At 65.0% G+C, this 56,279-nt stretch carries 55 protein-coding genes, 1 tRNA gene, 1 rRNA gene and 1 pseudogene (2 of these 58 running past the window's edge); 20 read left to right on the top strand and 38 right to left on the bottom strand.

Annotated features, from left to right (window positions below):
• Window positions 1-584: ribosomal RNA gene (locus HWW87_RS23770) — 16S ribosomal RNA — on the bottom strand; it reaches 949 nt to the left of the window's first position.
• A 565-nt stretch (window positions 585-1,149) separates the two neighbouring features.
• On the opposite strand from HWW87_RS23770, the gene HWW87_RS23765 reads away from it, so the two are divergent.
• The 4 genes from HWW87_RS23765 to HWW87_RS23750 all read left to right on the top strand — a co-directional run bounded on the left by HWW87_RS23765 (window position 1,150) and on the right by HWW87_RS23750 (window position 4,968).
• On the top strand, window positions 1,150-2,367 hold the full coding sequence (locus HWW87_RS23765; protein WP_174388161.1) for a DUF2863 family protein: 1,218 nt from the start codon (window positions 1,150-1,152) through the stop codon (window positions 2,365-2,367).
• 211 nt (window positions 2,368-2,578) lie between these two features.
• On the top strand, window positions 2,579-3,421 hold the full coding sequence (locus tag HWW87_RS23760; RefSeq protein WP_175822382.1) for a response regulator transcription factor: 843 nt from the start codon (window positions 2,579-2,581) through the stop codon (window positions 3,419-3,421).
• A 76-nt stretch (window positions 3,422-3,497) separates the two neighbouring features.
• Entirely contained in the window at window positions 3,498-4,172 is a 675-nt protein-coding gene (locus HWW87_RS23755) for an energy-coupling factor ABC transporter permease (RefSeq protein WP_175822381.1), read from the top strand.
• A 139-nt stretch (window positions 4,173-4,311) separates the two neighbouring features.
• Window positions 4,312-4,968, top strand: coding sequence for a hypothetical protein (locus tag HWW87_RS23750; RefSeq protein WP_175822380.1), 657 nt, complete (start codon window positions 4,312-4,314; stop codon window positions 4,966-4,968).
• An 84-nt stretch (window positions 4,969-5,052) separates the two neighbouring features.
• Here the strand turns inward: HWW87_RS23750 and HWW87_RS23745 are convergent, their stop codons facing one another.
• Together HWW87_RS23745 and yaaA are read right to left on the bottom strand one after the other, a co-directional pair.
• Window positions 5,053-6,207, bottom strand: coding sequence for a carboxypeptidase family protein (locus tag HWW87_RS23745; protein WP_175822379.1), 1,155 nt, complete (start codon window positions 6,205-6,207; stop codon window positions 5,053-5,055).
• 285 nt (window positions 6,208-6,492) lie between these two features.
• Window positions 6,493-7,275, bottom strand: a complete 783-nt coding sequence (gene yaaA / locus HWW87_RS23740; protein WP_175822378.1) for a peroxide stress protein YaaA — start codon at window positions 7,273-7,275, stop codon at window positions 6,493-6,495.
• Between the two features lie 57 nt (window positions 7,276-7,332).
• Between yaaA and HWW87_RS23735 the strand changes: the two genes are divergently transcribed.
• Together HWW87_RS23735 and HWW87_RS23730 are read left to right on the top strand one after the other, a co-directional pair.
• The gene (locus HWW87_RS23735) at window positions 7,333-7,830 is read left to right on the top strand and encodes a putative toxin-antitoxin system toxin component, PIN family (protein ID WP_175822377.1); all 498 of its coding nucleotides are present in this window, start codon (window positions 7,333-7,335) and stop codon (window positions 7,828-7,830) included.
• 28 nt (window positions 7,831-7,858) lie between these two features.
• On the top strand, window positions 7,859-9,031 hold the full coding sequence (locus tag HWW87_RS23730) for a pyridoxal phosphate-dependent aminotransferase (protein ID WP_175822376.1): 1,173 nt from the start codon (window positions 7,859-7,861) through the stop codon (window positions 9,029-9,031).
• Window positions 9,032-9,073: 42 nt separating this feature from the next.
• Here the strand turns inward: HWW87_RS23730 and HWW87_RS23725 are convergent, their stop codons facing one another.
• Complete coding sequence (locus HWW87_RS23725; RefSeq protein ID WP_175822375.1) at window positions 9,074-9,730, bottom strand: glutathione S-transferase; 657 nt, start codon at window positions 9,728-9,730, stop codon at window positions 9,074-9,076.
• 202 nt (window positions 9,731-9,932) lie between these two features.
• Here HWW87_RS23725 and HWW87_RS23720 point away from each other — a divergent pair, with 202 nt between their 5' ends.
• Both HWW87_RS23720 and HWW87_RS23715 read left to right on the top strand, forming a co-directional pair.
• On the top strand, window positions 9,933-10,724 hold the full coding sequence (locus tag HWW87_RS23720) for an enoyl-CoA hydratase (RefSeq protein ID WP_175822374.1): 792 nt from the start codon (window positions 9,933-9,935) through the stop codon (window positions 10,722-10,724).
• A 219-nt stretch (window positions 10,725-10,943) separates the two neighbouring features.
• Window positions 10,944-11,636 carry a glutathione binding-like protein gene (locus tag HWW87_RS23715; RefSeq protein WP_175822373.1) on the top strand — a complete coding sequence of 231 codons (693 nt, stop codon included), beginning with the start codon at window positions 10,944-10,946 and terminating at the stop codon, window positions 11,634-11,636.
• Between the two features lie 47 nt (window positions 11,637-11,683).
• Here HWW87_RS23715 and HWW87_RS23710 read toward each other — a convergent pair whose 3' ends face one another.
• From HWW87_RS23710 to HWW87_RS23575, 28 genes are all read right to left on the bottom strand, one after another.
• Window positions 11,684-12,160, bottom strand: coding sequence for a MaoC family dehydratase (locus HWW87_RS23710; RefSeq protein ID WP_175822372.1), 477 nt, complete (start codon window positions 12,158-12,160; stop codon window positions 11,684-11,686).
• Window positions 12,157-12,618 (bottom strand): MaoC family dehydratase, encoded by a 462-nt coding sequence (locus HWW87_RS23705; protein ID WP_006478281.1) that lies wholly within the window; start codon window positions 12,616-12,618, stop codon window positions 12,157-12,159. The genes HWW87_RS23710 and HWW87_RS23705 overlap by 4 nt, the downstream gene beginning before the upstream one ends.
• A gap of 38 nt (window positions 12,619-12,656) precedes the next feature.
• Window positions 12,657-13,790 (bottom strand): acyl-CoA dehydrogenase, encoded by a 1,134-nt coding sequence (locus HWW87_RS23700; protein WP_175822371.1) that lies wholly within the window; start codon window positions 13,788-13,790, stop codon window positions 12,657-12,659.
• Between the two features lie 19 nt (window positions 13,791-13,809).
• A complete protein-coding gene (locus HWW87_RS23695; protein WP_175822370.1) occupies window positions 13,810-15,006 on the bottom strand; it encodes an acyl-CoA dehydrogenase family protein in 1,197 nt (398 codons plus the stop codon).
• A gap of 52 nt (window positions 15,007-15,058) precedes the next feature.
• Window positions 15,059-15,481 (bottom strand): DUF1178 family protein, encoded by a 423-nt coding sequence (locus HWW87_RS23690; RefSeq protein ID WP_006750470.1) that lies wholly within the window; start codon window positions 15,479-15,481, stop codon window positions 15,059-15,061.
• A gap of 136 nt (window positions 15,482-15,617) precedes the next feature.
• Window positions 15,618-16,208, bottom strand: a complete 591-nt coding sequence (locus tag HWW87_RS23685; protein ID WP_006478277.1) for an NUDIX hydrolase — start codon at window positions 16,206-16,208, stop codon at window positions 15,618-15,620.
• A gap of 39 nt (window positions 16,209-16,247) precedes the next feature.
• Window positions 16,248-16,544, bottom strand: a complete 297-nt coding sequence (locus tag HWW87_RS23680; RefSeq protein ID WP_006478276.1) for a DUF2818 family protein — start codon at window positions 16,542-16,544, stop codon at window positions 16,248-16,250.
• Complete coding sequence (nuoN, locus tag HWW87_RS23675; RefSeq protein WP_175822396.1) at window positions 16,544-17,998, bottom strand: NADH-quinone oxidoreductase subunit NuoN; 1,455 nt, start codon at window positions 17,996-17,998, stop codon at window positions 16,544-16,546. The genes HWW87_RS23680 and nuoN overlap by 1 nt, the downstream gene beginning before the upstream one ends.
• Before the next feature lie 39 nt (window positions 17,999-18,037).
• Window positions 18,038-19,528, bottom strand: coding sequence for an NADH-quinone oxidoreductase subunit M (locus tag HWW87_RS23670; protein ID WP_175822369.1), 1,491 nt, complete (start codon window positions 19,526-19,528; stop codon window positions 18,038-18,040).
• 18 nt (window positions 19,529-19,546) lie between these two features.
• On the bottom strand, window positions 19,547-21,601 hold the full coding sequence (gene nuoL, locus HWW87_RS23665; RefSeq protein ID WP_175822368.1) for an NADH-quinone oxidoreductase subunit L: 2,055 nt from the start codon (window positions 21,599-21,601) through the stop codon (window positions 19,547-19,549).
• A gap of 17 nt (window positions 21,602-21,618) precedes the next feature.
• Window positions 21,619-21,924: an NADH-quinone oxidoreductase subunit NuoK gene (nuoK, locus tag HWW87_RS23660; protein ID WP_004185739.1), complete on the bottom strand. Its 306-nt coding sequence runs from the start codon at window positions 21,922-21,924 to the stop codon at window positions 21,619-21,621.
• 18 nt (window positions 21,925-21,942) lie between these two features.
• Window positions 21,943-22,593 carry an NADH-quinone oxidoreductase subunit J gene (locus tag HWW87_RS23655; protein WP_174388177.1) on the bottom strand — a complete coding sequence of 217 codons (651 nt, stop codon included), beginning with the start codon at window positions 22,591-22,593 and terminating at the stop codon, window positions 21,943-21,945.
• 112 nt (window positions 22,594-22,705) lie between these two features.
• Window positions 22,706-23,194, bottom strand: a complete 489-nt coding sequence (gene nuoI, locus HWW87_RS23650) for an NADH-quinone oxidoreductase subunit NuoI (protein ID WP_124453079.1) — start codon at window positions 23,192-23,194, stop codon at window positions 22,706-22,708.
• Between the two features lie 10 nt (window positions 23,195-23,204).
• A complete protein-coding gene (gene nuoH / locus HWW87_RS23645; RefSeq protein WP_174388178.1) occupies window positions 23,205-24,272 on the bottom strand; it encodes an NADH-quinone oxidoreductase subunit NuoH in 1,068 nt (355 codons plus the stop codon).
• Window positions 24,273-26,603: an NADH-quinone oxidoreductase subunit NuoG gene (gene nuoG, locus HWW87_RS23640; protein ID WP_175822367.1), complete on the bottom strand. Its 2,331-nt coding sequence runs from the start codon at window positions 26,601-26,603 to the stop codon at window positions 24,273-24,275.
• 82 nt (window positions 26,604-26,685) lie between these two features.
• The gene (gene nuoF, locus HWW87_RS23635) at window positions 26,686-27,996 is read right to left on the bottom strand and encodes an NADH-quinone oxidoreductase subunit NuoF (protein ID WP_175822366.1); all 1,311 of its coding nucleotides are present in this window, start codon (window positions 27,994-27,996) and stop codon (window positions 26,686-26,688) included.
• Window positions 27,993-28,478, bottom strand: a complete 486-nt coding sequence (gene nuoE / locus HWW87_RS23630; RefSeq protein ID WP_006478266.1) for an NADH-quinone oxidoreductase subunit NuoE — start codon at window positions 28,476-28,478, stop codon at window positions 27,993-27,995. Before nuoE ends, nuoF begins: the two co-directional genes overlap by 4 nt.
• 184 nt (window positions 28,479-28,662) lie before the next feature.
• A complete protein-coding gene (locus tag HWW87_RS23625; protein ID WP_175822365.1) occupies window positions 28,663-29,916 on the bottom strand; it encodes an NADH-quinone oxidoreductase subunit D in 1,254 nt (417 codons plus the stop codon).
• A 9-nt stretch (window positions 29,917-29,925) separates the two neighbouring features.
• Window positions 29,926-30,528, bottom strand: a complete 603-nt coding sequence (locus tag HWW87_RS23620; protein ID WP_006478264.1) for an NADH-quinone oxidoreductase subunit C — start codon at window positions 30,526-30,528, stop codon at window positions 29,926-29,928.
• A gap of 21 nt (window positions 30,529-30,549) precedes the next feature.
• On the bottom strand, window positions 30,550-31,029 hold the full coding sequence (locus HWW87_RS23615; RefSeq protein ID WP_006398799.1) for an NADH-quinone oxidoreductase subunit B: 480 nt from the start codon (window positions 31,027-31,029) through the stop codon (window positions 30,550-30,552).
• 62 nt (window positions 31,030-31,091) lie between these two features.
• Window positions 31,092-31,451 (bottom strand): NADH-quinone oxidoreductase subunit A, encoded by a 360-nt coding sequence (locus tag HWW87_RS23610; protein WP_006398798.1) that lies wholly within the window; start codon window positions 31,449-31,451, stop codon window positions 31,092-31,094.
• Window positions 31,452-31,604: 153 nt separating this feature from the next.
• Window positions 31,605-31,689, bottom strand: a tRNA-Leu gene (locus HWW87_RS23605).
• A gap of 110 nt (window positions 31,690-31,799) precedes the next feature.
• Entirely contained in the window at window positions 31,800-32,177 is a 378-nt protein-coding gene (secG, locus tag HWW87_RS23600; RefSeq protein WP_175822364.1) for a preprotein translocase subunit SecG, read from the bottom strand.
• A 72-nt stretch (window positions 32,178-32,249) separates the two neighbouring features.
• Window positions 32,250-33,005, bottom strand: coding sequence for a triose-phosphate isomerase (gene tpiA, locus HWW87_RS23595; protein WP_175822363.1), 756 nt, complete (start codon window positions 33,003-33,005; stop codon window positions 32,250-32,252).
• A gap of 140 nt (window positions 33,006-33,145) precedes the next feature.
• The gene (locus tag HWW87_RS23590; protein ID WP_175822362.1) at window positions 33,146-34,165 is read right to left on the bottom strand and encodes an NAD(P)H-quinone oxidoreductase; all 1,020 of its coding nucleotides are present in this window, start codon (window positions 34,163-34,165) and stop codon (window positions 33,146-33,148) included.
• Between the two features lie 149 nt (window positions 34,166-34,314).
• Complete coding sequence (pnp, locus tag HWW87_RS23585) at window positions 34,315-36,459, bottom strand: polyribonucleotide nucleotidyltransferase (RefSeq protein ID WP_175822361.1); 2,145 nt, start codon at window positions 36,457-36,459, stop codon at window positions 34,315-34,317.
• A 290-nt stretch (window positions 36,460-36,749) separates the two neighbouring features.
• Complete coding sequence (rpsO, locus tag HWW87_RS23580; RefSeq protein ID WP_006398792.1) at window positions 36,750-37,019, bottom strand: 30S ribosomal protein S15; 270 nt, start codon at window positions 37,017-37,019, stop codon at window positions 36,750-36,752.
• Between the two features lie 107 nt (window positions 37,020-37,126).
• Complete coding sequence (locus HWW87_RS23575) at window positions 37,127-38,386, bottom strand: branched-chain amino acid ABC transporter substrate-binding protein (protein ID WP_175822395.1); 1,260 nt, start codon at window positions 38,384-38,386, stop codon at window positions 37,127-37,129.
• A gap of 166 nt (window positions 38,387-38,552) precedes the next feature.
• On the opposite strand from HWW87_RS23575, the gene HWW87_RS23570 reads away from it, so the two are divergent.
• Window positions 38,553-39,065: a hypothetical protein gene (locus HWW87_RS23570; protein WP_175822360.1), complete on the top strand. Its 513-nt coding sequence runs from the start codon at window positions 38,553-38,555 to the stop codon at window positions 39,063-39,065.
• Between the two features lie 496 nt (window positions 39,066-39,561).
• A pseudogene (locus HWW87_RS23560) lies at window positions 39,562-41,694 on the top strand (SulP family inorganic anion transporter); the annotation flags it as partial.
• Window positions 41,695-41,766: 72 nt separating this feature from the next.
• Here the strand turns inward: HWW87_RS23560 and HWW87_RS23555 are convergent.
• The 6 genes from HWW87_RS23555 to HWW87_RS23530 form a co-directional block, all read right to left on the bottom strand.
• Window positions 41,767-43,311 (bottom strand): 2-isopropylmalate synthase, encoded by a 1,545-nt coding sequence (locus HWW87_RS23555; RefSeq protein ID WP_175822357.1) that lies wholly within the window; start codon window positions 43,309-43,311, stop codon window positions 41,767-41,769.
• Between the two features lie 322 nt (window positions 43,312-43,633).
• Window positions 43,634-44,506 carry a CDP-diacylglycerol--serine O-phosphatidyltransferase gene (gene pssA, locus HWW87_RS23550; RefSeq protein ID WP_175822356.1) on the bottom strand — a complete coding sequence of 291 codons (873 nt, stop codon included), beginning with the start codon at window positions 44,504-44,506 and terminating at the stop codon, window positions 43,634-43,636.
• Window positions 44,507-44,521: 15 nt separating this feature from the next.
• The gene (locus HWW87_RS23545; protein WP_027784995.1) at window positions 44,522-45,166 is read right to left on the bottom strand and encodes a phosphatidylserine decarboxylase; all 645 of its coding nucleotides are present in this window, start codon (window positions 45,164-45,166) and stop codon (window positions 44,522-44,524) included.
• Window positions 45,167-45,305: 139 nt separating this feature from the next.
• Window positions 45,306-46,322 (bottom strand): ketol-acid reductoisomerase, encoded by a 1,017-nt coding sequence (ilvC, locus tag HWW87_RS23540; protein ID WP_027784996.1) that lies wholly within the window; start codon window positions 46,320-46,322, stop codon window positions 45,306-45,308.
• 105 nt (window positions 46,323-46,427) lie between these two features.
• Window positions 46,428-46,919 carry an acetolactate synthase small subunit gene (gene ilvN, locus HWW87_RS23535; RefSeq protein ID WP_006750445.1) on the bottom strand — a complete coding sequence of 164 codons (492 nt, stop codon included), beginning with the start codon at window positions 46,917-46,919 and terminating at the stop codon, window positions 46,428-46,430.
• A 110-nt stretch (window positions 46,920-47,029) separates the two neighbouring features.
• Entirely contained in the window at window positions 47,030-48,793 is a 1,764-nt protein-coding gene (locus HWW87_RS23530; protein ID WP_175822355.1) for an acetolactate synthase 3 catalytic subunit, read from the bottom strand.
• 356 nt (window positions 48,794-49,149) lie between these two features.
• Between HWW87_RS23530 and HWW87_RS23525 the strand changes: the two genes are divergently transcribed.
• From HWW87_RS23525 to HWW87_RS23480, 10 genes are all read left to right on the top strand, one after another.
• Window positions 49,150-49,713 (top strand): RNA polymerase sigma factor, encoded by a 564-nt coding sequence (locus tag HWW87_RS23525; RefSeq protein ID WP_174388189.1) that lies wholly within the window; start codon window positions 49,150-49,152, stop codon window positions 49,711-49,713.
• Window positions 49,710-50,129, top strand: coding sequence for a DUF3619 family protein (locus tag HWW87_RS23520; protein ID WP_175822354.1), 420 nt, complete (start codon window positions 49,710-49,712; stop codon window positions 50,127-50,129). Before HWW87_RS23525 ends, HWW87_RS23520 begins: the two co-directional genes overlap by 4 nt.
• 26 nt (window positions 50,130-50,155) lie before the next feature.
• A complete protein-coding gene (locus tag HWW87_RS23515) occupies window positions 50,156-50,923 on the top strand; it encodes a DUF3106 domain-containing protein (protein WP_175822353.1) in 768 nt (255 codons plus the stop codon).
• A 6-nt stretch (window positions 50,924-50,929) separates the two neighbouring features.
• The gene (locus HWW87_RS23510; protein WP_175822352.1) at window positions 50,930-51,436 is read left to right on the top strand and encodes an RDD family protein; all 507 of its coding nucleotides are present in this window, start codon (window positions 50,930-50,932) and stop codon (window positions 51,434-51,436) included.
• A 225-nt stretch (window positions 51,437-51,661) separates the two neighbouring features.
• Window positions 51,662-52,600, top strand: coding sequence for a UDP-2,3-diacylglucosamine diphosphatase (locus HWW87_RS23505; RefSeq protein ID WP_174388193.1), 939 nt, complete (start codon window positions 51,662-51,664; stop codon window positions 52,598-52,600).
• A 28-nt stretch (window positions 52,601-52,628) separates the two neighbouring features.
• Complete coding sequence (locus tag HWW87_RS23500; protein WP_174432786.1) at window positions 52,629-53,663, top strand: glycosyltransferase family 1 protein; 1,035 nt, start codon at window positions 52,629-52,631, stop codon at window positions 53,661-53,663.
• On the top strand, window positions 53,660-54,196 hold the full coding sequence (locus HWW87_RS23495) for a diacylglycerol kinase (RefSeq protein ID WP_174388195.1): 537 nt from the start codon (window positions 53,660-53,662) through the stop codon (window positions 54,194-54,196). The genes HWW87_RS23500 and HWW87_RS23495 overlap by 4 nt, the downstream gene beginning before the upstream one ends.
• A gap of 201 nt (window positions 54,197-54,397) precedes the next feature.
• Complete coding sequence (locus HWW87_RS23490; protein ID WP_174432788.1) at window positions 54,398-55,156, top strand: TetR/AcrR family transcriptional regulator; 759 nt, start codon at window positions 54,398-54,400, stop codon at window positions 55,154-55,156.
• A complete protein-coding gene (locus tag HWW87_RS23485) occupies window positions 55,153-55,734 on the top strand; it encodes a TIGR00730 family Rossman fold protein (protein WP_175822351.1) in 582 nt (193 codons plus the stop codon). Before HWW87_RS23490 ends, HWW87_RS23485 begins: the two co-directional genes overlap by 4 nt.
• Window positions 55,735-55,756: 22 nt before the next feature.
• On the top strand, window positions 55,757-56,279 hold the 5' portion of the coding sequence (locus HWW87_RS23480; protein WP_175822350.1) for an SDR family oxidoreductase. 239 nt of this gene lie beyond the right edge of the window; 523 of the gene's 762 nt are visible here — the first part of the coding sequence; its start codon is at window positions 55,757-55,759; its stop codon lies off the right edge, out of view.

The raw sequence follows: 56,279 nt of genomic DNA, 5'->3' as shown, positions 1-56,279 counted from the left end.
CCGCCTGCGCACGCTTTACGCCCAGTAATTCCGATTAACGCTCGCACCCTACGTATTACCGCGGCTGCTGGCACGTAGTTAGCCGGTGCTTATTCTTCCGGTACCGTCATCCCCCGGCTATATTAGAACCAAGGATTTCTTTCCGGACAAAAGTGCTTTACAACCCGAAGGCCTTCTTCACACACGCGGCATTGCTGGATCAGGCTTTCGCCCATTGTCCAAAATTCCCCACTGCTGCCTCCCGTAGGAGTCTGGGCCGTGTCTCAGTCCCAGTGTGGCTGGTCGTCCTCTCAGACCAGCTACTGATCGTCGCCTTGGTAGGCCTTTACCCCACCAACTAGCTAATCAGCCATCGGCCAACCCTATAGCGCGAGGCCCGAAGGTCCCCCGCTTTCATCCGTAGATCGTATGCGGTATTAATCCGGCTTTCGCCGGGCTATCCCCCACTACAGGACATGTTCCGATGTATTACTCACCCGTTCGCCACTCGCCACCAGGTGCAAGCACCCGTGCTGCCGTTCGACTTGCATGTGTAAGGCATGCCGCCAGCGTTCAATCTGAGCCAGGATCAAACTCTTCAGTTTAAACCTGTTACTGTTTTCGGTTCTTTCGAACCGGTCGCTCACTCAAAGCTGACAGGAACATGAATTGCTTCATGAACCTGACTTACTTTAGTGTGAGACTCTTGATACTTTCGCTATCTGATCCGAGGATCAGCTCGCTTCCATCAAGCGCCCACACTTATCGGCTGTTAATTTTTAAAGAGCATTTCTGCGAGGAACCTGAGGTTTCTCAGCAGCGCCGCGTTTTCAGCAGCAGAGAAGCGAGATTATGAACCGTGTTTCGCAGTTCGTCAACAACTTTTTACCTACTTCGTTGCGACTGCGGGGCTCAACTTCCGTACCGCCAAGGCTCGCTACCACCGAACCCCAACAGCACCGCTTCCCTTCCTCCCGCGCCGTGTTTCCGTTAGCGCGAAAGAGGCGTGATTCTAAGCAGCTCACGCCGTGAGCGCAAGGGGCTTGAAGCAACTTTTTTACAAACGCCGCAATTCGGCCGTCTGGCCGTGCCTGGGCACGATACCGCTTATGGTGCAAAGAACGGACTAGAATGTGAGGTTCTTCGCCTCTTTCTATATACGTCTTTAATATGCGCCAGCGAATCGCCAAACGCCTCCCCCCCGATGCCGACAAACTGGTCGGTCTGTCGCTTGCGCTCTTCGCGTCGGGCAGCCGCATCGAGGATCGCTTCTGGGAAGCGAAGCTCGATGCGCTGCTCGCCAAGATTGTCCGCAACGGCAATCAGACCACGCTCGATGCCGCGCTCGACCATCTTCAGCAGAATCATCCCGACGCCTACGGCGCGCTCGCCGACATGGCCGAGACGCACAGCGAGTCGATGGTGATCGAACACGACGGCCAACCGTACGATGCGCTGCTGGTCGCCGTCCCGGTTCTCGCCTGGACGCGCTACATGATTCCGTCCGGCCCGCTCAAGGGCGACGTTACCGACGCGCTGCGAACGCACCTGCAGGCGCACGTGCTCGCGAACGGCACGCTCGTCGGGCTCGCACCGTTCCTCTACAGCATCGACCAGTTGCCGCGGCACCACGTGGAAACCTACCGGCTGGCCCAGCAACTCGCCCATGCGGCAATCGGCCAGCACACCCCGAAGCTGAGCTTCGGCGACCTGCCGGAAACCTCGCCGATCCTGGCCGATCCGCGCTTCCTGCTGGCGGTCGTCGCCGCGCCGGCCGGCTCGCCGCTGTTCCGCTGGCAGGAAGAAGAAAACGGCAGCCGGATCGAGCGCGGCCAGTGCCTCGAACAATGGACGGCCCAGGGCGGCCCGAACCTGTCGATCGCGCTGCCCGGCTGCGAGTTCGAATGCCTGCTTCCGGACGCGTACTACTCGGCCTGTCGCGATGCGGACGAACGCGTGCGTCCGCACACCGTCCGAACGGCCATTCGTTATCTATTCGACACACTTGGTGCGGCGCCGCAGGAGCTTCGCGCGGTGGTCGCCGGCTTCGGCGAACGTCGTATCGACGAGTACCGCGTCGGCTTCACGCGGCGTGCCAGCAACGACGTGATCTACGGCGTCGTGTGGCCGCTCTACGGCCGTGAAAACGGCGACGTATCGATCGACAACGCGACGCTCGAAGGCGAAGCGCCGATCGAAGGGCCGCTCGAGGAAATCGTGAGCCTGCTGAAAGAATGCGGCGTAACCGACGTCCGCCGGCACGCGGGCCGCTTCGAACCCGAATACTGCGACGACTGCGGCGTGCCGCTTTATGCCGATCCGCTCGGTGAAATCGTCCATGCGGAAATGCCGGAAGACGCGTCGCCCGCCCAGCCGCACTTCCACTGACCCACCCCCGCAGGCCCCGACAGCCTGCCCTGCCCAAAGCCGCTTCCGGTGTCCACCGAAGCGGCTTTTTTCTTATCCGATGCCCCGTCGCCCAAAATTTCGAACTTTTCCTAAGCCTTTCAGCCAAGCAGACATCGTGTAAGGTCTTTGTCATTATCGGGCCCAGCCAATACCCGACAGCAGTCAATGACTCACTTCACGGAGGTTGAATATGCGGTTCTTGGTACTTAACTCAGACGCCGAACGGCGTGACGGACTGAAGACCCTGTTGCGGCAGATCGACCGGCACGCCAGCATCAACGATGCACCTGACGGTTTCCAGGCGCGCCGGCTGCTGCGCACCCAGCGTTTCGACCTCGTCGCGATCGACTGGCTGGACGTAGGCCGGCTCAGCGAGCTTCAGGCACTCGGCAACGCGTGCTCGCCGACACCGGTCGCCGTTCTGGTCGACGACATCTCGCCCGAAGCTATCCAGCGCTTCTTCAATTACGGCGTCGCGGGCGTGATCCCACATTCCACGCGGCCGCACCTGATCGTGCGAGCGCTCGAGATCGTCCTGCTCGGCGGACACTACATTCCGCCGATCGCCCTCAGCCTGCTGCCGTCCACGGCGACGACGACGGCGCGCCACGACGCCCATTTCCAGAAGCTCGCCGGCTCGCTGCCCCGGCGCCCGCCGAGCGGCCTCCTGTCGCCGCGCCAAGCGCAGATCATGCGGTTCGTCCACATGGGCAGCACGAACAAGATGATCGCGCGTACGCTCGGCATCAGCGAAGGCACCGTGAAGATCCACCTCGCGAGCATCTTCCAGCAGCTCGGCGCCGCAAACCGCGCCGCCGCGGTCGCGATCTACAACGGCTGGCTGTCGCCCCACCTCGAGGTGCTGCTGGCGAACCGCAACCGCGCCCGCAAACCAGCCATAGGAGAACACGGCCCGGCTCCGCTGCGTACACAACGGCACGACCGTCCGTACCCGTTGCCCACCGCGAATGCCGACACGCAGGACCTGCCGCTCGCCGCCGAGCCGCCGGCACGGTTCCGGCGCGGACGCTAGGCAAACAGTCTCGATATTGCGACGGTCGGGCATGTGCAGGCTCCCACCTTTGATGCTCAACGAGTAATATGGACGCATGGGTTTTCTTTTCACACCGCTTCCGCTCTGGGTTGGCATCGGTGGCTGGATCGCCGCCGTGGCCCTGCTCGCGCTCGCGATCTGGAATCGCCCCTTCGTACGCCTGCAAGACGCCACGCTTCAGCACGTGTGGCTTGCACTCGTCACTGCGATCACGGTCCTGTGGGCCTCGAACGCATGGCTCGAAGATGGCATCGTCATGCATCTGCTCGGCGCAACGTTGCTCGTCACGCTGTTCGACTGGACACTCGCACTGATCGCGATGGGCGCCGTCACGGCGATCGCCGCGGTCATCTTCGACGCGCCGTGGCAAGGCATCGGCCTGACCTATCTGATCTACGGTGCACTGCCTGTCGGCGTGTCGGCGTTGCTGCAACGCGCCGCGCTCGCCTGGTTGCCGCACAACCTCGCGTCGTTCATCACCGGGCAGGGCTTCCTGTCCCCAGCCATCGCGATCGTCGCGGTCGCCGCCGCGGCGGCCGGTGTCCAGCTCGCGCTCGCGGGCGGCGTGCCCGTCGTGATTCCGGCCGGCTATCTGCTGAACACCGCGCTGCTCGCGCTCGGCGAAGCATGGTTCACCGGCATGGCAACGGCACTCATCGCCGTCTATCGCCCTGCGTGGGTCACGACCTTCGACGTCCGGCGCTACCGCCTCGGCGGCCCGCGCGCCTGAATTTCCTCCGGATCGGCTCGGCGCACACGCGTACCGGCGGCACTTCCACCGCGCGCGCCGAATACGCCACCTACTGCCGCACAACTTTTTTACGCTAAGATTGAACTCCTGTTCTTCATCGGGCATCTATATGTGCCCGATGTCTCCTTCGCTCATCACCAATAACCAGATGGACAGCTCACCTGCCTCGCTCCGGATTTTCCGGGCGCTCGGCAAGCTGGCAGCCTGTATCGCGGGCCTGTCGCTTGCGCTTCCCGCTCCGGTATTCGCCGACCTGCTCGACCAGCGCTCCGAACTGATCAACAAATTCGTCAACGAGATGCATGCCGATCCGCTCGCCGCCGATTGTGCGGCGCACGGCAGCTTCATCGCCAGCACGTCGACGGCCTTCGACCGCGTCGACTTCGCGCCGAACGCATTCGATAGCGGCAACGCGACGATCACGCCGTGGAACGACTCGTTCGACCAAGGCAAGCAGCGCGTGAAAGTCGACAATATCGTCACCGTCGACGGGCTCGGCATCCACAGCAACGGCAGCGATCCGACGCCGCTGAAATTCCGTTGCGGCTATGTCGGCCAGCAAATGCTCGCGTTCAGCTGGAACGACCCGGTTCCGCCGCTGAAGCCGCGCGTCGAGCGCTCGTCGTCTCCGACGAAGAAATTCAAGGGCAAGTCGCACCGCGGCAAAGCCAAGGCGAAAGCATCGAGCCGTACCGGCAGCAAGAAGGCAGTGGCGACGAAAAAATCAGGCGGCCAGAATAAAGCCGTGAAGAAAAAAACCGCGAAGAAGTCCTGATACGACGGAGCGGCAACGACAACAGCAAAAAAAGCCGGCGCATCTCGCGATGCGCCGGCTTTTTTCATGCGACGACGGCGGTGCTTACGCGAACGTGTCGACGTGCACCAGGATCGCGGCCAGCATCGCCGCGCCGAGCGCCGCGCTGCGCTCGCCGTTCCAGCCGACGCGCTCGTCGGGCAGGTTCGCGTTGTCCTTGAACGGCATTTCGAGCGTCAGCGACAGGCAGCCGAACTGATGGCCAACATACTTCGACGCGAGCTTCAACGCATCTTCCTTGTACTTGCTCGCCGCGTAGCCATGCTCGGTCTGGAAGTCGGGGCTTGCGACCTTGAACGCGTCGATGAACGCGGCCTGCTCCTTGCCCTGCTGCTCGGTAAAGCTCGGCAGCATCTCCGAGCCGGCGACGAACACGTACGGCAGATCCTCGTCGCCGTGAATGTCGAAGAACATGTCGCAGCCGATCGCGTGGATTGCGTCGCGCACGGCCAGGACCTCAGGGCTGCGCTCGGCATCGGGCGCCATCCACTCGCGGTTCAGGTTCGCGCCGGCTGCATTGGTGCGCAGGTTGCCGTGCACGCTGCCGTCCGGGTTCATGTTCGGGACGATGTAGAACGTCACGCGATCGTAGAGCTTGCGCGCCACCGGATCGCCGGCCCAGTCGCCCCATCCGGCCAGCCGTTTGACCAGGCCTTCGACGAACCACTCGGCCATCGACTCGCCCGGATGCTGGCGCGCGATGATCCACACCTTCTTCTTCGGCGCACCGTCCGTTTCCGGCGTGCCGAGCGTCAGCAGCGACATCGGACGGCCTTCGACCGTACGGCCGAGCTCGACGACGCTCGCCTGCGGCAACTGCTGGACCGCGCCGAGAAACGCCGCGTGACGCTCTTCCGAGTACGGTTCGAAATACGCGTAGTAGATGCTGTCGAACTCCGGCGTATGGTCGATGGTCATCGTCTTGCCGTCGAACGTCGTCGGCACGCGGAACCAGTCGACCCGGTCGTAGCTCGCCACCGCGTGGTAGTTGCGCCAGCCGGACGGATACGCGCATTCGGCTGCGTTCTCGAACGTCATCACGCATCGCTCGCCGCGCGCACCCGTCAAGCGGTAGTAAAACCATTGCGCGAATTCCGAACGATTGTCGCCGCGCACGCGCAGCCGGATCGAGTCGGGGCTGTCGCACGACACGACGTCGATTGCGCCTGCGTCGAAATTACTGGTGATCGAAAGGGCCATCTGTCTATCTCCTTTGTCGACTGGCGTTAGCGCTTTAGCGCTTACGCCAGTCCCATGCAAAGCTGTCGACCGGAGTTAGCGCTTTAGCGCTTACGCCAGTCCCATGCAAAGCTGTCGACCGGAGTTAGCGCTTTAGCGCTTATGCCAGTCCCATGCAAAGCTGTCGACCGGAGTTAGCGCTTTAGCGCCTACACCGGTCCCAAGCAAAGCTGTCGACCGAAGCGGCGTCGCACCGCCCGTCCGGCCTCACGCATGCGCCGGCCGTCTCGTGAACGGCCAACAGGGTCACTCGCCGACACGCCGGCGATATACGTAAGTCGAATCGTTCGACGCAGCCGCATCGAACGCATAGCCTTCGGTCGCGAATGCCTTCAGCGCCTTCGGGTCGGTGATACGGTTCTCGACGACAAAACGCGCCATCAGGCCGCGCGCGCGTTTCGCATGGAAGCTGATGATCTTGTAGCGGCCGCCCTTCCAGTCCTCGAATACCGGCGTGATGACCGGTGCGGCCAGCAGCTTCGGCTTGACCGACTTGAAGTATTCGGTCGACGCGCAGTTGACGAACACGCGCGCCGCGCCGCTGCGCGTCTCGAGTTGCTCGTTCAGCGCCCGCGTGATGCGGTCGCCCCAGAACGCGTACAGATCCTTGCCGCGCGCGTTCGCGAAACGCGTGCCCATCTCGAGCCGGTACGGCTGCAGCAGGTCGAGCGGACGCAGCAGCCCGTACAGGCCCGACAGCACGCGCACGTGCTGCTGCGCATAGTCGAGATCGGTCGGCGACAGCGATTTCGCGTCGAAACCCTCGTAGACGTCGCCGTTGAACGCCAGCACGGCCTGCTTCGCGTTGGCCGGCGTGAAGGTCGGCGACCAGTCGGCGTAGCGCTGGAAGTTCAGGCGCGCGAGCGGATCGGAGATATCCATCAGCGTCGCGATGTCCTGCGGCGACAGCTTGCGCAGGCCGTCGATCAGCTCCGACGCGTCGTCGACGAATGCAGGCTTCGTGTAAGACTGGACGTGCGGGGGCGTATCGTAGTCGAGGGATTTGGCGGGAGAGAGAACGATTATCATAGAGGCTCGCTGGCACGCCGTGCCTTGCGGTCAGACGAAAACCACCGATTGTAACGAATGCCCCGCTCTCTCGCCCCGCACGCCGCACACCGCGTCGTGCTCGACTCGAACGTCTGGATCGACATCCTCGTATTCGACGACCCCGCTACGCGCCCGATCCGTGCCGCGCTGGAGCACGGCATGCTTGCCGCCGTGATCGACGGCCGCTGCCTGACCGAACTCGAATACGTGCTCGACTATCCGCAGTTCCAGTCGCGTGCGATCGACAAGGTTGCCGCGCTCGCCACCGTCGCCCGACTCGCGAGCCTCGTCGAACCGCCGCCCGTCGACGCCGACGCGCCGCCGCTGCCGAAGTGCAAGGACCGCGACGATCAGAAATTTCTCGAACTCGCCCGCGCCGCGCAGGCCGAGTGGCTCGTGTCGAAAGACCGCGCGCTGCTGAAGCTCGCGAAGCGCACCGCACGCGACTTCGGTTTCCGGATCGCGCAACCCGCGCCGTTTGTGGAAGCCTGCGCACTCGACGCCGCGCCGCCCGCCACGGCGACGCCCGCCTGACGCACCCCATCCGAATTCGACCGTATCGATGAACGCTCCTTCAGATATGCCAACGACGCCCGTTTTCCCTTCGCGCCTGCCCAACGTCGGCACGACGATCTTCACGGTCATGAGCGCGCTCGCCGCCGAAAAAGGTGCGGTGAACCTCGGCCAGGGTTTCCCGGATTTCGATTGCGATCCGCGCATCGTCGATGCGGTCGCAACCGCGATGCGCAACGGGCACAACCAGTATCCCCCGATGGCCGGCGTCGCGCCGCTACGCGACGCGATCGCCGACAAGATCGCGCAGGTGTACGGCCGGCGCTACGATCCGGGCACCGAAATCACCGTGACGGCCGGCGCAACGCAGGCGCTGCTGACGGCAATCCTGTGCGCGGTGCATCCGGGCGACGAAGTGATCGTCGTCGAGCCGACCTACGACAGCTACCTGCCGTCGATCGAGCTCGCTGGCGGCAAGCCCGTGTTCGTCACGCTGGAGGCGCCCGACTACGCGATCCCGTTCGACCGTCTCGCGGCCGCGATCACGCCGAAAACGCGGATGATCCTGATCAACACGCCGCACAACCCGACGGGCACCGTGTGGCGCGAGGCGGACATGCGCAAGCTCGAGGACATCGTGCGCGGCACCAACGTGCTGATCCTGTCCGACGAAGTCTACGAACACATGGTCTACGACGGCGCGCGCCACGAGAGCGTCGCGCGCTACCCGGCGCTCGCCGCGCGCAGCTTCATCGTATCGAGCTTCGGCAAGACCTATCACGTGACGGGCTGGAAGGTCGGTTACGTCGCGGCGCCTGCCGCGCTGACCGCGGAATTCCGCAAGGTCCACCAGTTCAACGTGTTCACGGTGAACACGCCGATGCAGATCGGCCTCGCCGACTACCTGCGCGACCCGGCGCCGTACCTGTCGCTCGCGGGCTTCTATCAGCAGAAGCGCGACTTCTTCCGGGCCGGCCTCGAGCGCACGCGCTTCAAGCTGCTGCCGTGCACGGGCACGTACTTCCAGTGCGTCGATTACTCGGCGATCAGCGACCTGCCCGAAGCGGAATTCTCGAAGTGGCTCACGTCGGAGATCGGCGTGGCCGCCATTCCGGTGTCGGCGTTCTATCACGAGCCGCACGAATCGGGCGTCGTCCGCTTCTGCTTCGCGAAGCAGGAAAGCACGCTCGCGTCCGCGCTCGAACGGCTCGCCCGCCTGTAAGACCCGCACGGGCGGCCGCACGCCGCCCTTCGGGAACCGCGCTTACGAACGCACGACGTTCGCCGCTTCGACATACGCCTTGCGCTCGGCTGCCACGCGTTGCGCGGCCGGGCGTTCACTCACCGTCTTCGCGTGCGCCTTCCAGTCGATACCTGCATCGAGCAGGAAGTCGCGCCCGAAGATGGCCTTCGTCGCCATTCCGATGACCGGCAGATGGACCCACGCGGCAATGTCCGCGAGGCCGAACGACACGCCGAGCACATACGGCGAAAACTGCGTCATCTGCTTGAATGCATCGATCGCGCGCGGCAGGCGCTTCTCGACGTGCGCCTTCATCCCGTCGCTCACCTTGCCGCCGAAAAACGCTTCCGTGTACACCTCGCGCGCCATCCATTCGAGATACAGCTCGAGCGTCTCGACCAATTCACGCACCTTCGCCGCCGCGAACGGGCTCGCGGGGAAAATGCCTTTCTGGGGATAGCGCGCCGCCAGGTATTCGATGATCGCCTGCGACTCGAACAGCGCGCCCTCTTCGGTCTTCAGGAACGGAATCTTGCCGAGCGGCGAATCGGCAAGCTGCGCCGGATCGCTGATCGGCAAACCGCACATCGCTTCCTCGAACGGAATGTCGTGCTCGAGCAGAACGAACTTCACCTTGTTGTAGTAGTTGGACAACGGAATACCGCACAGCTGTAGCATCGGAGTCTCCTTCCTTGCTGAAGTGCGACCGCATCGACGCCGGCCGCATCGGGATTCAACACGCTGAAAAGCACGTTCGTGCTAGTCTAAAGCAAGTTGTGCGTTCGTCACGACAACATGACCTCCGCTGCGGCGTCGGTTCCGCCTGTCCGCGCGACACATGCGGCGTCGCCGCCGCGCCACCCGATGGAGACACGCTCGCATGAGTGCTGAACTGCTGGCCTCGCGTCCGCCCGAGAGCGAATCGACGCTCGTCCTCACGCTGTCCAATCCCGGCGCGCGCAACGCGCTGCATCCCGACATGTATGCGGCCGGCATCGAAGCGCTCGCCACCGCCGAGCGCGATCCGGCGATTCGCGCCGTCGTGCTGACGGGTGCCGATCGTTTCTTCTGCGCAGGCGGCAACCTGAACCGGCTGCTCGAGAATCGCTCGAAGGATCCGTCCTTCCAGGCCGACAGCATCGATCAGCTCGCGGCATGGGTCACGGCGATCCGCGCGTCGACGAAGCCGGTGATCGCGGCCGTCGAAGGCGCCGCGGCCGGCGCGGGCTTCTCGCTCGCGCTCGCGTGCGACCTGATCGTCGCCGCACACGATGCGAAATTCGTGATGTCGTATGCGCGCGTCGCCCTGACGCCCGACGGCGGCGGCTCGTGGTTTCTCGCCCGCGCGCTGCCGCGTGCGATCGCGGCCGAGATCCTGTTCGAAGGCAAGCCGGTTGCCGCCGAACGCCTGCATGCGCTCGGCGTCGTCAACCGGCTCGCCGCGCCCGGCACGGCGCTGAACGACGCACTGGCATGGGCCGACGCGCTCGCCGGCATCTCGCCGAATGCGCTCACGCGCATCAAGTCGCTGCTCGACGACGCGACCGCGCAACCGCTGGACGCGCACCTCGGCACCGAGCGCGATCATTTCGTCGCGTCGCTGCATCATGCGGACGGACTCGAAGGCATCACCGCCTTTCTCGAGAAGCGCCAGCCGCGCTACAGGCGCTGATCCGCCGCGTCGGCCTTCGAACCGACGCCACGCCGCCGCGTCCATCCGATGCGGCACGTCGACGCCGCGCGCAACGTCGCGGCGATCTCCCACCCGGCCGCGCATGCCCGTCGGCACGTGCGTTTCCGTCGCCAGCAGCCCGTGTCGATCCATGCTCTAATGACCGCCTGTCGCGGCGCCGCCGGTGCCGTTTTCGCGCATGTCACACAGGAGTTGACGATGATCGACGTCTATAGCTGGGCGACCCCGAACGGCCACAAGGTACACATCATGCTCGAGGAAACAGGCCTCGCGTATCGTGTCCATCCGGTCGATATCGGCGCGGGCGACCAGTTCGAGCCCGAATTCCTGAAGATCAGCCCGAACAACAAGATCCCCGCGATCGTCGATCCGGACGGCCCCGGCGGCCAACCGATCTCGCTGTTCGAATCGGGCGCGATCCTGATCTACCTCGCGGAGAAGACCGGCAAGTTCCTGCCGACCGATCCGGCCGCGCGCTATGCGACGCTCGAGTGGCTGATGTTCCAGATGGGCGGCGTCGGCCCGATGCTCGGGCAGGCGCACCACTTCCGCCTGTATGCGCCGGAAAAGATCGAGTATGCGGTCAACCGCTACACGAACGAAGCGAAGCGGCTGTACAACGTGATGGAAAAGCGCCTCGGCGAATCCGAGTATCTCGCGGGCGACACGTACACGATCGCGGACATTGCGACGTTCCCGTGGACGCGCTCGTGGCAAAACCAGGGCATCGTGCTCGACGCGTTGCCGAACGTGAAGCGCTGGCACGAGGCGATCGCCGCGCGACCGGCCGTGCAGCGCGGCGTCGAGGTGCTCGCGTCGATGCGCAAGCCGCTGCAGGACGACAAGGCACGCGAGGTGCTGTTCGGCGCAACGCAATACGCGAAGCACTGACAAGCGTGTGACGAGCCGAGCGGCATCCGTGCATGCCGCTCGGCGCTTCAGAAGTAATGCAGCGTGATGAACTCCGCCGCGCATACCGGCAGCGGCGCGTCGGGGCGCTCGACCTGCATCGATACCGACCACGTCACCTGGATGCCGCCGCGCGCGGCGTCGACGGTTTCCTTCACCGCGAACAGCGCACGCACGCGCGCCCCGACCGGTACCGGCTTCAAAAACCGCACGCGGTTCAGCCCGTAGTTCACGCCCATTTTCTGCTCGAAGCGCATTGCGTCGGTCATCAACGCAGGAATCAGCGACAGCGTCAGGAACCCGTGCGCGATCGGTCCGCCGAACGGCGACTCGCGCCGCGCGCGCTCGGGGTCGACGTGAATCCATTGATGATCGCCGGTCGCGTCGGCGAAACCGTCGACGCGCGGCTGGTCGATCTCGACCCAGCCACTCGCGAGCGGCTCCGCGCCGACCCGCGCCTGCAGCGCCTGCGCCGAGGCGATCAGCGGCAAGGTCACGTCGGTCATGGGTTCGCGCCTCCCGGATGGCGCAGCCCGAAAATCACCTTGGTATGCACGGAGATCACCGTCTCGCCGGCTTCGTTCACGCCGACCCATTCGGTCGACACGATGCCGCGGTCGGGCTTGCTCTCCGACACGCGCTTGTCGTGCACCTTCTGATACATCGTGATCGTGTCGCCGGCGCGCACCGGCTTCAGCCAGCGGATCGAATCGATGCCCGGCGAGCCCATGCTGGTCGAATCCGGCCCGAGCTTCTGGACCAGCAGGCTCATGAACACCGAGCACGTATGCCAGCCGCTCGCGACGAGGCCGCCGAAATGCGACGCCTTCCCCGCTTCCTCGTCGACATGGAACGGCTGCGGATCGTAGCGCTTCGCGAACGTCTTGATGTCGTCGGGCTCGAACGTGTAGCGGCCCACTTCGGTGGTACTGCCGACCACCAGGTCTTCGTAACTGATGCCCACTGATGAGTCTCCTTGTCTGGCGCGCTCGCGCGTCGCCGTCATGCTACGTCGGTCTGCGCGAAATCGGGCAGCGCCACGATGCGGGCGAGGTGATGATCGGTATCGCCGAGCGTCGTCTCGATGATCGACAGCCGCTTGAACAGGTGCGCGGCGGCCACCTCGTTGGTCACGCCCATGCCGCCGTGCAGCTGGACCGCCTGCTGGCCGACGAAGCGCGCGGCCGTACCGACCCGCGCCTTCGCGGCCGACACGGCCTTGCGCCGCGCATCGGCATCGCCGTTCGCGTAGCGCACCGCCGCGAGATAGGTCAGCGAACGCGCCTGCTCCGCATGGATCAGCATGTCGACCATCCGGTGCTGCAGCGCCTGAAAACGCGCGATCGGCACGCCGAACTGCTCGCGCGTCTTCGTGTATTCGACCGTCGCGCGATTCAGTTCGTCGAGCGCGCCGACCGCTTCCGCGCACAGCAGGAAGGTTGCGTAATCGGCGATCTGCTCGAGTGCCGCCACATCGCGCGCACCGCCCGTCAACAGTCGGGCCGGCGTGTCGTTGAACGCGATCGTCGCGGCACGCTGGCCGTCGATGGTCCGGTAGTCGACCACCTTCGCGTTGGCCGCATCGCGTTCGACGACCAAGAGGCCGATGCCGCCGCCGTCGACCCGCGCAGGCACGATCCACACGTGCGCCTGGGCGCCGTGCTGAACCACCGACTTGGTGCCGGTCAGCCGGTACGTGCCGCCCTGCTCGCGCGCGTGCGTGTCGAGTTCGTACAGGTCGTAGCGTGCCTGCGGTTCGTGGAACGCGACCGCCACGCGCTTTTGCCCCTGCGCGATCGCCTCCAGCAGCGCGGCGTCGTCGCCGGTGCCGGAGCCGGCGATCCGCAACGCCTCGACGCCGACCGCCGTGGCCCAGTACGGCTCGATCACGAGCGCGCGGCCGAGCTCCTGCATCACGACCAGCATGTCGACCGGCCCGCCGCCGAAGCCGCCCTGTGCGTCCGGCACGGGCAACGCGGTCAATCCCAGTTCGGTGAATGCGCTCCACTGCGCGTCCGACACGCCGGTATCGCTGCGCACGATCGCCTGGCGCGCTTCGAAGCCGTATTGCTCGCCGAGATACCGGCGCAGCGCGTCGGCGAACTGCTGCTGCTCATCGGTAAAGCTGAAATCCATGGTTGTCTCCGTTCCCTGATCACAGCCCCAGAATCATCTGCGCGATGATGTTCTTCTGGATCTCGTTCGAACCGCCGTAGATCGACGTCTTCCGGTAATTGAAGTAGTACGCGGCGAGCGGCGCCGCATCGTCGTCGCCCGCGATGCTGTGTTCGCGCTCGCCGTCGAGGAACGGCACGTCGAACGGGGCGGCCAGCGGGCCGATCGCTTCGACCATCAGCTCGGTGAGCGCCTGCTGCACCTCGGTGCCCTTGATCTTCAGCATCGACGCCTCGGGGCCGGGCCCCTTGCCGCTCGTCTCGCGGCTGACGACGCGCAGCACCGTCACTTCCAGCGCCATCAACTCGACTTCGAGCGCCGCGACCTTCGCGGCGAACACGGGATCGACGAGCAACGGCTTGCCGTTCTTGCGCTGGTTCGACGCCACCCGCTTCAGGAATGCGAGCTCCCGCTTCGACGCGCCGACGCGCGCGATGCCGGTGCGTTCGTGGCCGAGCAGGTATTTCGCGTAGGTCCAGCCGCGGTTCTCGTCGCCGACGAGGTTCTCGACCGGCACCTTCACGTCCTCGAAGAACACCTCGTTGACCTCGTGGTCCTCGTCGAGCATCACGATCGGGCGCACCGTGATGCCGGGCGTCTTCATGTCGATCAGCAGGAACGAGATGCCCTCCTGCTTCTTCGCAGCCGGATCGGTGCGCACGAGGCAGAACATCATGTCGGCGTACTGGCCGAGCGTGGTCCAGGTCTTCTGGCCGTTGACGACGTAGTGATCGCCGTGGCGCTCGGCGCGCGTGCGCAGCGACGCGAGGTCGGATCCGGAACCCGGCTCCGAATAACCCTGGCACCACCAGTCGGTGCCGTCGAGGATGCGCGGCAGATAGTGGCGCTTCTGCGCTTCGCTGCCGTATTTCATCAGGACCGGCGCGACCATCGACACCCCGAACGGCAGCACGGTCGGCGCACCGATCCGCGCGCACTCCTCGTCCCAGATGTGCCGCTGCGTCGCGTTCCAGCCCGGGCCGCCATATTCGACCGGCCAGGCGGGCGCGGACCAGCCGCGCTGGCCGAGAATCCGGTGCCAGCTCGCGAAATCCTCGCGGTCGAGTCGTTTGTGATCGAGTACCTTGGCGCGCAGTGCGTGAGGCAGGTTGGCCTCGAGCCAGGCGCGGACGTCGGCGCGGAACGCGTCGTCGGCGGGGGAATAATCCAGATCCATGCGCAGTGTCTCCTGTCCGCAGCCGTCCCCGGCCAAGGACACACTGCGTACGTCATTGCAGCGGTTCTTTCAGCGCGGCTGGAATCGGCAGCGGCATCACGTCGATGCCTTCTTCGACCAAGGACTGCGCATCCTCCGGCGTCGTGACGCCACGAATGCTGCGTGCCGGCGCCTCGTTGTAATGGATGCGCCGCGCTTCCTCGGCGAAGCGCTCGCCCACGTTCTCGGTCTTCTCCAGCACCTCGCGCAGCGCGCGCATCACCTGCGCCTGCAGCGCACGCGGATCGGCCGGCTGCGCTTGCGTCGCGCCCGACAGGTTCAGGCGCGGCGCCGACGGCATCCGGTTGATCTCCGTCGTTCCGCACACCGGACATTCGACCAGCTTGCGGGACAACTGCGCTTCGAATTCATCGGCGGAAGCGAACCAGCCTTCGAACCGATGACCGTGCGGACACTGTAAATCGAGGACCTTCATGCTGAATCAGGGCGTGTAACGAGTGTAGCGCAAAAAGCGGTTTTGTGAACGATCGTGCTAAATCTGGATCACGCGACACGAACGCGCCGCGTCACCGGATTGTAACGCGGCGTTCCGGCCGCCGCTGACGCCGTGCTCAGGGCGTGACGACCGGCCCGAGCGGCCACGTGCCGGACAGCACCTTGTCGAGCCACATCGTGCCGATGATCGTCTTCACGTCGGAGATCTGGCCCGTGCGCACCCATTCCTGCAGGTCGGCCAGCGTCGCGGTGAAGGTTTCGAGGAATTCGCCTTCGTCGAGCTTGCGCTCGCCGGCCGTGAGCCCGCGCGCGAGGTACAGGTCGATGAATTCGGTCGAATAGGAAATGATCGGATGAATGCGGGCCAGGAACACGTATTCACGCGCCGTGTAGCCCGTTTCCTCGCGCAGTTCGCGCACCGCGCACGCGAGCGCGCCTTCGTTCGGATCGAGCTTGCCGGCCGGGAATTCGGCCATCACCTTGCCGATCGGATAGCGGAACTGGCTTTCCATCAGCACGCGGCCGTCGTCGAACAGCGGGATCACCATCACCGCGCCCGGATGCTGCACGTATTCGCGCGTAGCCTTCTTGCCGTCCGGCAGACGGACGGTGTCGCGCTTGAGCTTGAGGAACGCGCCTTCGAAGATCGCCTCGCTCTCGAGGCAGGTTTCGGTCAGTGCGGCGTCGTGATTGGGTAGTTCGGCCATCGGCGGCTCCTGAATGAGCACGACGGACGGCCGGAGCCGTCAGCGTCGTTTGACGAGATACTGGAACGTGAAGCCGGGAAACGCGAACACGACGAAGAGACTGAACGTGATCGCGTAAAACTGCCAGCCCTGTTCGAAGCGGTTGCCGGCGCGCGACTCGAGCCAGAAGCCGAGCGCGCCGACGACGAAGTACAGCACGATCAGCTCGCCGATCCGCACCCACGCATTCTTCTTCGTCGCGCCGAACGGCACGACGGCGAAGAGGCGTTGGTTCAGGAACGGCAGGTTGGCGCAGACGAGCGCCAACAGCACGATGAACCAGCCGGCTGCCGACATTACAGCGGCAGCGTGTGACGGATTGCCTGCAGGCAGGCGGTCAGCAGCGGGCTCGGGATCAGGCCGAGCACGACGACCGCCAGGCCGTTCAGCACGAGGATCGTGCGCTTGCAGAAATCGCCCGAGATCGGCGTCGAATCCTGCGGGGCATCGAAGTACATCAGCTTGACGATGCGCAGGTAGTAGAACGCGCCGAACAGCGACGTGATCACGGCCAGCACGGCCAGCCACGTGAGGCCCGCGTTGACGGTCGCCTCGAGCACGGCGAGCTTCGCGTAGAAGCCGACGGTCGGCGGGATGCCGGCCAGCGAGAACATCATGACCATCATCACGAACGCGAACACCGGGCTGCGCTTGTTGAGGCCCTTGAAGTCGTCGATCGTTTCCGCTTCGAAATCGCGGCGTGCGAGCAGCATCACCACGCCGAACGAGCCGAGCGTCGTGATCAGGTAGACGATCGCGTAGAACATCGCCGAGCTGTATGCGTTCGCCGGTGCCGCCGCGTCGCCCTTCACGATGCCCGCGAGCAGGCCGAGCAGCACGAAGCCCATGTTCGAGATCGCCGAATACGCGAGCATTCGCTTGATGTTGCGCTGGACGATACCGGTGATGTTGCCGACGATCAGCGACAGCGCGGCGAGAATCACGAGCGCGGTCTGCCAGTTCTGCGCGAGCGGCAGCAGGCCCATCACCAGGAAGCGCAGGCCCCACGCGAACGCGGCAACCTTCGGGCCGCCGCCGACGAACAGCGTCATCGCGGTCGGTGCGCCCTGGTAGACGTCCGGCACCCACATGTGGAACGGCACGGCGCCGAGCTTGAACGCGATACCGGCGACGATGAAGATCACGCCGAACATCAGCACGGCCGCGTCGGTGTTGCCACCGACCGCCTTGTACACCTCGCCCAGCTCGAGCGAGCCGGTCGCGCCGTAGAGCATCGAGATGCCGTACAGCACGAAACCCGACGCAAGCGCGCCCAGCACGTAGTACTTCATCGCGGCTTCGCTCGACTGCGGGGCGTCGCGGCGCAGCGCGATGACCGCGTACAGCGACAGCGACATCAGTTCGAGGCCGAGGTACAGCGTCAGGAAGTTGTTGCCCGACACCATGACCAGCTGGCCGAGCAGCGAGAACATGCCGAGCAGGAACACGTCGCCGCGGAACATGTCGCGGTCTTCGAGGTACTTGCGCGAATAGACGAGCGAGACCGCGAAACCGAACGACACGACAGCCTTCATCGTGCTCGCGAACGAGTCGACGACGACCATCTTCGAGAAGAAGTAGTACTGCTGCGGGTCGAGCGCCTGGACCGCGAACCACACGCCGGCGACGACCGACGAGACGACCGCGATCAGATAGGTCAGGCGGCGGCCGGACGCACCGGTAAAGGTGTCGTTCAGCCAAGCGACGACGATGGCGGCCAGCACCAGCGCGTCAGGCAACAGGACATTCATAGGGGCGTTTTGCATGATCTTGAGTTCCTCCGCTCGCGATTACTGGGCCAGCGGCAGCTTCGACTGCGCGACGTGGGAGAGGAGGTTTTCCACGGAAACGTGCATCACGTCGGTGAAAGGCTTCGGATACAGGCCCATCAGCATCGTGAACGCGGCGAGCACGGCCAGCATCAGGAATTCGCGACGGCCGATGTCCTTCAGCTTGGCAACGTGATCGTTCGCCACCGCGCCGAAATACACGCGCTTGTACATCCACAGCGTGTAGGCCGCGCCGAGGATCAGCGTGAATGCCGCGCCGAATGCGATCCAGAAGTTGTACTGGACGGCCGCGAGAATCACCATGAATTCGCCGACGAAACCCGACGTACCCGGCAGGCCGCAGTTGGCCATCGAAAACAGCATCGCGAATGCCGCGAACTTCGGCATCACGTTCACGACGCCGCCGTAATCGGCGATCTGGCGCGAGTGCAAGCGGTCGTACAGCACGCCGATGCAGAGGAACATCGCGCCCGACACGAAGCCGTGCGAGATCATCTGGATGATCGCGCCTTCGACGCCGAGCTGGTTGAAGATGAAGAAGCCGAGCGTGACGAAGCCCATGTGCGCGATCGACGAATACGCGACCAGCTTCTTCATGTCGGCCTGCACCATCGCGACGAGGCCGATGTAGATCACCGCGATCAGCGACAGCGTGATCACGACGGGTGCCAGGAAGTGGCTCGCGTCAGGCGTGATCGGCAGCGAGAAGCGCAGGAAACCGTATGCGCCGAGCTTCAGCATGATCGCTGCCAGCACGACCGAGCCGCCCGTCGGCGCTTCCACGTGCGCGTCCGGCAACCACGTGTGCACCGGCCACATCGGCACCTTCACCGCGAACGCGAGGAAGAACGCAATGAACAGCAGGATCTGCGGCGTCATCGCGATCTTCGCGTTCTGCCATGTCGCGAGATCGAACGAGTGCGTTTCCGTGTACAGGTAGATTAGCGCGACCAGCATCAGCAGCGAGCCGGCCAGCGTGTACAGGAAGAACTTGAACGCCGCATACACGCGGTTCGGGCCGCCCCACACGCCGATGATGATGTACATCGGGATCAGGGTCGCCTCGAAGAACACGTAGAACAGCAGGCCGTCGGCCGACGAGAACACGCCGATCATGATCCCGGACAGGATCAGGAACGCCGCGAGGTACTGCGCGACGTTCTCGGTGATCACTTCCCACGCGGCGATCACGACGATCACCGTGATCAGCGCGGTCAGCACGACGAACCACATCGAGATGCCGTCGACGCCGAGGTGATACGAAATGTCGAAGCGTTCGATCCAGGTCGACTTCTCGACGAACTGCAGCGCAGCCGTGCTCGCGTCGAAGCCCGTGATCAGCGGGATCGTGACCGCGAGGCCGAGCAGCGCACCGATCAGCGCGACCCAGCGGGCCGTCCCCGGATTTTTGTCGTTACCCACCGCAAGCACGAGGAGGCCGAAAACGATCGGCAGCCAGATCGCGGTACTGAGAATCGGAAAAGCGTGCATTAGTGTTGTCTCCCCGCCTTATTTGCCGCCGAGCGTTACAAACAGGGTCAGGAGCCCCAGCATGCCGATGATCATGGCGAACGCGTAGTGATAGATGTAACCGGATTGGAGGAAGCGGATCACGCCGGCGAACCAGCCGATGAACCGGGCGCTGCCGTTGACGAGGCCGTCGATCACCACGACGTCACCCTCCTTCCACAGGCCGCGGCCGATCGCCACCGAACCGCGGGCGAACACCACTTCGTTGATCTTGTCCATGTAGTACTTGTTGTCCAGCAGCGTGTAGATCGGGCCGAACGCGCGGCGGATCGACGCCGGCAGCTCCGGACGCTTCAGGTACAGGAACCACGCGACGACGACACCGGCGAGCGCCAGCCACACCGGCAGGCCCGACACCGAGTGCAGGCCCATGCCGACCCAGCCGTGGAACTCTTCGGCCATCTCGGCCAGCGCCGGGTGGTTTTCGCCGATGAAGATCACCTTGTCGAATGCGACGCCGTGCTGGAAGAAGTCGCCGAACAGCATCGGGCTGATCGCGAACGCACCGATGATCACCGACGGGATCGCCAGCAGGACCAGCGGCACCCACACGACCCACGGGGTCTCGTGCGGCTCGTGCGCGTGGTCGTCATGACCGTGGCCATGGCCGTGGTCGTCGTGGCCGTGCGCGGCCGCCATGCCCATCGGCGATTCCGGATGCTTCGGCTTGCGGAAGCGCTCTTCGCCGTGGAACACCAGGAAGTACATGCGGAACGAGTACAGCGCCGTGACGAACACGCTCGCGACGACCGCGAAGTACGCGAAGCCCGAGCCCGGCAGGTGCGACAGCTTCACCGCGTCGATGATCGAGTCCTTCGAGTAGAAGCCCGAGAAGAACGGCGTACCGATCAGCGCGAGCGAACCGACGAGCGACGTGATCCACGTGATCGGCATGTACTTGCGCAGGCCGCCCATGTTGCGCATGTCCTGGTCGTGGTGCATGCCCATGATGACCGAGCCGGCGCCGAGGAACAGCAGCGCCTTGAAGAACGCGTGCGTCATCAGGTGGAACACGGCGACCGGGTAAGCGGACACGCCGAGCGCGACGGTCATGTAGCCGAGCTGCGACAGCGTCGAGTACGCGACCACGCGCTTGATGTCGTTCTGGACGATGCCGAGGAAGCCCATGAAGAGCGCCGTGATCGCGCCGATCACCGTGATGAACGACAGTGCGGTATCCGACAGTTCGAACAGCGGCGACATGCGCGACACCATGAAGATGCCGGCCGTGACCATCGTCGCCGCGTGAATCAGCGCCGAGATCGGGGTCGGGCCTTCCATCGAGTCCGGCAGCCACACGTGCAGCGGGAACTGCGCCGATTTACCCATCGCACCGATGAACAGGCAGATACAGGCAACGGTCAGCAGGCCCCAGTCGGTGCCCGGGAAGTGCAGGCTCGCGAGTTCCGCGCGCTTCGCGAACACTTCGCCGTAGTTCATCGAGCCGGCGAACGCGAGCAGCAGGCCGATGCCGAGCAGGAAGCCGAAGTCGCCCACGCGGTTCACGAGGAACGCCTTCATGTTCGCGTAGATCGCACTCTCACGCGTGAAGTAGAAGCCGATCAGCAGGTACGACACCAGACCCACCGCTTCCCAGCCGAAGAACAGCTGCAGGAAGTTGTTGCTCATCACGAGCATCAGCATCGAGAACGTGAACAGCGAGATGTACGAGAAGAAGCGCTGGTAGCCGTCCTCTTCCGCCATGTAGCCGATCGTGTACACGTGCACCATCAGCGAGACGAAGGTCACGACGACCATCATCATCGCGGTCAGCGAATCGACGAGGAAGCCGACTTCGAGTTTCAGCGAGCCGACGTTCATCCATTCGTAGACGGTCGCGTTGAAGCTCGCGCCGCCCATCACGTCGAAGAAGACTTTCGCCGACAGGAGGAACGCGATCAATACGCCGAGGATCGTGATCCGGTGTGCGCCCTTGCGCCCGACTGCGTTCCCGAACAGCCCCGCAATCAGCGAGCCGGCCAGCGGAGCGAGCGGAATCGCCAGCAGCAGGTTTTCATTGAGTGTCGTTGACATAACAGCGTTGCCTGAAATTAACCTTTGAGCTGATCGAGATCCTCGACATTGATCGTGTCGAGCTTGCGGAACAGGGTCACCAGAATCGCGAGGCCGATCGCGGCTTCCGCTGCGGCGACGGTCAGCACGAAGAACACGAAGATCTGGCCGTGCACGTCGCCGAGGTAGTGCGAGAACGCGACGAAGTTGGTATTCACCGCCAGCAGCATCAGTTCGATCGCCATCAGGATGATGATGATGTTGCGGCGGTTCAGGAAGATCCCGACGATCGCGATCGCAAAGAGGATCGCGCCGAGCACGAGGTAATGAGCAAGAGTCAACATGGTTTCCTTTTCCTCCGCTTAGCCGTTGGTGCCCGAACCGGCTTCGCTCTGCGCCGTTTCCGGCTCCGGCTTGTCCGCTTCCATCTTCACGAGGCGCACGCGGTCGTCGCGGCGCACCTTGACCTGATCCGACACGCGCTGGCGCTTGCTGTCCTTGCCCTTGCGCTCGGTCAGCCCGATCGCGGCAATGATCGCGACCAGCAGCACGAGGCCGGCGATTTCGAACGCGAAGATGTAGTCGGTGTAGATCACCTTGCCGATCAGGCGCGTATTCGACCAGTTGGCCATCTCGCCCGTCGCCATCGCATGCACGGTGTGCGTGTCGCCGTAACCGCGCCACAGGATCAGCGCGGTCTCGATCACGATGATCGCGCCGACCACGGTTGCCATCGGCACGAAGCGCTTGAAGTCGCGGCGCAGGTAGTCGATGTTGATGTCCAGCATCATCACGACGAACAGGAACAGCACCATCACCGCGCCCACGTAGACCAGAACCAGCAGGATCGCGAGGAACTCCGCTTCCAGCAGCATCCAGATCGCGGCGGCGTTGAAGAACGCCAGCACAAGGAAAAGCGCAGACGCCACCGGGTTGCGCGAAGTGATCACCTTCAGCCCTGATACCACCAGGAGCAGCGCGAAGATGTAGAACAGTACGGTCGTGAATTCCATGATTACCGGTTCATCGTTAGGCCATAGTCAGGCGCGGCTTGCGGAACGCCCGCACCCGTCGCGGCGGCTCGGCCCGTTCATCGTTCATGCCGGGCCGGCACTGCAAACACAATCAACGATACGGCGCGTCGGCAGCCTTCGCCGCGGCGATGTCCTTCTCGTAGCGATCGCCCACCGCGAGCAGCATTTCCTTCGTGAAATACAGGTCGCCGCGCTTTTCGCCGTGGTACTCGAGAATCTGCGTCTCGACGATCGAATCGACCGGGCAGCTCTCTTCGCAGAAACCGCAGAAGATGCACTTCGTCAGGTCGATGTCGTAGCGCGTCGTGCGGCGTGTGTTGTCCGCGCGCGTTTCCGATTCGATCGTGATCGCCAGTGCGGGGCACACGGCCTCGCACAGCTTGCACGCGATGCAGCGCTCTTCGCCGTTCTCGTAGCGGCGCAGTGCATGCAGCCCGCGGAAACGCGGCGAAATCGGGGTCTTCTCTTCCGGGAACTGCACGGTGACCTTGCGCTTGAACGTGTAACGACCGGTCAGCGCGAGCCCTTTCAGCAGCTCGGTCAGGAAGAAGGTTTTAAAGAAGTGTTGGATAGCCGTCATGATTTCGTCCTTACTTCACCCAGATGTTCAGCGGCGACATCATCCAGAAGCCGACCACGACCACCCAGACCACCGTGACGGGCAGGAACACCTTCCAGCCCAGACGCATGATCTGGTCGTAACGGTAGCGCGGGAACGTCGCGCGCACCCAGATGAACACCGACAGCAGCGCGAAGACCTTCAGCACCAGCCAGAAGATGCCCGGGATGAACGACAGGAATTCGAACGGTGCGTCCCAGCCGCCGAGGAACAGCGTCGCAGCCAGCGCCGAGATCACGATCATGTTGATGTACTCGGCGAGGAAGAACAGCGCGAACGCCATGCCCGAGTAATCGATCATGTGACCGGCGACGATTTCCGACTCCCCTTCCACCACGTCGAACGGGTGACGGTTCGTTTCGGCGATGCCCGAGATGAAGTAGACGACGAACGCCGGCAGCAGCGGCAGCCAGTTCCACGACAGGAAGTTCACGCCGTGGCCCGCGAAGAAGCCGTGCTGTTGCGAATTGACGATTTCCGACATGTTCAGGCTGCCGGCCGTCATCAGCACGAGCACCAGCGCGAAGCCCATCGAGATTTCGTACGAGACCATCTGCGCCGCGGCGCGCATCGCGCCGAGGAACGCGTACTTCGAGTTCGACGCCCAGCCCGCGAGGATCACCGCGTACACGCCGATCGACGAGATCGCCATCGCGTACAGCAGGCCCGCGTTGATGTTCGCGAGCACGGCCTGGGCCTGGAACGGGATCACCGCCCACACGGCGAATGCCGGCACGACGGTCATGACCGGCGCGATCAGGTACAGCCAGCGGCTGGCGGCGCTCGGCTGAATGACTTCCTTCAGCAGCAGCTTCAGCACGTCGGCGATCGGCTGCAGCAGGCCGCCGGGGCCGACGCGGTTCGGGCCGAGACGCACGTGCATCCAGCCGATCAGCTTGCGTTCCCACAGAATCAGGTACGCGACGCACAGCAGGATGACGACGGAGACGACGAGGATGCGCACGACTGCCCACACCGTCGGCCACGCGAAGCCGAGAAGCTCGGCCCCGCCCGCGTTGATCGTATCGAACAAGCTCATTTACGCCTTCTCCACCACCAGTTCACCGGACAGGCTGCCGAGCGCTGCACCGGCAGGCGTCGCCGCCGACACGCGAACGACCGTCTCCGCAAGATTCGCGTCGCGCACGGCCGGCAACTGCACCGCACGCTCGCCCTGGCGCACGCGCACGGCGTCGCCTTCCTTCAAGCCCAGCTTGTCGAACAGCGCGGCCGGCAAGGCTGCGGCATTCGCCGCCTTCGCGGCGGCCGTCAGGTGCAGCGCACCTGCGCGGCGCACGAGCGCGTCGGCGTGATAGATCGGCACATCGGCCAAGCGCTCGAAACCGCCGTTCGCGGCATTCGCCGCGGCACGAGCCGGCGCGACCGACGTCTGGTTCGACAGGCGGCCCGCGACGCCGGCTTCGCCGAGCGCAGCGAGACGTACTTCTTCCGCAGTCTCGTATTCGAAGTTCGGCAGGCCGAGCAGGCTGCCGAGCACGCGCAGCACCTTCCAGCCCGGACGCGTGTCGCCGAGCGGGCGCACGACGCCGTTGAAGCCCTGCACGGTGCCTTCGGCGTTGACGAACGTACCGGCCGTTTCGGTGAACGGCGCAACCGGCAGCAGCACGTCGGCGTAGTCGAGGCCGTGCTTGAACGGCGACATCACGACGACCATTTCCGCCTGGTTCAGCGCGGCCAGTGCCTGTGCCGGATCGGCGGTGTCGAATTCCGGTTCGACGTTCAGCAGCACGTAGCCCTTGCGCGGCTGCGCGAACGCTTCGCGTGCGTTCAGGCCGCCTTCGCCCGGCAGTGCGCCGACGACGTGCGCGCCGACCGTGTTCGCCGCTTCCGTCAGGAAGCCGAACGTGGCGCCGGTGTTGTCGGCGATCCACTGGGCGACGGCGTGCAGCTTCGCGAATTCCGGATGACGGACCGCGACGTTGCCGAGCAGCACCGCACGGCGCTCGCCGTTCGCGAGCGACTGTGCGACAGCTTGCGCGGCCGGCGATGCGGTGACGCCCGCGAGCGCGTCGGGCAGCGCGACGCCGCGCAGTTGCGCGACGGCCGCGGCGATGCCGGCCAGTTCGTCGAGCCATGCGGACGGCGCGGCGACGATGCGTTGCGCGGTCGGGATCAGCGAATCGTCACCGGTCGCGTGCAGGAAGTGCAGCTTCGCGCCGTTCTTCGCAGCCTGACGCAGGCGCGATGCGAACAGCGGGTGGTCGCGGCGCAGGAACGAACCGACGACGAACGCGGCGTCCACGTTCGACAGATCGGCGATCGGTATGCCGAGCCACGGTGCGCCCTGCACCGGTGCCGAGAAATCCTGCTGACGCAGACGGAAGTCGACGTTCGGCGTCTTCAGTTCGTTGGCGAGCTGCTTCACGAGGAACAGCTCTTCAGCGGTGCTGTGTGCGCTCGCGAGCATCGCCAGCGCGTTCGCGCCGTGATCCGCGGCGATGCCCTTCAGGCCCTTCGCGACGTATTCGAGCGCGGTCTGCCAGTCGGTTTCGATCCACTGGCCGCCCTGCTTCAGCATCGGCTTCGTCAGGCGCTCTTCGCTGTTGAGGCCTTCATACGAGAAGCGATCCTTGTCCGAGATCCAGCACTCGTTGATGGCTTCGTTCTCGAACGGCAGCACGCGCATCACGCGGTTGTTCTTCACCTGCACGACGAGGTTCGCGCCGACGGAATCGTGCGGGCTCACCGACTTGCGGCGCGACAGTTCCCACGTACGGGCGCTGTAGCGGAACGGCTTGCTGGTCAGCGCGCCGACCGGGCACAGGTCGATCATGTTGCCCGACATTTCGGAATCGACCGTCTTGCCGACGAACGTCGTGATTTCCGAATGCTCGCCGCGGCCCAGCATGCCGAACTCCATCACGCCGGCGATTTCCTGGCCGAAGCGGACGCAGCGCGTGCAGTGGATGCAGCGCGACATTTCTTCCATCGAGATCAGCGGGCCCACGTTCTTGTGGAACACCACGCGCTTTTCTTCCGAGTAGCGCGACGACGACTTGCCGTAGCCGACCGCCAGATCCTGCAGCTGGCATTCGCCGCCCTGATCGCAGATCGGGCAATCGAGCGGGTGATTGATGAGGAGGAATTCCATCACCGACTGCTGCGCCTTCACAGCCTTGTCGGACTGCGTGCGGACGATCATGCCGGCCGACACGGGTGTCGCACAGGCAGGCACGGCCTTCGGCATCTTCTCGACTTCGACGAGACACATCCGGCAGTTGGCCGCAACCGACAGTTTCTTGTGATAGCAGAAGTGAGGAATGTACGTATCCGCCTTGTGCGCAGCCTGGATCACCATGCTGCCTTCGGGCACCTCGACCTTCTTGCCGTCTATTTCAAGTTCAACCATGATGGTGAATGGTCCTTAACCTATTTCCGCCCGTTCGCGCCTTGGCCCGACCGTGCGCTCAAATTCCGCAACCGGGTGCGCTTCAGGCTGCCGCCGCGTGCGCGTGGCCGCCGACCATGCAGTGCTTGTGCTCGACGTGGTACGCGAATTCGTCCCAGTAGTGCTTGAGCATCCCGCGTACCGGCATCGCCGCCGCATCGCCGAGCGCACAGATCGTGCGGCCCATGATGTTCTCGGCCACCGAGTTCAGCAGGTCCAGATCGTCCTGGCGCCCTTCGCCGTGCTCGATACGGTTCACGACGCGATACAGCCAGCCGGTGCCTTCACGGCATGGCGTGCACTGGCCGCACGATTCCTCGTAGTAGAAGTACGACAGGCGCAGCAGCGAGCGCACCATGCAGCGCGTCTCGTCCATCACGATCACCGCGCCGGAACCGAGCATCGAGCCCGCCTTCGCGATCGAATCGTAGTCGAGATCCGTCTGCATCATGATGTCGCCCGGGATCACCGGCGCCGACGAACCGCCCGGAATCACGGCCTTGATCTTCTTGCCGCCGCGCATCCCGCCGGCGAGCTCCATCAGCGTCGCGAACGGCGTGCCGAGCGGCACTTCGTAGTTGCCCGGACGCTCGACGTCGCCCGACACCGAGAAAATCTTCGTGCCGCCGTTGTTCGGCTTGCCGATCTCGAGGTAATTCTGCGGCCCGATGGACAGCAGGAACGGCACCGCGGCGAACGTCTCGGTGTTGTTGATGGTGGTCGGCTTGCCGTACACGCCGAAGCTCGCCGGGAACGGCGGCTTGAAGCGCGGCTGGCCCTTCTTGCCTTCGAGCGACTCGAGCAGCGCCGTTTCCTCGCCGCAGATGTACGCGCCGTAACCGTGGTGCGCATGCAGCTGGAACGAGAATTCCGAGCCCATGATGTTGTCGCCGAGGAACCCGGCCGCGCGCGCTTCATCGAGCGCGGCTTCGAAGCGTCGATACACTTCGAAGATTTCGCCGTGGATGTAGTTGTAGCCGACGGTGATGCCCATCGCGTACGCGCCGATGGCCATGCCTTCGATCAGCGCATGCGGGTTCCAGCGCAGGATGTCGCGATCCTTGAACGTGCCCGGCTCGCCTTCGTCCGAATTGCAGACGAGGTACTTCTGCCCGGGGAACTGGCGCGGCATGAAGCTCCACTTCAGGCCGGTCGGGAAGCCCGCACCGCCGCGGCCACGCAGGCCCGACGCCTTCACGTCGGCGATCACCTGCTCGGGCGGAATCTTTTCTTCGAGAATACGGCGCAGCTGCTTGTAGCCGCCGCGCGCGACGTAATCTTCGAGGTGCCAGTTCTCGCCGTTCAGACCAGCGAGGATCAGCGGTTTGATGTGACGGTCGTGGAGGGACGTCATTTCGAGAGCTCCTCAAGCAGCTGGTCGATCTTCTCGCGGCTCATGAAGCTGCACATTCTGTGATTGTTCACCAGCAGCACCGGCGCATCGCCGCACGAGCCCATGCATTCGCCTTCCTTCAGCGTGAACTTGCCGTCGGGCGTGGTCTCGCCGAAGCCGATGCCCAGCTTCTGTTTCAGGTAGTCGGCAGTCGCTTCCGCGCCGCCGTGCGGGCCGAGCTGGCACGGCAGGTTCGTGCAGAGCGTGATCTTGTGCTTGCCGACCGGTTTGAGCTCGTACATCGTGTAGAACGTCGCGACTTCCTGCACGGCAACGGCCGGCATGCCGAGATAGTCCGCGACGAACTGCATCAGTTCGGGCGACAGCCAGCCGTGCTCTTCCTGAGCAACGGCCAACGCCGACATCACGGCGGACTGTTTCTGATCGGCGGGATACTTCGTCAACGCTCGATCGATTTCCTTCAGGCCTTCAGCTGAGATCATTTTCAGACACGACTCTTTCAATTCCTACCGAACGAACAACCTGCCGCACACTGGGGTGCATGGGCGGCAGACCTGGCGCTCACTCTGTTGACAGCTTGCGAAGCCGCGCTGGTTCAGCGCATACCGCATGTGACTTCGCATGTGACTGACTGCTCGCCGCCCGCGCTCGCGGGCGGCGCAACCATTAGCGATCGATTTCGCCGAACACGATGTCCTGCGTACCGATGATCGTGACGGCGTCGGCGATCATGTGACCGCGCGCCATTTCGTCGAGCGACGCCAGGTGCGCGAAACCCGGCGCGCGAATCTTGAGGCGATACGGCTTGTTGGCGCCATCGGACACGAGGTAGATGCCGAACTCACCCTTCGGATGCTCGACCGCCACGTACGCTTCGCCTTCCGGCACATGGAAACCTTCGGTGAAGAGCTTGAAGTGGTGAATCAAGTCTTCCATGTTGGTCTTCATGCCGACGCGCGACGGCGGGGCAACCTTGTGATTGTCCGTCATCACCGGGCCCGGATTCTTGCGGAGCCACTCAATACACTGTTTCGCGATGCGGATCGACTGGCGCATTTCTTCGACGCGCACCAGATAGCGGTCGTAGCAATCGCCGTTCACGCCGACCGGCACGTCGAAATCCATCCGATCGTACACTTCGTAGGGCTGCTTCTTGCGCAGGTCCCACGCGATGCCCGAGCCGCGCAGCATCGGGCCCGTCAGGCCCATCTGCAGCGCACGTTCGGGGCTCACCACGCCGATCCCGACCAGACGCTGTTTCCAGATCCGGTTGTCGGTCAGCAGCGTTTCGTATTCGTCGACGCACTTCGGGAAGCGCGTGAAGAAATCGTCGATGAAGTCGAGCACCGAGCCGCTGCGCGCTTCGTTCATCTTCGCGAGCGCCTTCTCGTTGCGAATCTTCGACGCCTTGTATTGCGGCATTGCGTCAGGCAGGTCGCGGTAGACGCCGCCCGGACGATAGTACGCCGCGTGCATCCGGGCACCGGACACCGCTTCGTACACGTCCATCAGGTCTTCGCGTTCGCGGAAGGCGTACAGGAACACGGCCATCGCGCCGACGTCGAGCGCGTGCGCGCCGATCCACATCAGGTGGTTCAGCACGCGCGTGATTTCGTCGAACAGCACGCGGATGTACTGCGCGCGCTCCGGCACGTCGATGCCGAGCAGCTTTTCGATCGCGAGCACGTAGCCGTGCTCGTTGACCATCATCGACACGTAGTCGAGACGGTCCATGTACGGCACGGACTGGATGAAGGTCTTGGATTCCGCGAGCTTTTCCGTCGCGCGGTGCAGCAGGCCGATGTGCGGATCGGCACGCTGGATGACTTCGCCGTCGAGCTCGAGCACGAGGCGCAGCACGCCGTGCGCTGCCGGGTGCTGCGGGCCGAAGTTGAGCGTGTAGTTCTTGATTTCTGCCATGACGCCCCCTTAATGTTTCAGACCGCCATAGCGATCCTCGCGGATCACGCGCGGCGTGATTTCGCGCGGCTCGATCGTCACCGGCTGGTACACGACCCGCTTCTCTTCCGGGTCGTAACGCATTTCGACGTAGCCCGACACCGGGAAGTCCTTGCGGAACGGGTGACCGATGAAGCCGTAGTCGGTGAGGATGCGGCGCAGGTCGGGGTGGCCTTCGAACACGATGCCGTACAGGTCGAACGCTTCGCGCTCGTACCAGTTCGCCGAGGTCCAGATGTCGACCAGCGACGCCACGATCGGCAGATCGTCGTCCGGCGCGAATGCGCGCAGGCGCAGGCGCCAGTTGTTCGTGACCGACAGCAGGTGCGACACGGCCGCGAAGCGCGGGCCGTCGTAGGCGCCGTCGCCGAAGGTCTGGTAGTCGACGCCGCAGAGGTCGATCAGTTGCTCGAATCGGAGCTTCGGATCGTCGCGCAGCGTCTTTGCGACTTCGAGGTAATCGCTCGCCTTCACGACGAGCGTCAGTTCACCGATCGCTTCGGTGAGGCTCACCACGCGCGCGCCGAGCGCGGCTTCGAGGTTTGCCTTCAGGGTCTCGATTTTGCTTGCCATATTGAGGGGACGCTCGGGGCTTTATTGACGGGCGATGGTATTGGTGCGGCGGATCTTCGCCTGAAGCTGGATCACGCCGTAGACCAGCGCCTCGGCCGTGGGCGGGCAGCCCGGCACGTAGACGTCGACCGGCACGATCCGGTCGCAGCCGCGGACCACCGAGTACGAGTAGTGGTAGTAACCACCGCCGTTCGCGCACGACCCCATCGAGATCACCCAGCGCGGCTCGGCCATCTGGTCGTACACGCGGCGAAGCGCGGGCGCCATCTTGTTGCACAGCGTGCCGGCGACGATCATCACGTCCGACTGACGCGGGCTCGGACGGAATACGACGCCGAACCGGTCCAGATCGTAACGGGCCGCGCCCGCATGCATCATCTCGACGGCGCAACACGCGAGCCCGAACGTCATCGGCCACAGCGAGCCGGTACGCGTCCAGTTGATCAGCTTGTCAGCCGTCGTGGTGACAAACCCTTCCTTCAAGACCCCTTCGATACTCATTTGCTTTCCACTCCAGACGAGCGACCGAGCGTGGCCGCTCATGCAAACCGGCGATTAACCCATCACTCCCAGTCGAGCCCGCCTTTCTTCCAGATATAGGCAAAGCCCAGCAGGAATTCGAGCAGAAAAATCATCATTGCGATGAAACCCGGCCAGCCGATATCCCGGAGCGCGACGCCCCACGGGAACAGGAATGCGGTTTCGAGATCGAAGATGATGAACAGGATGGCGACGAGGTAATACCGAACGTCGAATTTCATCCGGGCGTCTTCAAAGGCTTCGAAGCCGCACTCGTATGGTGCGTTCTTCTCGACGTCCGGCTTGTTGGGACCAAGGAGCTTGCCGATGCTGACCAGCGCTATACCTAAACCAGTGCCCACGAGGAGGAACAACAAGACGGGGTAATAGGCTGCGAGGTTCAAGGCAATCCTCTATCGGTTGGTTCTGAGCGTCCGGAGAATACCACTTCCGGCGGAAGGAATCATTTCGGAGTACAGGCGATCGCAAGACAACCGCAAGCACACCCCACAAATGAAAAATGCCAGCCACTAGAAGCGGCTGGCATTGAGTAACTTTGGTGCCGACGGCGAGACTCGAACTCGCACAGCTTTCGCCACTACCCCCTCAAGATAGCGTGTCTACCAATTTCACCACGTCGGCACTGCATGCAACTCGGGTTGTGCTGCTTGTTCCCGCGAATCGCTTCAAGAATTAAATTCTAACCCGAGTTCCGGATTTGTTCAACGCACAACCGCAAAAAAATTGACTTTTTATTTCGGGACATCCTGGCCCGGCGCGCTTGCGGCCGAACCGGCGGCAGCGGACGCCGCGACGGCCGGCGCCGATGCTGCGGGGGTCGATGCCGGCGCGGTCACGGCCGTGCCGAGCACGCCTGCCGACGGCGTCGACTTGTACGAACCGAGGTACGTCAGCGCGAGCGTCGCGACGAAGAAGATCGCCGCGAGAATGCCCGTCGTGCGCGACAGGAAGTTCGCCGAACCCGTCGCACCGAACAGGCTGCCCGACGCGCCGCTGCCGAATGCAGCGCCCATGTCGGCACCCTTGCCGTGCTGCAGCAGCACGAGCCCAATCACACCGAGTGCAGACAGCACCTGCACCACAATAATCAGCGTCTTGAATAACAGCATCACACCCACCCGATTGGATCGGGCGACCGGACCGACCGGCCGCCGTCATGGTTCAATTCGATCTCGGACCGCTCAACGCGCGGCCCGGCAGATCGCCAGGAAATCTTCCGCCTTCAGCGACGCGCCGCCGATCAGGCCGCCGTCGATGTCCGGCTGCGCGAACAGCTCTTCCGCGTTGTCCGGCTTCACGCTGCCGCCGTACAGCACGGACACGTCCGCCGCACCCTTTGCCGCGAGACGCGCACGCAGGAACGCGTGCACGTCCTGCGCCTGCGCCGACGTCGCGCTCTTGCCCGTGCCGATCGCCCAGACCGGCTCGTACGCGACGACGATGCGGGCGGCTTCGTCAGCCGTCAGCACGGCCAGCACCGCGTCGAGCTGCGCACCGACGACCTGCTCGGTCGCCCCCGACTCGCGCTCGTCGAGCGTCTCGCCGACGCACACGACCGGCGTGAGGCCTGCCGCGAGCGAGCGTTGCGCCTTCGCGGCGACCGTCTCGCTGCTTTCGCCGTGATACGCGCGACGCTCCGAGTGGCCGACGATCGCATACTGCGCGCCGAACTCCGCCACCATCGCAGCCGCCACCTCACCGGTGAACGCGCCCTGCTCGTGCGCGGACACGTCCTGCGCACCGAACGCGACACGGCCACCGCCGAGCTGCGCCTGAACCTGCGCGAGATACGGGAACGGCACGCACACGCCGATCGACGTTTCAGCCGCCACCGCGCCCGCACCCTGCACCACTTCGTTCAGCAGCGCCTGGTTGCCGGCCAGCCGGCCGTGCATCTTCCAGTTGCCGATCACTCGCTTTGTTCGTTGTTTCGACATCGTGTCCGTCTCGTCACTATCTTGTCATTAACGTACCGGAACCCGGCCGTCAGGTTGGATCTGGCGAAGCAAACCCGCGATTTTACTGCGCGCGGCTTGAACCGGTCAAACCGCGTATGTCAAGCCCGCCGCGCGGGCCGTCACACGTTCGCGCCCCAATCAAGCACGATCTTGCCGATGTGCTCGCCGCTCTCCATCAGCGCATGCGCCTGCGCGGCCTCGCCGGCCGGCAGCACACGATAGATCACGGGCTTGATGCGACCGTCGGCCAGCAGCGGCCACACGCGCGCCTTCAACTGCGCGGCGATGCGCGCCTTGAATTCGACCGGGCGCGGGCGCAGCGTCGAACCCGTCACCGTCAGCCGGCGGCGCAGGATCTCGTTCAGGTTGACCTCGGCCTTCGCGCCGCCGAGCAGCGCGATCAGCACGAGACGGCCGCCGTCCGCGAGCGCGGACAGCTCGCGCGGCACGTACGAGCCCGCCACCATGTCGAGGATCACGTCGACACCGCGATCGTGCGTCAGCGATTTCACGACTTCGACGAAGTCTTCGGTCTTGTAGTTGATCGCGCGCTCGGCGCCGAGCGCCTCGCACGCACGGCACTTGTCGGCGGTGCCGGCCGTCGCGAACACGCGAAAGCCGAGCGCATGCGCGATCTGGATCGCCGTCACGCCGATGCCGCTCGAGCCGCCCTGCACGAGCAGCGTCTCCTGCTCGCCGCCCTCGCCCGCGCCGAGCTGCGCACGGTCGAACACGTTGCTCCACACGGTGAAGAACGTTTCGGGCAACGACGCGGCCTCGATATCGGTGAGGCCGTCGGGCACCGGCAGGCACTGCGGCAGCGGCGCGACCGCATATTCGGCATAGCCGCCGCCCGCGAGCAGCGCGCACACGCGATCGCCGAGCTTCAGGCCGAACGGGTTCAGCGCCGCATCCGACAAATCGCCGCCGACGATCTCGCCCGCGACCTCGAGGCCCGGCAGATCCGACGCGCCCGGCGGCGGCGCATAGGCGCCCTTGCGCTGAAACACGTCGGGCCGGTTCACGCCGGAAGCCGCCACCTTGATCAGCACCTCGCCGCGCTTCGGTTCGGGCCGCGGACGCTCCGCGAGCTTCAGCACGTCGGGGGCGCCGAATTCGGTGATTTCGATGGCTTTCATGGTGAAAATCGCTCCAGGATCGGAATCGGAATGGCATGCCCGTGCGCAGGGCGCGGGCGCCTCGCCGGCGCTGCTGCGCCGCACAACGATGCTACAGAAAAAACGGCCGGCACGCTTTCGCACTGCCGGCCGTTCTCACGCCTGTCCGCTTACTGCTGCGGCGGCGTATCCGACTGCGACGCCGCTGCTTCGTTCAGCAGCGCCTTCGCCGACAGACGCACGCGACCCTTCTCGTCCGTCTGGATCACCTTGACCTTCACCTGCTGGCCTTCCTTCAGGTAGTCGTTGATGTCCTTCACGCGCTCGTTGACGATTTCCGAGATGTGCAGCAGGCCGTCCTTGCCCGGCAGCAGGTTCACGATCGCACCGAAATCGAGCAGCTTGAGCACCGTGCCTTCGTACACCTGGCCGACTTCGATTTCAGCCGTGATCTGCTCGATGCGCTTCTTCGCTTCGGCCATGCCTTCGCTGCTCGTGCTCGCGATCGTCACGACGCCGTCGTCCGAGATGTCGATGGTCGTGCCCGTTTCTTCCGTCAGCGCACGGATCACCGAACCGCCCTTGCCGATCACGTCGCGGATCTTTTCCGGGTTGATCTTGACCGTGATCATGCGCGGCGCGAATTCCGACAGTTGCGTGTTCGCACCCGACACCGCCGACGTCATCTTGCCGAGGATGTGCATGCGGCCTTCCTTCGCCTGCGCGAGCGCGACCTGCATGATTTCCTTCGTGATGCCCTGGATCTTGATGTCCATCTGCAGCGCCGTCACGCCTTGCTCCGTGCCGGCCACCTTGAAGTCCATGTCGCCGAGGTGATCTTCGTCGCCGAGGATGTCGGTCAGCACCGCGAACTTGTTGTCTTCAAGGATCAGGCCCATCGCGATACCCGCGACGTGCGCCTTCATCGGCACGCCGGCGTCCATCAGCGCGAGGCAGCCGCCGCACACCGATGCCATCGACGACGAACCGTTCGATTCGGTGATTTCCGACACGACGCGGATCGAGTAGCCGAATTCGTCGGCGCTCGGCAGGCACTTGACCAGCGCGCGCTTCGCGAGGCGGCCGTGGCCGACTTCGCGACGCTTCGGCGAGCCGACGCGGCCCGTTTCGCCGGTTGCGAACGGGGGCATGTTGTAGTGGAGCATGAAGCGCTCGCGGTATTCGCCTTCGAGCGCGTCGATGATCTGCTCGTCACCCTTCGTGCCGAGCGTCGCGACGACCAGCGCCTGCGTCTCGCCGCGCGTGAACAGCGCCGAGCCGTGGGTACGCGGCAGCACGCCGGTGCGGATCTCGATCGGGCGCACGGTGCGCGTGTCACGGCCGTCGATACGCGGCTCGCCGTTCAGGATCTGCGAACGGACGATCTTCGCTTCGATGTCGAACAGCACGTTGCCGACCGTGGCCTTGTCGGCCGCGACCGTACCGGCCGCCAGCGCGTCTTCCTCGAGCTTCGCCGACGTCGCCGCGTAGACTTCCTTCAGCTTCGCCGAACGCGCCTGCTTGTCGCGGAGCTGGTAAGCGGCGAGCAGATCGTTCTGCGCCAGTTCGGTCACGCGCGCGATCAGCGCCTCGTTCTTCGGCGCCGGCTGCCAGTCCCACTCGGGCTTGCCGCCGTCGCGCACCAGTTCGTGGATCGCGTCGATCGCGACCTGCATCTGCTCGTGGCCGAACACCACGGCGCCCAGCATCACCTCTTCCGTCAGCTGATCGGCTTCCGACTCGACCATCAGCACGGCGCGCTCCGTACCCGCCACGACGAGGTCGAGGCTCGATGCCTTGAGCTGGTCACGCGTCGGGTTCAGCACGTACGCGTTGTCGATGTACGCGACGCGCGCGGCACCGACCGGGCCGTTGAACGGCAGGCCCGACACGGCGAGCGCGGCCGATGCGCCGATCAGCGCGGGGATGTCCGCCGGGATTTCCGGGTTCACGGACAGCACGTGGATCACGACCTGGACTTCGTTGTAGAAGCCTTCCGGGAACAGCGGGCGCAGCGGACGGTCGATCAGGCGCGACGTCAGCGTCTCGTGCTCCGACGGACGGCCTTCGCGGCGGAAGAAGCCGCCCGGGATCTTGCCGGCCGAGTAGGTCTTTTCGAGGTAGTCGACGGTCAGCGGGAAGAAATCCTGACCCGGCTTCGCCGACTTCGCGCCGACGACGGTTGCCAGCACGACGGTGTCTTCCACGTCGACGATCACGGCACCGCTCGCCTGGCGGGCGACTTCACCGGTTTCGAGGCGCACCTTGTGCTGGCCCCACTGGAATTCCTTCACGACCTTGTTGAACATGGACATGGTTGCTCCTTTGTATTCATGCATTTCATTCGCCGCGCCGGCGATCCCGCGCGGCGGCGTCCCGACCGAATCACCCGGAGCAAGGTGTGTTTTTTATGCCATTCCAGCGCGGCGCTCATGCAGCGACGCGCTGGAATGACACAAATCCTGCCCCGGTATCGGTCGTGGCGGCCGCCCCGCACGAACGTGCCGGACAGCCTGCGATGCGTGTGACGCTACGCACCGCGCAAAAACAAAATGCCTGTATCAGCGGACTGACACAGGCATCTTGCTGGCGGCAATCGCCTCGATTACTTACGCAGACCCAGCTTCTCGATCAGCGCGCGGTAACGGTCGGCATCCTTGCCCTTGAGGTAGTCGAGCAGCTTGCGGCGGCGGCTCACCATGCGCAGCAGGCCGCGGCGGCTGTGGTGATCCTTCGCGTGGGTCTTGAAGTGACCCGTCAGTTCGACGATACGTGCGGTCAGCAGTGCGACCTGGACTTCGGGCGACCCCGTGTCGTTGGTACCGCGGGCGAACTGAGCAACGACTTCCGACTTCTTGATATCTGCAACAGACATGTGATTTCCTTTCTAACTGAACAGGCGGACACGGAAGAATGGCCGTGCCGTGACTTACAACCGGCGCGCATTGTAGCACAACTCGGTGCCGTTCTTACCGCCTCCTGTCACGGACGCGTCATCGAGCACGTCGATGGCAGCTCCGTGCGCAGCGCTGGCACCGCGAGCACCGTCCGGAAGCCATAGCCCGACCCTTCGTTGTCGAAGCGCACGCCCGGCGTGCCGGCCTTGTCCATTTCCATCACGTAAAGGGGCTGGATCAGCTGGTGATCCTGCGCGCGCATCCGCGACGCGTGGAAGCCGTCGTCGAGCGACAGGCCCTCGAGCGCACGCGCGACCGCGACCGGGTCGGCCGAACCCGCGCGGGTCATCGCGGCGGCCAGCATCTCGATCATCTGGCTCATCCGTCGCACCGGATAGTCGTCCTGCGCGGCCGGAAAACGGGCCCGGAACGCACGGTAGAACGCGTCGGATTTGGCGCCGCCCGCGTTCGGGTGCCAATCGGCCACGGCCACCACACGGCCGACACCCGCGTCCCCCAGGGCCGCCGGCGCGCCGAGGCTGTTGCCGTAGAACGTATAGAACTTCGCGTCGAGCCCCTGTTCGCGCGCTGCCTTCACGAGCAGCGTGAGGTCGTTGCCCCAGTTGCCGGTCACGACGGCGTCCGCGCCGCTCGCGCGAATCTTCGCGATATACGGCGAGAAATCCTTGATCCGGCCGATCGGGTGGAATTCGTCACCGGCGATCGTCACGTCCGGGCGCCGCGCGGCCAGCGCCTGCCGCGCGAGAGTGCTGACGTCGTGGCCGAAGCTGTAGTCCTGATTCAACAGATAGACCTTGCGCAGCGCGCGATCGCGCGCCATCACGTCCGCGAGCGCGGCCATCCGCATGCCGGCATGCGCATCGAAGCGGAAATGCCAGAAACTGCAGCGCGCGCCGGTCAGCGCCGGATCGTCGGCCGAGTAGTTCAGGAACAGCATCCGGTTGTCCGGATCGCGTGCGTTCAACTTGTCGAGCGCCGCGACGAGCGCGGCCGCGACAGCCGAGCTGTTGCCCTGCGCGACGAAGCCGATATGGCGGTCGGCGGCCGCGCGCAACTGCACGAGCGCCTCCTCCGGGCTGCCCTTGCTGTCGAGCACGACGAGTTCGAGCGGGTGCGCGCCGTCGCGCAGCTTCACGCCGCCCGCCGCATTGACCTGCTCGACGCCGAAGCGCAGGTTGCGCTCCACCGCCGCGCCCGCGTTCGCGAACGGACCCGACATCCCTTCGATCAGTGCGATCCGCACCGGCTCACCGCCGGCAAATGCGGACGACATCAGCATCCACCCCGCGCTCCACGCGAGCGCGCATCGCTTCCACCCCTGCATCGGCCACCTGCCCTTCAATCTGCCCGAGAAGCGCGGATCATAGGCCGGTGCGCCCGCCGCCCGCAAGCGCGGCAGCCCGCGATCCGCACCGATTTTTTCCGCGCGATGCGCGATCACGCGCCGTCCGTGATAAAACGGGACCTGTTTCCGTGTTCTGGAGAATCCGATGCGCATTCGCATTCCCGCGCGCATGCCGGTGCTGGTCGCCTGCGCCGCCGCGCTGCTGGCCGGTTGCGCGCAACCGTGGCAGCAATACCAGGCCGGCCAGGACGAGTCGGCGATCGTCGCGCGCATGGGCCCGCCGCGCGAGATCTACGACCTGCCCGGCGGCGGCAAGCGCCTGATGTGGCCGACCCAGCCGATGGGCGAAATCACGGTCGCGGCCGACATCGACGCAGCCCACCGGATCGTCAACGTGCGCCAGGTGCTGCAGCCGAGCGAGTTCTATCGCGCGGAGATCGGTAAGTGGACGAAAACCGACGTCCTCGTCAATTTCGGACGCCCGGTCGAGACGTCCTATTTCCCGCTGATGAAGCGCGAGGTGTGGACCTACCGGTATCTCGAGGACAACGTCTGGTACATGATGTACAGCTTCTACTTCGATCCGCAGGGCATCCTGCGCACCACGCAGAAAACGCCGGACCCGCTGCACGATCCCGATCGCCGTACCCTGTTCTGACCGATTGCGCATTGACGCGCAATTATCGCAATGGCCATTTACGAATTATTGCGTGAATGGCCATTTCATTTTTTCCGTCGCCTTATTTAATTCAATGAATAAGACGGAAAACTTTTCCGATCGTTAACATTCCGATGGCAATACGCTGACCGCGCCGTCATGCGGGCCGTCGCGCGCAAACAGGCATGGGCAGTGCATATCATGCGTCTCGTTGGTGCATTCAATGCACTACGCCCAATCAATTTGAAACAATTTGTTTCAACCCACCCGGAATGCTAGGGCATACCCCTAATATCAGTCGAAACCCAACCTTTCAATTTAGAAAGCATGCAATTGCGCCATTTCGATCGATATTTATTTGCCTTTATCAAAAAGGAGTCCTCATGAACCGCCCCAAGAGCATGCTGGTTGCCAACATTGCCTGGGCCCGCGAGACGCGCGAACACACGCCCGGCTTCTTCGACGCGCTCGCGCGCGGCCAGAACCCGCGCGTACTGTGGATCGGCTGCGCCGACAGCCGCGTGCCGGCCGAAACCATCACGCACTGCGCGCCCGGCGAGCTGTTCGTCCATCGCAACATCGCGAACCTGTTCCACCCCGACGACGACAATTCCGCCAGCGTGCTCGAGTACGCAGTGCGGGTGCTGAAGGTCGACCATGTGATCGTGTGCGGGCACTACGGGTGCGGCGGGGTCCGTGCGTCGCTGCTGCCGCCGCCCGCCGACCTGCCGCACGTCGCGCGCCGCATCGCGCCGCTCTGCGCGCTCGCGCGGCGCCATCGCGACACGCTCGACGGGCTCGACGACCTCGCGGCCGCCGACCGCCTCGCCGAGCTGAACGTGCTCGAACAGGTACGGCTGCTGCGCGCGTCGCCGATCGTACGCGGCCGCGAACGGCCGCCGCTCGTGCACGGCTGGATCTTTTCGCTCGCCGACGGGCGCCTGAAGGAGCTCGATTCCGGCTATACGACGTCGCCGGCCGAAGCCGAGCCCCAGCCCGCCCCCGAGCCTGCTGCGATCGCCGCCGCGCTCGGTTGACCCGCGCCCCGCCCTCCACGCCAACGAAACCACCCCCAACCATGAAACTGAACGAGCGCCTGTCCACCCTGCCGCGCGACATCGTCGCCGGCATCGTCGTTTTCCTCGTCGCGCTGCCGCTCTGTCTCGGCATCGCCAACGCCTCCGGCGTCGAGCCGTTCGCCGGCCTCGTGTCGGGCATCGTCGGCGGCATCGTCGTCGCGCTGCTGAGCGGCTCGTCGCTGTCCGTCAGCGGGCCGGCCGCCGGCCTCGTCGTGATCGTCGTCGAAGGGATCGCGCAACTCGGCAGCTTCTCCGCGTTCCTGCTCGCGGTGCTGCTGTCCGGCGTGCTGCAGTTCGGCTTCGGCATGCTGCGCGCGGGCCGCTTCGCCGCCTACGTGCCGTCGCCCGTCATCAAGGGCATGCTCGCCGCGATCGGCCTGCTGCTGATCGTCAAGCAGATTCCGTTCGCATTCGGTATCGGCGGCGCGGCATCGCAATCGTTTGCGAACTGGCCGGGCCTGCCCGTCGCATGGGCCGCCACGGCCATCGCGCTCGTTTCGCTCGCGCTGCTGGTCGCGTGGGACAGCCCCGCGCTGCGCCGCTTCGCGCTGGTGCGCTCGGTGCCGGCGCCGCTTGCGGTGGTCGTGCTCGGTATCGGCGCGACGCTCGTGCTGGGCTTCGTCGCGCCGGCGGTCGCGCCGGGCGCCGCTCATCGCGTCACCTTGCCCGAACTGGGATCGTTCACTGCCTTCGCCGCATCGCTCAAGCACGCGGAGCTCGGCCCGAACTTCGCGCAGCTCGTCAATCCGGACGTCTGGCGCGTCGCGATCACGCTTGCGGTCGTCGCGAGCCTCGAGACGCTGCTGAGCCTCGAAGCGGTCGAGCAGATCGACCCGAAGCGCCGACCGGTGCAGCCCGATCGCGAACTGAAGGCCCAGGGCGTCGGCAATCTCGTCGCGGGTGCGGTCGGCGGCCTGCCGATCACGTCGGTGATCGTGCGCAGCTCGGTGAACGTCAACGCGGGTGCGCAAAGCCGGATGTCGGCGATCGTCCACGGGGTGCTGCTGCTCGCCAGCGTGTTCGCACTCACCGGGCTGATCAACCTGATCCCGCTCGCAAGCCTGGCCGCGATCCTGATCCACACGGGCTTCAAGCTGGCGAAGCCGGCACTGTTCCGCTCGGTAATGAAACAGGGGGCGGCCGCGTTCGTGCCGTTCGCCGCGACGATCGTCGGTGTGCTGGCGGTCGACCTGCTGTTCGGCATCGCGCTCGGCCTCGCGTGCAGCGTGCTGGCCGTCGCCGTCGCGAACCTGAAGAGCCCCGTCACGCTCGCGCAGCATGACGACCACTTCCTGCTGTCGTTCCGCAAGGACGTGTCGTTTCTCGGCAAGGTGCAAGTCAAGCACCACCTGCGGCACATTCCGGACCGGGCGGCGGTGATCATCGACGCGACGCGCGCCGACTACATCGATCACGACGTGCTCGAACTGCTCGATGCATTCGTCGCCGATGCGCCGCGGCGCGGGATCGCGGTCGAGTTCCGCCGGCGCCATCCGGCGCCACGCGCGGCTACGCGCCGCTGGCTGTTCCGCGCGCCGGCCACCGAATGAGCGGCCAATGAAAAAACGCCCCGGCGGCGCAAGGCCGCACGGGGCGTTTCGGGGCTGCGTCACGCGCGGCGCTTACGAGCGCTGCGGGTTGACCTTGTCGTCCTTCGAATGCAGCTTGTTCAACGCGGAAATGTACGCCTTCGCGGAGGCGGCGACGATATCCGGATCGGTGCCGACGCCGTTGACGATCCGCCCGCTCTTCGACAGCCGGACGGTCACTTCGCCCTGCGCCTGCGTGCCGGTCGTGATCGCGTTCACCGAATACAGCAGCAGCTCGGACCCGCTGCCGACTTCGCCCTCGATCGCATTGAACGTCGCATCGACCGGGCCGTTGCCGCGCGCCTCGCCGGTCACTTCCTTGCCTTCGACCGCAAACACGACCTTCGCCTGCGGCTGCTCGCCCGTTTCCGAACGCTGCGACAGCGACACGAACTTGAAGTGCTCCTGCTCGTGCGCGAGCGCCGATTCCTCGGACACGATCGCGATGATGTCCTCGTCGAAAATCTCCGCCTTGCGGTCAGCCAGATCCTTGAAGCGCATGAACGCTGCGTTCAGTTCGGCTTCGCTGTCGAGCGATACGCCGAGCTCCTGCAGGCGCTGCTTGAACGCGTTGCGGCCCGACAGCTTGCCGAGCACGATCTTGTTCGCGGTCCAGCCCACGTCTTCCGCGCGCATGATCTCGTAGGTGTCGCGCGCCTTCAGCACGCCGTCCTGGTGAATGCCCGACGCGTGCGCGAAGGCATTCGCGCCGACCACCGCCTTGTTCGGCTGCACGACGAAGCCGGTGATCTGCGACACGAGCTTCGACGTCGGCACGATCTGCGTCGTGTCGATGCCGACGTCGAGGCCGAAGTAGTCCTTGCGGGTCTTCACGGCCATCACGATTTCCTCGAGCGACGTGTTGCCCGCGCGCTCGCCGAGACCGTTGATCGTGCACTCGATCTGGCGCGCGCCACCGATCTTCACGCCGGCGAGCGAGTTCGCGACCGCCATCCCGAGATCGTTGTGGCAGTGCACGGAGAAGATCGCCTTGTCCGAGTTCGGAATGCGCTCGCGCAGCGTCTTCACGAGGTTACCGTACAGTTCCGGCACGCCGTAGCCGACCGTGTCGGCGATGTTGATCGTCGTCGCGCCCTCGGCGATCACGGCTTCCAGCACGCGGCACAGGAAGTCCAGGTCGGAACGGCTGCCGTCTTCCGGCGAAAACTCGACGTTGTCGGTGAACTTGCGCGCGAAACGCACCGCGAGGCGCGCCTGCTCGAACACCTGGTCGGGCGTCATCCGCAGCTTCTTCTCCATGTGCAGCGGCGACGTCGCGATGAACGTGTGGATCCGCGCGCTGTTGGCCGGCTTCAGTGCGTCGGCGGCGCGCTGGATGTCCTTGTCGTTGGCCCGCGCCAGCGAGCAGATCGTGCTGTCCTTCACGAGACCGGCGATCGTGTGGATCGCATCGAAATCGCCGTTCGAGCTGGCGGCGAAGCCGGCCTCGATCACGTCGACCTTCATCCGCTCGAGGTTCTTCGCGATGCGGATTTTCTCTTCCTTCGTCATCGACGCGCCGGGCGATTGCTCGCCGTCACGCAACGTCGTATCGAAAATGATCAGCTTGTCTGTCATGGGGAGGCTCCAGGGGGCTTTATACGGAAGTCAAACGTAACGAGATCGCGCCACCGCTGGCGACGTTCAACAACAGACGAGGCTTGAGACGGGGGGCGAGAACGGTCAGCGCGGCAGGCGCGCCAAAGCTGGCGCGCGTAGCGGCGCACCGGCTAGAAGGAGGGAGAGGCGGGGAAATGCAGTCATGCCAAAGACTATAGCGAGATTCCGTTGGCCGCGCAATCGGACGGCACCCGGGAATCGACGCGGCCCGGCTCGAAAAAGGGGCAAATGAAAACGGCGGCCCCGAGGCCGCCGTTTCCGGGTAAATCGCATGCTGACGTCAGTGATCGCGCTGGGACGAGCGCGCGGGGTTCGCCCGCCCGCGCATGGCCTGGTAGGCCCAGAACACGTAGCCGGACAGCCCGTACAGCACGAACAGGCAGAACAGCATCAGCGGCGGATCGGACGACACGAGCACGAACGCGACGACGACGAGCAGGATGGCCGCGAACGGCACGCGGTGCCGCACGTCGAGCGCCTTGCCGCTGTAGAACGGCGCGTTCGATACCATCGTCACGCCCGCGTAGATCGTCAGCACGAACGCGACCCACGGCAGCCAGCCGAGCTTCATCGGCACGCGGTTGTCGGTCGCGAGCCACACGAAGCCCGCGATCAGCGCCGCGGCGGCCGGGCTCGGCAGCCCCTGGAAGAAGCGCTTGTCGACCACGCCGATGTTCGTGTTGAAGCGCGCGAGGCGCAGCGCAGCGCCCGAGCAATAGACGAACGCGGCGAGCCAGCCCCAGCGGCCGAGATCCTTCAGCACCCACTCGTACATCACGAGCGCGGGTGCGACGCCGAACGACACCATGTCCGACAGGCTGTCGAACTGCTCGCCGAACGCGCTCTGCGTATGCGTCATGCGCGCAACGCGCCCGTCCATCCCGTCGAGCACCATCGCGACGAAAATCGCGATCGCGGCGATCTCGAAGCGCACGTTCATCGCCTGCACGACCGCGAAGAAGCCGCAGAACAGCGCGGCGGTCGTGAATGCGTTCGGCAGCAGATAGATGCCGCGCGTCTTCAGGAATCGCTGGCGCGCGGCGCGGCGGCTTTCGAGCGGCGCCTGATCGGGCGCCATCACCTTGTTGCGGCGGAACGGGCGTGGCGTCTGGCCGGAGCCGCTGCGCGGCCGACGCGGTTTGAATGCGGCCATCGTGCGCCCCGCCCCTTACTGCTCGAGCTCGGCGAGGATCGTCGACGACGCGTAGACCTTCTCGCCGATCGACACCTTCGCGCGGCTGCCGAGCGGCAGGTACACGTCGACGCGCGAACCGAAGCGGATGAAACCGTAGCGCTGGCCGCGCGACAGCGGCTCGCCGGCACGGACGTAGCAGAGAATCCGGCGCGCGACGAGGCCCGCGATCTGCACGGCGGTGACGGTCTTGCCGCTCGCCGTCTGGATCACGACCGCATTGCGCTCGTTCTCGGTCGACGCCTTGTCGATCGCCGCGTTCAGGAACGCGCCCGGGAAGTATTCGACCTTGCTGATCGCGCCATCGACCGGCGAACGCTGCGAATGGACATTGAAGACATTCATGAACACGCTGATCTTCAGCGCTTCGCGGTTCGCGTACGGATCCTGCGCGGTCTCGACCGCGACGATGCGGCCGTCCGCCGGGCACAGCACCGCGTTCGGCTGCGCCGGGATCGGGCGCTGCGGATCGCGGAAGAACTGGACGACGAAAGCGAGCAGCAGCCAGAACGGCCACGCGAAGCCGAAGCCCCCGACGGCATGGATCAACAGCGCGATGACGGCTGCAATCGCGATGAACGGCCAGCCTTCGCGCGCGATGATCGGATGAGGATAGTTCATGGATTCGTTCTGTGTTCGGTGAATTGCAAAGCCCGTAGCATAACAAAAGCCGCCCGGGGCACTGCTGCCTTCGGACGGCTTTTTGATGCCGACCCTCCACTCGAAGGGCCGGAACAGCACGTATTGCTTCTAACGGTGCTTAGTTCTTCGTCTGGTCGACGAGCTTGTTCTTCGCGATCCACGGCATCATCGCACGCAGCTTCGCGCCGACCTGCTCGATCTGGTGCTCGGCCGTCAGGCGGCGGCGCGACTGCAGCGTCGGGGCGCCTGCCTTGTTCTCGAGAATGAAGCTCTTCGCGTACTCGCCCGTCTGGATGTCGGTCAGGCACTGCTTCATCGCCTTCTTCGTCTCTTCCGTGACGACGCGCGGGCCGGTCACGTACTCGCCGTACTCGGCGTTGTTCGAGATCGAGTAGTTCATGTTCGCGATGCCGCCTTCGTAGATCAGGTCGACGATCAGCTTCAGTTCGTGCAGGCACTCGAAGTACGCCATTTCCGGCGCGTAGCCGGCTTCGACCAGCGTCTCGAAACCTGCCTTGATCAGCTCGACGGTACCGCCGCACAGCACGGCCTGCTCGCCGAACAGGTCGGTTTCGGTCTCTTCACGGAAGTTCGTCTCGATGATGCCGGCACGGCCGCCGCCGTTCGCCGCTGCGTACGACAGCGCGATGTCGCGTGCCGCGCCCGACTTGTTCTGCGCAACCGCGATCAGGTGCGGCACGCCGCCACCTTGTGCATACGTGCCGCGCACGGTGTGGCCCGGGGCCTTCGGCGCGATCATGATCACGTCGAGGTCGGCGCGCGGGATCACCTGGCCGTAGTGGACGTTGAAGCCGTGCGCGAATGCCAGCGCCGCGCCCTGCTTGATGTTTGCGTGCACTTCCTTCGCGTACACGTCGGCGATCTGCTCGTCCGGCAGCAGCATCATGACGACGTCCGCGCCCTTCACCGCTTCCGCGACTTCCTTGACCGACAGGCCGGCGTTCTCGGCCTTGCTCCACGACGCGCCATCCTTGCGAAGGCCGACCGTCACGTTCACGCCGCTGTCCTTCAGGTTCAGCGCGTGCGCATGGCCTTGCGAGCCGTAGCCGATGATGGTGACTTGCTTGCCCTTGATGAGGGAGAGGTCGGCGTCTTTGTCGTAGAAAACGTTCATGATGGTTCCTTCGCTAATTCAAAAAATTCAATAATTCGTTCGGATGGAGTACTGCGGGCCGGGACATGACGGCGCACCCGGCGTGCCTTTTTGGCTATATCGGCATCACACCTTCAGGATGCGCTCGCCGCGTCCGATGCCGGAGCTGCCGGTACGCACGGTCTCGAGGATCGCGCTGGCGTCCAGCCCCTGGATGAATGCGTCGAGCTTGTCGCTCGCGCCCGTCAATTCGATCGTGTAGGTCTTTTCGGTCACGTCGATGATGCGGCCGCGGAAAATGTCCGACATCCGCTTCATTTCTTCGCGCTCCTTGCCCACTGCACGTACCTTGATCAGCATCAGCTCGCGTTCGATGTGTGCACCGTCGGTCAGGTCCACCACTTTCACCACCTCGATCAGGCGGTTCAGATGCTTCGTGATCTGTTCGATCACGTCGTCGGAGCCAATGGAAACGATGGTGAGCCGCGACAGCGATTGGTCTTCGGTCGGCGCCACCGTCAAGGTTTCGATGTTGTAGCCGCGTGCGGAAAACAGCCCGACCACGCGCGACAGCGCGCCCGGTTCGTTCTCCAGCAGGACGGAAATGATGTGTCTCATGTTCGCTTCTTCCAGAATGTGCCGTGTCGATTCACTCGCGCCGCGCGCCGCCGCGTGCCGCACCGCCCTTCGTGAAGGCGGCCGCATCGGGCCGGGCGCGCGTCGCGCCGTTACAGATCTTCCGATCCGAGCAGCATCTCGGTGATGCCCTTGCCGGCCTGTACCATCGGCCAGACGTTTTCGGTCGGATCGGTCTGGAAGTCGAGAAACACGGTGCGGTCCTTCAGGCGCAGCGCTTCCTTCAGCGCCGGCTCCACATCCGAAGTCTTTTCGATCCGCATGCCGACATGGCCGTACGCTTCGGCGAGCTTCACGAAATCGGGCAGCGCATCCATGTACGAATGCGAATAGCGCTTGCTGTATTCGATCTGCTGCCACTGGCGGACCATGCCGAGGTAGCGGTTGTTCAGCGAAATGATCTTCACGGGCGTGTCGTACTGCAGGCAGGTCGACAGTTCCTGGATGCACATCTGGATCGAGCCTTCGCCCGTGATGCACAGCACGTCGTCGTCCGGGTGGGCCATCTTGACGCCCATCGCCGCCGGCAGGCCGAAGCCCATCGTGCCGAGGCCGCCGGAGTTGATCCAGCGACGCGGCTTGTTGAAACGGTAGAACTGCGCGGCCCACATCTGGTGCTGGCCGACGTCCGAGCACACGAACGCATTGCCGTCCGTCAGCTCCCACGCCTTCTCGACCACGTACTGCGGCTTGATGATCTCGCTTTCGCGGTCGAACTTCAGGCAGTCCTTCGCGCGCCAGCCTTCGATGTCCTTCCACCATTGCGCGAGCGCGTCGGTGTCGGGGCCATGCTCGGCCGTCTGCAGTTGCTCGATCAGCTCCTTCAGCACTTCCTTCACGTCGCCGACGATCGGGATGTCGACCTTCACGCGCTTCGAGATCGACGACGGGTCGATGTCGATGTGAATGATCTTGCGCGGGCGCGACGCGAAGTGCGCCGGATCGCCGATCACGCGGTCGTCGAAGCGGGCGCCGATCGCGATCAGCACGTCGCAGTGCTGCATCGCCATGTTCGCTTCGTAGGTGCCGTGCATGCCGAGCATGCCGAGGAATTTCTTGTCCGACGCGCGATAGCCGCCGAGGCCCATCAGCGTGTTCGTGACCGGGTAGCCGAGCAGGTCCGCGAACTGGTTCAGTTCACGCGACGCGTCGGCGAGGATGATGCCGCCACCCGTGTAGATGTACGGGCGCTTCGCCGTCAGCAGCAGCGACACGGCCTTGCGGATCTGGCCCGAATGGCCCTTCGTGACGGGGTTGTACGAACGCAGCGACACGCTCTTGATCGGCTCGTACTGGCACGGCGTCTTCGAAATGTCCTTCGGGATGTCGATCAGCACCGGGCCCGGACGGCCGGTGCGGGCGATATAGAACGCCTTCTTGACGGTTTCCGCGAGGTCGCGCACGTCCTTCACGAGGAAGTTGTGCTTCACGCACGGACGCGTGATGCCGACGGTGTCGCATTCCTGGAACGCATCCTGACCGATCGCGGCAGTCGGCACCTGACCGCTGATCACGACCATCGGGATCGAATCCATGTAGGCCGTTGCGATGCCGGTCACCGCGTTGGTGACACCGGGGCCCGACGTCACGAGACAGACGCCGACATTGCCGGTGGAGCGCGCATACGCATCGGCTGCGTGCACGGCCGCCTGTTCATGGCGCACCAGCACGTGCTGAATCTTGTCCTGCTTGTACAGCTCGTCGTAGATGTAGAGAACCGAGCCGCCGGGGTAGCCCCAGATGAATTCGACGTTTTCGTCGGCCAGTGCCTTCATGAGCACGGTACCGCCGATGGAGTCGCTATCGGGAGGGGAAAGGGGTTCCGACGTGGAGAATTCCGCGCTGGGCATGTTCATTTTGACCTTTCGAATTTTCGGCAAAAAATTGATCGGGTGCTCTCTGCCGGGCTTGTGGCTCGGGTTCAAGCGGCGCGTCCAGTTTGAAGGGCGGGCTTCTTGGGCCAGCCTCAAATGAGACCATCACTTCATGTTGCGAACCGCCGACGATAGCGGGTCGCGATTGAGCCGTCAAGCAAAATATCCCGCAGCGCATCATGCGCGCCGCCCGGGCGCCCCGCCGGCGCGGCTCGCGCGCAACGTGCGGCGCCCGACCCGGTGCCAAGCCGCACGAAAATTTGATAGCATCCGCGGGTTTTACGAAATTTTTCGACCTTTTACACCACGCAGCGGGCCGCAGCGCATACCTTCACGGAATGGCATCAGACAAGGAACTCGCCGACTTTCTGGCGGGCGTCGAAAGGCGCGCGTTCAAGCAGGCTGCGTACGCCGTGCGTGACGACGATGCGTCGCTCGACATCGTGCAGGACGCGATGATCAAGCTCGCGGAAAAATACGGCGACCGGCCGGCGGCCGAGCTGCCGCTGCTTTTTCAGCGGATCCTTCAGAACACGATCCACGACTGGTTCCGCCGGCAGAAGGTCCGCAACACGTGGGTGACGCTCTTCTCGTCGCTGAACAACACCGACGACGACGACTTCGACCCGCTCGAAACGCTCGAATCCGCGGACGACAACGCGGGCGTCGAGAGCAGCGAGCACCGCCTCGAAAGAGAGCAGGTTCTGGCCCTGATCGACGAAGAAATCCAGAAACTTCCGACGCGTCAACGGGAAGCGTTCCTGATGCGTTATTGGGAAGATATGGATGTCGCCGAGACTGCCGCCGCAATGGGGTGCTCCGAGGGCAGCGTCAAGACGCACTGCTCGCGAGCCACTCACACCCTGGCGCAAGCGCTCAAGGCCAAAGGAATCACGCTATGAGCTCCGCAAACCGAGAACACGAATTCGCGCTGAAGGTGCGCCGCGCGCTGGACGAGCGCGCGGCCGCCCTGCCTGCCGCGACCACCGATCGGCTGGCCGTCGCCCGCCGGGCCGCGCTCGCGCGCAAGAAGCCCGAAGCCGCGACCGCGCCGGTGTTCGTGCCGGCGTTCGCCGGTGCGGCCGGCGCCTACGGGCAAACGCCCGCGAACCGCCCGCCGACGTCGTTCGCGCGCCGCCTGCTGCGCGCATGGCCGCTCGCGTTGCTGCTCGCGGGGCTCGTCGGCATCGCGTACTGGGAAGACATGCAGCGCACCGCCGAACTCGCCGACATCGACGCGGCGATGCTCAGCGACGACCTGCCGCTCAATGCGTATCTCGATCACGGGTTCAACGCGTATCTTTCGCGCGCTCACTAACAGACAATAACGAGGGGATCGTACGGGTGAGTCAGAAGCGCGGCCTGGCCGTATTTTTCGGATGCGTGATCGCGATCGCCGTTTGCTACGTCGCCACGTATCCCCGATTCCACCCGGCCCCCGCGACGGCTCCCGTCGCGACCACCAGCCCCGCCGCGCCCGCGTCGACCGCGACCGGGCCGACCACCGAACTCCCGCCGCTGCCCCTTCCCCTGCCGCTGCCGGCCGCCGCCGGCCCGCTGTCGTGGGCGCGCCTCACGCCGGCGCAGCACGCGGCCCTCGCGCCGTTCGCCGACCAGTGGGACGGCTTCAGCGACGCCCGCAAGCGCAAATGGCTGAAGATCGCATCGCGTTTCGCGAAGTTGTCGGCGGATGACCAGAAGCGCCTGCAGGAGCGGATGACCGAATGGGCGAAGATGACGCCCGAGCAGCGGCGCGTCGCGCGCGAGAACTACCAGAGCGCGAAGGAGCTGTCCGCGCAGGCGCGCGAGCGCGCGTGGAAGGCCTACCAGCAACTCCCCGAGGAGCAGAAGGAACGGCTCGCCGCCGCCGAGCGCCGCCGCAAGCCGAGTGTCGTCAGCGCGCCGCCGACCGTCGCCGACCGTGACGTCCGCCGCCTCGTCAATTCGCACGAACACCCGGCGAGCGGCGCGGCGGCCGCCCCGGCGCCCGCGTCGGCCGGCACCGCCGCGCAGCCGGTACCCGCGTCGTCGACGTCCGGCACCGCATCCGCACCGGCCGCCGTCGCGCCGGTGTCGCCCGCCGACGCGCCTTCGCTGTTCAAGGGTTCCTGAGCGGCCGTGGCGAACGCCAGCGCGCCCGAGACCCCGGCCGCCGCGCCGTCCGTGCGGCGGCGCCTCGCCGCGCTGCTCTACGAAGGCGTGCTGCTGTTCGGCGTCGTGTTCTTCGCCGGGCTCGCGTTCAGCCTCGCGACGCAGCAACGCAACGGCCTCGTCCATCACAACCTGCTTGCCGCGTGGATCGCGCTCGTCGTCGGCGCGTATTTCGTGTGGTTCTGGACGCACGGCGGCCAGACGCTGCCGATGAAAACCTGGCGGCTGCGGCTCGAATCGTCGAGCGGCCGGCCGCTGAGCGCCGGCCACGCGCTGGTCCGCTACGCGCTCGGCTGGCTGTGGTTCCTGCCGCCGCTCGCGCTGCACCCGCTCCTCGGCCTGTCGGTCCCCGTCACGCTCGCGCTCACCGCCGCCTGGATCGTCGTGTGGGCCGGCGCCGCCCGGTTGCACGCCGGACGCCAGTTCCCGCACGACCGAATCGCACGCACCCGCGTCGTCGCGATCCCGCGCTGACGCGCCGCATTCGCCAGACGAAAGCCGCTCGCCCGGCGCGCCTTCATCCCGCCGGACGGCCTTGCCGGACAAGCGCCGACCGTTCAGTGCGGCAGGTTACGCAACGCCCGCTCATTCACTGCTAAACACCCTTCAGCGGTCGTAATAAGAACGTCTCGTGACTGTCATGGCACAGTCACGCCCGCATGGCGGAATGCCGGTAATGTCAACCGGCGCGAGTCATGCATGGGCCAGAAAACGTCCGCGACTTCACTGTTTCGTCACCCCATCGGCGCCCGCGCCGCCACTGCGTTCCTGTCCGGCTCGGGGTCAACCGACGGCGTGGTGTCGCAAAAGCCGCCCGTCGCGCACACCACGCAGCACGAGGACCCCGAGCCGTCCGCCCATCGCTACCGCACCATCTGGCTGTCCGACATCCACCTCGGCTCGAGCGGCTGCCAGGCGCCCTACCTGCTGGATTTCCTGCGTCACAACGATTCGGAATACCTGTACCTCGTCGGCGACATCATCGACGGCTGGCAGTTGAAGAAAGGCTGGTACTGGCCGCAGGCGCACAACGACGTCGTGCAGAAAATCCTGCGCAAGGCGCGCAAGGGCACGCAGGTCGTCTACATCCCCGGCAACCACGACGAAGGCGCGCGGCAGTTCTGCGATCTCGCGTTCGGCGACATCCAGGTGCGCGGCGAGGCATTCCACACGACGCTCGCAGGCAAACGTTTGTGGATCGTGCACGGCGACCTGTTCGACGGCGTGATCCAGCACGCGAAATGGCTCGCGTACCTCGGCGACACGCTCTACACGCTGATCCTCGTGCTGAACCGCTGGTTCAACCGGATCCGCAGCCGGCTCGGCTTCCAGTACTGGTCGCTGTCGCAGTACCTGAAGCACCAGGTCAAGAACGCGGTCAACTTCATCTCGCAGTTCGAGACCGTGATGACCGACGAGGCGCGCCGCCGCGGCTGCGACGGCGTCGTGTGCGGCCACATCCACAAGGCCGAGATCCGCGACATCGACGGCGTGCTGTACTGCAACGACGGCGACTGGGTCGAAAGCCTGTCCGCGCTCGTCGAAACGATGGAAGGCGAACTGAAGATCGTCTACTGGACGGTGATGCGCACCGCACCGTCGGAGACCACGTCGCGCAAGGCCAAGGCCACTGCCTGACACAACCCTACTTACAGGACATGCCGCGATGAAGATCATGATCGTCACCGACGCGTGGGAACCGCAGGTCAACGGCGTCGTGCGCACGCTGAAGAGCACGTCGCGCGAACTCACGGCGCTCGGCCACCGCGTCGAACTGCTGACGCCGCTGGAATTCCGCACGGTGCCCTGCCCGACCTACCCCGAGATCCGCCTGTCGATCCTGCCGTACCGCAAGCTGCGCGCGCGGATCGATGCGTTCGCACCCGACGCGCTGCACATCGCGACCGAAGGCCCGCTCGGCCTGGCCGCCCGGCGCTATGCGCGCGCCCGCAAGCTGCCGTATACGACCGCCTACCACACGCGCTTTCCGGAATACGTACAGGCGCGTTTCGGCATTCCGCTCGCCGCGACCTATCGCTTCCTGCACTGGTTCCACGGTCCGTCGCTCGCGGTGATGGCGCCGACGCCGGTCGTCAAGCAGGACCTCGAGAAGTTCGGCTTCACGAACGTGGTGCTGTGGACCCGCGGCGTCGATCTCGACACCTTCCGGCCGATGGAGTCGAAGGTGCTCAACACTGCGCGGCCGATCTTCCTGTACGTGGGCCGCGTCGCGATCGAGAAGAACGTCGAGGCGTTCCTGCGCCTCGACCTGCCCGGCTCGAAGTGGGTCGCGGGCGAAGGCCCCGCGCTCGCGGAACTGAAGTCGCGCTACCCGGAGGCGAACTATCTCGGCGTGCTGTCACAGGCGGAGCTTGCGAAGGTGTATGCTGCGGCCGACGTGTTCGTATTCCCGAGTCGCACCGACACGTTCGGCCTCGTGCTGCTCGAGGCGCTCGCCTGCGGCACGCCGGTGGCCGCGTATCCCGTCACGGGCCCGATCGACGTGCTCAGCGGAGGCGACGCCGGCGCGATGCACGAGGACCTGCAGGAAGCCTGCCTCGAGGCGCTGAAGATCGAACGCACGACTGCGCGCGCGTGGGCGGAACGCTTCTCGTGGCGCGCGGCATCCGAGCAGTTCGCGTCGCATCTGAAGCCGCTGCCGAAGACCGCGTACTCGCCCGCCGAAGGTGCCGCCGTTTGAAACGAGACCTGAACGACAAGATCCCGCCCCCCGCCGCGACGCCGCCACGGCACCATCCGTTCGACGAGGAAGAGCCGCACGCCGAAACGGACGCGCATCCGCACGAGCCGCTCGGCCCGGACGATCAACTGACGCCGCTGCCGCCGAACCCGTACAAGCGCCACCGCGGCATCACGCGCGCGTGGTACGCCCTCAAGCATTCGCTGAACGGCTTTCGCGTCGCGATCCGCGAGGAAAGCGCGTTTCGCCAGGAGCTCACGCTCGCCGCGCTGATGCTGCCGATCGGCGCATTCGCGCCGGTGCCGGCCGCGTCGCGCGCGCTGCTGATCGCGTCGGTGCTGCTGGTGCTGATCGTCGAGTTGCTGAACTCGAGCGTCGAAGCCGCGATCGACCGCATCTCGCTCGAGCGCCACGAACTCTCGAAGCGCGCGAAGGACCTCGGCAGCGCGGCCGTGACGGTCGCGCTGTTCGCGTGCGTGACGACCTGGGGCTTCGTGCTCGGGCCGGTCGTCGCACGCTGGCTCGGCTTCTAGGCAAGCACCGGGCGCCTGCCCCGCCACCCGCGTGCGGCGCTGCACCATGCGCCGCGCGGGGCCGCGCTCACGAAATGCCCCGATGTGGCGAAACCCCGGTTTATAATCGTCCGCTAGACATAGAACAGCAACCCGCGCCGGACGAATCACGCAGCATCGATTGCAGCGCCCGCCAGTCCGGCACACACAGGGCCGGACGACATGGAAGCGAAACCTCCCCGCCGCACCCGCGAACGGATTCTCGAGTTGTCGTTGAAACTCTTCAACGAGATCGGCGAGCCGAACGTCACCACCACGACGATCGCCGAGGAAATGGAAATCAGTCCAGGCAACCTGTACTACCATTTCCGCAACAAGGACGACATCATCAACAGCATCTTCGCGCAGTTCGAGCAGCAGATCGAACGGCGGCTGCGCTTCCCCGAAGATCACCGTCCGACGATCGACGAAACCTGGTCGTACCTGCAGTACATGGCCGACTTCATGTGGACCTACCGGTTCCTGTATCGCGACCTCAACGACCTGCTCGCCCGCAACCGCACGCTCGAGACGCACTTCAAGCAGATCATCAGCCACAAGGTGCGCTTCGCGCACGACATGTGCGAGCTGCTCGTCTCCGATGCCGAAATGGTCGCGACGCCCGCGGAGATCGAAGTCATCGCAACCAACATGGCGGTGATCTCGACGTACTGGCTGTCGTACCAGTACGTGATGCATCCGCGCAAGTACAACGACCAGGATGCGATCCGCGAAGAGCTGCACCAGGTGAGCATGCACGTGATCTCGATCATGGCCCCGTACCTGCGCGGCCGTTCGCGCCAGCTGTTCGACGATCTCGTCTCCGGCAAGCTGCCCAAGCGCCAGTTCACCGATTACCTGCCGCCGCGCGACGGTTCGCCGCGCCCGGCCGACAGCCCGGTCGTCACCGGTCAAGCCCCCGCCAAGGACGCCAAGCAATGAAGGCGGTCTGCGTTTACTGCGGCTCGTCGTCCGGCGTGCGGCCCGTCTATGCCGATGCCGCGCGCGCGTTCGGCCGCGCGCTCGTCGAGGCGGGCCTCACGCTGGTCTACGGCGGCGGCCGCGTCGGCCTGATGGGCGTGATCGCCGACGAAGTGATGGCGGCCGGCGGCCGTGCGGTCGGCGTGATCCCCGAGTTGCTCGTCGACAAGGAAGTCGGCCATACGGGGCTGTCGGAACTGCACGTCGTGCCCGACATGCACCATCGCAAGAAAATGATGGCCGACCTCTCCGACGCGTTCGTCGCGATGCCCGGCGGCGCCGGCACGCTCGAGGAGCTCTTCGAGGTCTACACGTGGGCGCAGCTCGGCTATCACCGCAAGCCCGTCGCGCTCTACAACATCGATTCGTTCTACGATCCGTTGATCGCGCTGCTGCGCCATACGGTCGACGAAGGCTTCATGCGGCCGGCCTATTTCGACGCGCTGTGCGTCGAAGCGGAACCCGCCGGGCTGATCGAGCGGCTGCGCCGCTACCAGCCGCCCGCCCGCGACAAGTGGGCGCCCGACGCAGCGAAGTAACCCTCACCGGAACCCGCACGCGATGACCGCATCGTCCGACCGCAAGGCCGTCCTCATCACCGGCGCGAGCCGTGGCATCGGCCGCGCGACCGCCGTGCTCGCGGCCGAACGCGGCTGGGACGTCGGTATCAACTACGCGCGCGACGCGGCGGCGGCCGAACAAACCGCGCAGGCCGTGCGCGACGCGGGCGGCCGTGCGTGCATCGTCGCGGGCGATGTCGCGAACGAGGCGGACGTCGTCGCGATGTTCGACACCGTTGCGGCCGCGTTCGGGCGCCTCGACGCGCTCGTCAACAATGCAGGCATCGTCGCGCCGTCGATGCCGCTCGCCGACATGCCGGTCGACCGGCTGCGGCGGATGTTCGATACCAACGTGCTCGGCGCCTACCTGTGTGCGCGCGAAGCCGCGCGCCGGCTGTCCACCGACCGCGGCGGCCGCGGTGGCGCGATCGTCAACGTGTCGTCGATCGCGTCGCGGCTGGGCTCGCCGAACGAGTACGTCGACTACGCGGGCTCGAAAGGCGCGGTCGATTCGCTGACGATCG

The organism is Burkholderia sp. BCC0419, from assembly GCF_902830285.1.
Taxonomy (GTDB): domain Bacteria; phylum Pseudomonadota; class Gammaproteobacteria; order Burkholderiales; family Burkholderiaceae; genus Burkholderia.
Note: the sequence above shows the minus strand (reverse complement) of the source record. Positions and strands in the feature narration are given on the sequence as shown.

Bases quoted from the DNA above. Each gene is read 5' to 3' on its own strand.
- HWW87_RS23505 (WP_174388193.1), top strand. From the start codon at position 51,662: ATGGGCCAGAAAACGTCCGCGACTTCACTGTTTCGTCACCCCATCGGC.
- HWW87_RS23590 (WP_175822362.1), bottom strand. From the start codon at position 34,165: ATGAAAGCCATCGAAATCACCGAATTCGGCGCCCCCGACGTGCTGAAG.
- HWW87_RS23485 (WP_175822351.1), top strand. From the start codon at position 55,153: ATGAAGGCGGTCTGCGTTTACTGCGGCTCGTCGTCCGGCGTGCGGCCC.
- HWW87_RS23690 (WP_006750470.1), bottom strand. From the start codon at position 15,481: ATGAAGGTCCTCGATTTACAGTGTCCGCACGGTCATCGGTTCGAAGGC.
- HWW87_RS23765 (WP_174388161.1), top strand. From the start codon at position 1,150: ATGCGCCAGCGAATCGCCAAACGCCTCCCCCCCGATGCCGACAAACTG.
- ilvC (WP_027784996.1), bottom strand. From the start codon at position 46,322: ATGAACGTTTTCTACGACAAAGACGCCGACCTCTCCCTCATCAAGGGC.
- HWW87_RS23750 (WP_175822380.1), top strand. From the start codon at position 4,312: ATGTCTCCTTCGCTCATCACCAATAACCAGATGGACAGCTCACCTGCC.
- HWW87_RS23710 (WP_175822372.1), bottom strand. From the start codon at position 12,160: ATGACCGACGTGACCTTGCCGCTGATCGCCTCGGCGCAGGCGCTGCAG.
- pnp (WP_175822361.1), bottom strand. From the start codon at position 36,459: ATGTCCATGTTCAACAAGGTCGTGAAGGAATTCCAGTGGGGCCAGCAC.
- HWW87_RS23720 (WP_175822374.1), top strand. From the start codon at position 9,933: ATGAGTGCTGAACTGCTGGCCTCGCGTCCGCCCGAGAGCGAATCGACG.
- HWW87_RS23570 (WP_175822360.1), top strand. From the start codon at position 38,553: ATGCGCATTCGCATTCCCGCGCGCATGCCGGTGCTGGTCGCCTGCGCC.
- HWW87_RS23545 (WP_027784995.1), bottom strand. From the start codon at position 45,166: ATGAACTATCCTCATCCGATCATCGCGCGCGAAGGCTGGCCGTTCATC.
- HWW87_RS23715 (WP_175822373.1), top strand. From the start codon at position 10,944: ATGATCGACGTCTATAGCTGGGCGACCCCGAACGGCCACAAGGTACAC.
- HWW87_RS23615 (WP_006398799.1), bottom strand. From the start codon at position 31,029: ATGAGTATCGAAGGGGTCTTGAAGGAAGGGTTTGTCACCACGACGGCT.
- nuoH (WP_174388178.1), bottom strand. From the start codon at position 24,272: ATGAGCTTGTTCGATACGATCAACGCGGGCGGGGCCGAGCTTCTCGGC.
- HWW87_RS23655 (WP_174388177.1), bottom strand. From the start codon at position 22,593: ATGGAATTCACGACCGTACTGTTCTACATCTTCGCGCTGCTCCTGGTG.
- pssA (WP_175822356.1), bottom strand. From the start codon at position 44,506: ATGGCCGCATTCAAACCGCGTCGGCCGCGCAGCGGCTCCGGCCAGACG.
- HWW87_RS23530 (WP_175822355.1), bottom strand. From the start codon at position 48,793: ATGAACATGCCCAGCGCGGAATTCTCCACGTCGGAACCCCTTTCCCCT.
- HWW87_RS23520 (WP_175822354.1), top strand. From the start codon at position 49,710: ATGAGCTCCGCAAACCGAGAACACGAATTCGCGCTGAAGGTGCGCCGC.
- HWW87_RS23725 (WP_175822375.1), bottom strand. From the start codon at position 9,730: ATGCTACAGCTGTGCGGTATTCCGTTGTCCAACTACTACAACAAGGTG.
- nuoI (WP_124453079.1), bottom strand. From the start codon at position 23,194: ATGACGGCTATCCAACACTTCTTTAAAACCTTCTTCCTGACCGAGCTG.
- HWW87_RS23695 (WP_175822370.1), bottom strand. From the start codon at position 15,006: ATGGATCTGGATTATTCCCCCGCCGACGACGCGTTCCGCGCCGACGTC.
- HWW87_RS23735 (WP_175822377.1), top strand. From the start codon at position 7,333: ATGCCCCGCTCTCTCGCCCCGCACGCCGCACACCGCGTCGTGCTCGAC.
- HWW87_RS23670 (WP_175822369.1), bottom strand. From the start codon at position 19,528: ATGCACGCTTTTCCGATTCTCAGTACCGCGATCTGGCTGCCGATCGTT.
- HWW87_RS23760 (WP_175822382.1), top strand. From the start codon at position 2,579: ATGCGGTTCTTGGTACTTAACTCAGACGCCGAACGGCGTGACGGACTG.
- nuoF (WP_175822366.1), bottom strand. From the start codon at position 27,996: ATGACGTCCCTCCACGACCGTCACATCAAACCGCTGATCCTCGCTGGT.
- HWW87_RS23490 (WP_174432788.1), top strand. From the start codon at position 54,398: ATGGAAGCGAAACCTCCCCGCCGCACCCGCGAACGGATTCTCGAGTTG.
- tpiA (WP_175822363.1), bottom strand. From the start codon at position 33,005: ATGTCGAAACAACGAACAAAGCGAGTGATCGGCAACTGGAAGATGCAC.
- HWW87_RS23625 (WP_175822365.1), bottom strand. From the start codon at position 29,916: ATGGCAGAAATCAAGAACTACACGCTCAACTTCGGCCCGCAGCACCCG.
- HWW87_RS23685 (WP_006478277.1), bottom strand. From the start codon at position 16,208: ATGGCCGAACTACCCAATCACGACGCCGCACTGACCGAAACCTGCCTC.
- secG (WP_175822364.1), bottom strand. From the start codon at position 32,177: ATGCTGTTATTCAAGACGCTGATTATTGTGGTGCAGGTGCTGTCTGCA.
- HWW87_RS23525 (WP_174388189.1), top strand. From the start codon at position 49,150: ATGGCATCAGACAAGGAACTCGCCGACTTTCTGGCGGGCGTCGAAAGG.
- nuoK (WP_004185739.1), bottom strand. From the start codon at position 21,924: ATGTTGACTCTTGCTCATTACCTCGTGCTCGGCGCGATCCTCTTTGCG.
- HWW87_RS23755 (WP_175822381.1), top strand. From the start codon at position 3,498: ATGGGTTTTCTTTTCACACCGCTTCCGCTCTGGGTTGGCATCGGTGGC.
- rpsO (WP_006398792.1), bottom strand. From the start codon at position 37,019: ATGTCTGTTGCAGATATCAAGAAGTCGGAAGTCGTTGCTCAGTTCGCC.
- HWW87_RS23500 (WP_174432786.1), top strand. From the start codon at position 52,629: ATGAAGATCATGATCGTCACCGACGCGTGGGAACCGCAGGTCAACGGC.
- HWW87_RS23730 (WP_175822376.1), top strand. From the start codon at position 7,859: ATGAACGCTCCTTCAGATATGCCAACGACGCCCGTTTTCCCTTCGCGC.
- ilvN (WP_006750445.1), bottom strand. From the start codon at position 46,919: ATGAGACACATCATTTCCGTCCTGCTGGAGAACGAACCGGGCGCGCTG.
- HWW87_RS23700 (WP_175822371.1), bottom strand. From the start codon at position 13,790: ATGGATTTCAGCTTTACCGATGAGCAGCAGCAGTTCGCCGACGCGCTG.
- HWW87_RS23745 (WP_175822379.1), bottom strand. From the start codon at position 6,207: ATGGCCCTTTCGATCACCAGTAATTTCGACGCAGGCGCAATCGACGTC.
- nuoL (WP_175822368.1), bottom strand. From the start codon at position 21,601: ATGTCAACGACACTCAATGAAAACCTGCTGCTGGCGATTCCGCTCGCT.
- HWW87_RS23620 (WP_006478264.1), bottom strand. From the start codon at position 30,528: ATGGCAAGCAAAATCGAGACCCTGAAGGCAAACCTCGAAGCCGCGCTC.
- nuoE (WP_006478266.1), bottom strand. From the start codon at position 28,478: ATGATCTCAGCTGAAGGCCTGAAGGAAATCGATCGAGCGTTGACGAAG.
- HWW87_RS23680 (WP_006478276.1), bottom strand. From the start codon at position 16,544: ATGTCGGCAGCCGGCTGGTTCATCGTGCTGTTGGCGCTCGTCTGCGCC.
- HWW87_RS23555 (WP_175822357.1), bottom strand. From the start codon at position 43,311: ATGACAGACAAGCTGATCATTTTCGATACGACGTTGCGTGACGGCGAG.
- HWW87_RS23575 (WP_175822395.1), bottom strand. From the start codon at position 38,386: ATGCAGGGGTGGAAGCGATGCGCGCTCGCGTGGAGCGCGGGGTGGATG.
- nuoN (WP_175822396.1), bottom strand. From the start codon at position 17,998: ATGAATGTCCTGTTGCCTGACGCGCTGGTGCTGGCCGCCATCGTCGTC.
- nuoG (WP_175822367.1), bottom strand. From the start codon at position 26,603: ATGGTTGAACTTGAAATAGACGGCAAGAAGGTCGAGGTGCCCGAAGGC.
- yaaA (WP_175822378.1), bottom strand. From the start codon at position 7,275: ATGATAATCGTTCTCTCTCCCGCCAAATCCCTCGACTACGATACGCCC.